This window comes from Tsukamurella sp. 8F, assembly GCF_029167375.1.
In the GTDB taxonomy this organism is placed as follows: Bacteria; Actinomycetota; Actinomycetes; order Mycobacteriales; family Mycobacteriaceae; genus Tsukamurella.
Window position 1 is genome coordinate 1 of sequence record NZ_JARFTP010000035.1, and the last position, 43,107, is coordinate 43,107.

Annotated in this window: 49 protein-coding genes; 37 read left to right on the plus strand and 12 right to left on the minus strand. The window is 70.4% G+C overall.

Features of this window, described 5'->3' with window-relative positions:
• Nucleotides 1–414: ATP-binding cassette domain-containing protein (locus P0W64_RS19330; RefSeq protein ID WP_275481802.1), on the minus strand; the 414-nt coding region annotated here is incomplete at its 3' end.
• Between the two features lie 34 nt (nt 415–448).
• Between P0W64_RS19330 and P0W64_RS19335 the strand changes: the two genes are divergently transcribed.
• The gene (locus P0W64_RS19335) at nt 449–1,240 is read left to right on the plus strand and encodes a methyltransferase domain-containing protein (RefSeq protein WP_275481803.1); all 792 of its coding nucleotides are present in this window, start codon (nt 449–451) and stop codon (nt 1,238–1,240) included.
• On the opposite strand, the gene P0W64_RS19340 is transcribed toward P0W64_RS19335, so the two are convergent.
• Entirely contained in the window at nt 1,234–2,151 is a 918-nt protein-coding gene (locus tag P0W64_RS19340) for a LysR family transcriptional regulator (RefSeq protein WP_275481804.1), read from the minus strand. The two genes, P0W64_RS19335 and P0W64_RS19340, sit on opposite strands and share 7 nt — an antisense overlap.
• A gap of 88 nt (nt 2,152–2,239) precedes the next feature.
• Here P0W64_RS19340 and P0W64_RS19345 point away from each other — a divergent pair, with 88 nt between their 5' ends.
• The 8 genes from P0W64_RS19345 to P0W64_RS19380 all read left to right on the plus strand — a co-directional run bounded on the left by P0W64_RS19345 (nt 2,240) and on the right by P0W64_RS19380 (nt 8,398).
• Nucleotides 2,240–3,451 (plus strand): MFS transporter, encoded by a 1,212-nt coding sequence (locus P0W64_RS19345; protein WP_275481805.1) that lies wholly within the window; start codon nt 2,240–2,242, stop codon nt 3,449–3,451.
• Nucleotides 3,448–4,236, plus strand: coding sequence for an LLM class F420-dependent oxidoreductase (locus P0W64_RS19350; protein WP_275481806.1), 789 nt, complete (start codon nt 3,448–3,450; stop codon nt 4,234–4,236). The genes P0W64_RS19345 and P0W64_RS19350 overlap by 4 nt, the downstream gene beginning before the upstream one ends.
• 14 nt (nt 4,237–4,250) lie before the next feature.
• Nucleotides 4,251–4,997 carry a phosphoglyceromutase gene (locus P0W64_RS19355; RefSeq protein ID WP_275481807.1) on the plus strand — a complete coding sequence of 249 codons (747 nt, stop codon included), beginning with the start codon at nt 4,251–4,253 and terminating at the stop codon, nt 4,995–4,997.
• A gap of 162 nt (nt 4,998–5,159) precedes the next feature.
• Complete coding sequence (locus P0W64_RS19360) at nt 5,160–5,444, plus strand: GNAT family N-acetyltransferase (protein WP_275481808.1); 285 nt, start codon at nt 5,160–5,162, stop codon at nt 5,442–5,444.
• A 142-nt stretch (nt 5,445–5,586) separates the two neighbouring features.
• Entirely contained in the window at nt 5,587–6,726 is a 1,140-nt protein-coding gene (locus P0W64_RS19365) for an ATP-binding protein (protein WP_275481854.1), read from the plus strand.
• Nucleotides 6,723–7,412, plus strand: a complete 690-nt coding sequence (locus tag P0W64_RS19370; protein WP_275481809.1) for a response regulator transcription factor — start codon at nt 6,723–6,725, stop codon at nt 7,410–7,412. Before P0W64_RS19365 ends, P0W64_RS19370 begins: the two co-directional genes overlap by 4 nt.
• Nucleotides 7,409–7,774: a rhodanese-like domain-containing protein gene (locus tag P0W64_RS19375; RefSeq protein WP_275481810.1), complete on the plus strand. Its 366-nt coding sequence runs from the start codon at nt 7,409–7,411 to the stop codon at nt 7,772–7,774. Before P0W64_RS19370 ends, P0W64_RS19375 begins: the two co-directional genes overlap by 4 nt.
• Before the next feature lie 123 nt (nt 7,775–7,897).
• On the plus strand, nt 7,898–8,398 hold the full coding sequence (locus P0W64_RS19380; RefSeq protein ID WP_275481811.1) for a cysteine dioxygenase: 501 nt from the start codon (nt 7,898–7,900) through the stop codon (nt 8,396–8,398).
• Here P0W64_RS19380 and P0W64_RS19385 read toward each other — a convergent pair.
• The gene (locus P0W64_RS19385) at nt 8,395–9,210 is read right to left on the minus strand and encodes a hypothetical protein (protein ID WP_275481855.1); all 816 of its coding nucleotides are present in this window, start codon (nt 9,208–9,210) and stop codon (nt 8,395–8,397) included. The two genes, P0W64_RS19380 and P0W64_RS19385, sit on opposite strands and share 4 nt — an antisense overlap.
• A 79-nt stretch (nt 9,211–9,289) precedes the next feature.
• On the opposite strand from P0W64_RS19385, the gene P0W64_RS19390 reads away from it, so the two are divergent.
• The 9 genes from P0W64_RS19390 (at nt 9,290) to P0W64_RS19430 (ending at nt 17,023) form a co-directional block, all read left to right on the plus strand.
• A complete protein-coding gene (locus P0W64_RS19390) occupies nt 9,290–10,225 on the plus strand; it encodes a Ppx/GppA phosphatase family protein (RefSeq protein WP_275481813.1) in 936 nt (311 codons plus the stop codon).
• A 111-nt stretch (nt 10,226–10,336) separates the two neighbouring features.
• Nucleotides 10,337–11,626, plus strand: a complete 1,290-nt coding sequence (locus P0W64_RS19395; protein WP_275481814.1) for a hypothetical protein — start codon at nt 10,337–10,339, stop codon at nt 11,624–11,626.
• Nucleotides 11,627–11,633: 7 nt separating this feature from the next.
• A complete protein-coding gene (locus P0W64_RS19400) occupies nt 11,634–12,482 on the plus strand; it encodes a sugar phosphate isomerase/epimerase (protein ID WP_275481815.1) in 849 nt (282 codons plus the stop codon).
• Between the two features lie 48 nt (nt 12,483–12,530).
• On the plus strand, nt 12,531–13,382 hold the full coding sequence (locus P0W64_RS19405) for a thioesterase family protein (RefSeq protein ID WP_275481817.1): 852 nt from the start codon (nt 12,531–12,533) through the stop codon (nt 13,380–13,382).
• Between the two features lie 15 nt (nt 13,383–13,397).
• The gene (gene proC / locus P0W64_RS19410; protein WP_275481818.1) at nt 13,398–14,192 is read left to right on the plus strand and encodes a pyrroline-5-carboxylate reductase; all 795 of its coding nucleotides are present in this window, start codon (nt 13,398–13,400) and stop codon (nt 14,190–14,192) included.
• Between the two features lie 130 nt (nt 14,193–14,322).
• Nucleotides 14,323–14,568, plus strand: a complete 246-nt coding sequence (locus P0W64_RS19415) for a helix-turn-helix domain-containing protein (RefSeq protein WP_275481819.1) — start codon at nt 14,323–14,325, stop codon at nt 14,566–14,568.
• Between the two features lie 131 nt (nt 14,569–14,699).
• A complete protein-coding gene (locus tag P0W64_RS19420) occupies nt 14,700–14,801 on the plus strand; it encodes an AURKAIP1/COX24 domain-containing protein (protein WP_003402602.1) in 102 nt (33 codons plus the stop codon).
• 102 nt (nt 14,802–14,903) lie between these two features.
• Nucleotides 14,904–15,968 carry an NAD-dependent epimerase/dehydratase family protein gene (locus tag P0W64_RS19425; RefSeq protein ID WP_275481820.1) on the plus strand — a complete coding sequence of 355 codons (1,065 nt, stop codon included), beginning with the start codon at nt 14,904–14,906 and terminating at the stop codon, nt 15,966–15,968.
• Nucleotides 15,965–17,023 carry a lysophospholipid acyltransferase family protein gene (locus P0W64_RS19430; RefSeq protein ID WP_275481821.1) on the plus strand — a complete coding sequence of 353 codons (1,059 nt, stop codon included), beginning with the start codon at nt 15,965–15,967 and terminating at the stop codon, nt 17,021–17,023. The genes P0W64_RS19425 and P0W64_RS19430 overlap by 4 nt, the downstream gene beginning before the upstream one ends.
• Before the next feature lie 26 nt (nt 17,024–17,049).
• On the opposite strand, the gene P0W64_RS19435 is transcribed toward P0W64_RS19430, so the two are convergent.
• Nucleotides 17,050–18,081, minus strand: coding sequence for an HAD-IB family hydrolase (locus tag P0W64_RS19435; RefSeq protein ID WP_275481823.1), 1,032 nt, complete (start codon nt 18,079–18,081; stop codon nt 17,050–17,052).
• Between the two features lie 88 nt (nt 18,082–18,169).
• Here P0W64_RS19435 and P0W64_RS19440 point away from each other — a divergent pair, with 88 nt between their 5' ends.
• From P0W64_RS19440 to P0W64_RS19470, 7 genes are all read left to right on the plus strand, one after another.
• Nucleotides 18,170–18,445, plus strand: coding sequence for a glutaredoxin family protein (locus P0W64_RS19440; protein WP_275481825.1), 276 nt, complete (start codon nt 18,170–18,172; stop codon nt 18,443–18,445).
• Between the two features lie 208 nt (nt 18,446–18,653).
• Nucleotides 18,654–19,988, plus strand: a complete 1,335-nt coding sequence (locus P0W64_RS19445; RefSeq protein ID WP_275481827.1) for a glutamyl-tRNA reductase — start codon at nt 18,654–18,656, stop codon at nt 19,986–19,988.
• Complete coding sequence (hemC, locus tag P0W64_RS19450) at nt 19,981–20,919, plus strand: hydroxymethylbilane synthase (protein ID WP_275481829.1); 939 nt, start codon at nt 19,981–19,983, stop codon at nt 20,917–20,919. The genes P0W64_RS19445 and hemC overlap by 8 nt, the downstream gene beginning before the upstream one ends.
• A 94-nt stretch (nt 20,920–21,013) precedes the next feature.
• The gene (locus P0W64_RS19455; RefSeq protein ID WP_275481831.1) at nt 21,014–22,705 is read left to right on the plus strand and encodes a bifunctional uroporphyrinogen-III C-methyltransferase/uroporphyrinogen-III synthase; all 1,692 of its coding nucleotides are present in this window, start codon (nt 21,014–21,016) and stop codon (nt 22,703–22,705) included.
• Between the two features lie 10 nt (nt 22,706–22,715).
• A complete protein-coding gene (hemB, locus tag P0W64_RS19460; RefSeq protein WP_275481833.1) occupies nt 22,716–23,729 on the plus strand; it encodes a porphobilinogen synthase in 1,014 nt (337 codons plus the stop codon).
• Nucleotides 23,726–24,271 (plus strand): hypothetical protein, encoded by a 546-nt coding sequence (locus tag P0W64_RS19465; RefSeq protein ID WP_275481834.1) that lies wholly within the window; start codon nt 23,726–23,728, stop codon nt 24,269–24,271. The genes hemB and P0W64_RS19465 overlap by 4 nt, the downstream gene beginning before the upstream one ends.
• Nucleotides 24,268–24,768 (plus strand): DUF3093 family protein, encoded by a 501-nt coding sequence (locus P0W64_RS19470; protein ID WP_275481835.1) that lies wholly within the window; start codon nt 24,268–24,270, stop codon nt 24,766–24,768. Before P0W64_RS19465 ends, P0W64_RS19470 begins: the two co-directional genes overlap by 4 nt.
• Before the next feature lie 32 nt (nt 24,769–24,800).
• Here the strand turns inward: P0W64_RS19470 and P0W64_RS19475 are convergent, their stop codons facing one another.
• The gene (locus P0W64_RS19475) at nt 24,801–25,268 is read right to left on the minus strand and encodes an NUDIX domain-containing protein (protein WP_275481836.1); all 468 of its coding nucleotides are present in this window, start codon (nt 25,266–25,268) and stop codon (nt 24,801–24,803) included.
• Between the two features lie 33 nt (nt 25,269–25,301).
• On the opposite strand from P0W64_RS19475, the gene P0W64_RS19480 reads away from it, so the two are divergent.
• Nucleotides 25,302–26,399 (plus strand): serine hydrolase domain-containing protein, encoded by a 1,098-nt coding sequence (locus P0W64_RS19480; RefSeq protein WP_275481837.1) that lies wholly within the window; start codon nt 25,302–25,304, stop codon nt 26,397–26,399.
• 82 nt (nt 26,400–26,481) lie between these two features.
• On the plus strand, nt 26,482–26,685 hold the full coding sequence (locus P0W64_RS19485; protein WP_275481838.1) for a heavy-metal-associated domain-containing protein: 204 nt from the start codon (nt 26,482–26,484) through the stop codon (nt 26,683–26,685).
• A 35-nt stretch (nt 26,686–26,720) separates the two neighbouring features.
• Here P0W64_RS19485 and P0W64_RS19490 read toward each other — a convergent pair whose 3' ends face one another.
• The 3 genes from P0W64_RS19490 to P0W64_RS19500 form a co-directional block, all read right to left on the minus strand.
• Nucleotides 26,721–27,386, minus strand: a complete 666-nt coding sequence (locus tag P0W64_RS19490) for a VOC family protein (protein ID WP_275481839.1) — start codon at nt 27,384–27,386, stop codon at nt 26,721–26,723.
• Between the two features lie 67 nt (nt 27,387–27,453).
• A complete protein-coding gene (locus tag P0W64_RS19495; RefSeq protein WP_275481840.1) occupies nt 27,454–28,407 on the minus strand; it encodes a fumarylacetoacetate hydrolase family protein in 954 nt (317 codons plus the stop codon).
• Complete coding sequence (locus P0W64_RS19500) at nt 28,404–28,775, minus strand: hypothetical protein (protein ID WP_275481841.1); 372 nt, start codon at nt 28,773–28,775, stop codon at nt 28,404–28,406. The genes P0W64_RS19495 and P0W64_RS19500 overlap by 4 nt, the downstream gene beginning before the upstream one ends.
• A gap of 91 nt (nt 28,776–28,866) precedes the next feature.
• On the opposite strand from P0W64_RS19500, the gene P0W64_RS19505 reads away from it, so the two are divergent.
• Genes P0W64_RS19505 through P0W64_RS19520 form a run of 4 tightly spaced genes read left to right on the plus strand, consistent with a single transcriptional unit; the run spans nt 28,867 to nt 31,362 of the window.
• Nucleotides 28,867–29,700, plus strand: a complete 834-nt coding sequence (locus P0W64_RS19505) for an SDR family NAD(P)-dependent oxidoreductase (RefSeq protein ID WP_275481842.1) — start codon at nt 28,867–28,869, stop codon at nt 29,698–29,700.
• On the plus strand, nt 29,697–30,167 hold the full coding sequence (locus P0W64_RS19510; RefSeq protein WP_275481843.1) for a hypothetical protein: 471 nt from the start codon (nt 29,697–29,699) through the stop codon (nt 30,165–30,167). Before P0W64_RS19505 ends, P0W64_RS19510 begins: the two co-directional genes overlap by 4 nt.
• Before the next feature lie 12 nt (nt 30,168–30,179).
• A complete protein-coding gene (locus P0W64_RS19515) occupies nt 30,180–30,827 on the plus strand; it encodes a TetR/AcrR family transcriptional regulator (protein WP_275481844.1) in 648 nt (215 codons plus the stop codon).
• 52 nt (nt 30,828–30,879) lie between these two features.
• Nucleotides 30,880–31,362: a hypothetical protein gene (locus P0W64_RS19520; protein ID WP_275481845.1), complete on the plus strand. Its 483-nt coding sequence runs from the start codon at nt 30,880–30,882 to the stop codon at nt 31,360–31,362.
• Nucleotides 31,363–31,375: 13 nt separating this feature from the next.
• Here the strand turns inward: P0W64_RS19520 and P0W64_RS19525 are convergent, their stop codons facing one another.
• Nucleotides 31,376–33,418 (minus strand): acyl-CoA dehydrogenase, encoded by a 2,043-nt coding sequence (locus P0W64_RS19525; RefSeq protein ID WP_275481846.1) that lies wholly within the window; start codon nt 33,416–33,418, stop codon nt 31,376–31,378.
• 99 nt (nt 33,419–33,517) lie between these two features.
• Between P0W64_RS19525 and P0W64_RS19530 the strand changes: the two genes are divergently transcribed.
• On the plus strand, nt 33,518–34,171 hold the full coding sequence (locus P0W64_RS19530) for a hypothetical protein (RefSeq protein WP_275481847.1): 654 nt from the start codon (nt 33,518–33,520) through the stop codon (nt 34,169–34,171).
• Nucleotides 34,172–34,387: 216 nt separating this feature from the next.
• A complete protein-coding gene (locus tag P0W64_RS19535; RefSeq protein ID WP_275481848.1) occupies nt 34,388–35,167 on the plus strand; it encodes a GAF and ANTAR domain-containing protein in 780 nt (259 codons plus the stop codon).
• A gap of 21 nt (nt 35,168–35,188) precedes the next feature.
• Here the strand turns inward: P0W64_RS19535 and P0W64_RS19540 are convergent, their stop codons facing one another.
• From P0W64_RS19540 to P0W64_RS19550, 3 genes are all read right to left on the minus strand, one after another.
• Nucleotides 35,189–36,205, minus strand: a complete 1,017-nt coding sequence (locus P0W64_RS19540) for a questin oxidase family protein (protein WP_275481849.1) — start codon at nt 36,203–36,205, stop codon at nt 35,189–35,191.
• Nucleotides 36,206–36,545: 340 nt separating this feature from the next.
• Entirely contained in the window at nt 36,546–38,126 is a 1,581-nt protein-coding gene (locus P0W64_RS19545; protein ID WP_275481850.1) for a carboxylesterase/lipase family protein, read from the minus strand.
• Complete coding sequence (locus tag P0W64_RS19550) at nt 38,116–39,606, minus strand: wax ester/triacylglycerol synthase family O-acyltransferase (RefSeq protein ID WP_275481851.1); 1,491 nt, start codon at nt 39,604–39,606, stop codon at nt 38,116–38,118. The genes P0W64_RS19545 and P0W64_RS19550 overlap by 11 nt, the downstream gene beginning before the upstream one ends.
• A gap of 149 nt (nt 39,607–39,755) precedes the next feature.
• On the opposite strand from P0W64_RS19550, the gene hemL reads away from it, so the two are divergent.
• The 4 genes from hemL to P0W64_RS19570 all read left to right on the plus strand — a co-directional run.
• Nucleotides 39,756–41,084: a glutamate-1-semialdehyde 2,1-aminomutase gene (hemL, locus tag P0W64_RS19555; RefSeq protein ID WP_275481856.1), complete on the plus strand. Its 1,329-nt coding sequence runs from the start codon at nt 39,756–39,758 to the stop codon at nt 41,082–41,084.
• A 23-nt stretch (nt 41,085–41,107) separates the two neighbouring features.
• The gene (locus P0W64_RS19560) at nt 41,108–41,713 is read left to right on the plus strand and encodes a histidine phosphatase family protein (RefSeq protein WP_275481857.1); all 606 of its coding nucleotides are present in this window, start codon (nt 41,108–41,110) and stop codon (nt 41,711–41,713) included.
• Nucleotides 41,714–42,349 carry a TlpA disulfide reductase family protein gene (locus tag P0W64_RS19565; RefSeq protein WP_275481852.1) on the plus strand — a complete coding sequence of 212 codons (636 nt, stop codon included), beginning with the start codon at nt 41,714–41,716 and terminating at the stop codon, nt 42,347–42,349.
• On the plus strand, nt 42,349–43,107 hold a 759-nt coding region (locus P0W64_RS19570), incomplete at its 3' end, for a cytochrome c biogenesis CcdA family protein (protein WP_275481853.1). The genes P0W64_RS19565 and P0W64_RS19570, both read left to right, overlap by 1 nt.

Below are 43,107 nucleotides of genomic sequence, written 5' to 3' on the forward strand. Positions count from 1 at the left end.
CTTGCCCCGCGCGCCGATGAGGTCGTCGGCGTGGGCTTGTTGCGCGGCGGTGGGTGCCCAGCGCGGCGGGAATTCGGGGGTGTTGGTGAGGCCGGTCAGGACGACGTCGCGGACGGTGAGCGGTACGTCGAGGCGGTGGCGGGGGTTGACGTGGCCGATGTGGGTGCGCAGTTCGCGCATGTCGACGCGGCCGAGGCGTTTGCCGAGGACGTCGACGGTGCCGCGGGTGGGGTGTCCCGCCGCGCCGCACAGCGTGAGCAAGGTGCTCTTCCCGGCGCCGTTGGCGCCCAGTAGGACCCAGTGTTCGCCGCGGCGGACCGTCAGGTCCACACCTGCGAGGAGTGCGCGGCCGGCGCGCACCAGGTCGACGCCCCGCAGTTCCAACACCGAATGTTCCGAACCCGAATCACACACGGCGCCGAGCGTATCCCCGTGCCAGACTGAGCCCATGACGAGGTGGGATCCCGCGCAGTACCTGGAGTTCGGCAACGAGCGGACCCGGCCGTTCATCGACCTGCTGGCGCGGGTCCCGGTGGACGCGCAGACCGTCGCGGATCTGGGGTGCGGCCCCGGCAACGACGTGCCTCCGCTGCGGCGGCGCTGGCCGGATGCGCGCATCGTCGGGGTCGACTCGAGCCCCGAGATGATCGAGCGCGCCCGCGCTGTGGAACCGGGGGTCGAGTTCGAGATCGGCGACGTCGCCACGTGGGATGGGAGCGCGGACGTGGTCGTCACCAACGCCACGCTGCAGTGGGTTCCGGGCCATCGCGCGCTTCTTCCGCGTCTTGCCGATTCGGCGTCGAAGGCCTTCGCGTTCCAGGTGCCGGGCAACCACATCTCGCCTTCACACGTCCTCATGCGCGAGATCGGTGCCGAGTTCGGGGTTCGCGACGTCCGCCCGCTCGAGGTCGCGACCGCTGGCGAATACCTGGCCGACCTCGCCCGCCCCGGCTGGGACGTCGACGCGTGGGAGACCACGTACTGCCACGTCCTGCGTGGTGAGGACCCTGTCTTCGAGTGGGTGTCGGGCACCGGCGCCCGCCCCTATCTGCAGGCGCTCTCGGACGCCGATCGGCCGGATTTCGTCGCGAGATACAAAGCCGCGCTTCGTGATGCCTACCCGAAGACGGAGATCGGCGGTGCGCCAGCGACGGTCCTGCCCTTCCGTCGCGTCTTCGCCGTGGCCACCCGGCACGGAGTGGCCCGTTTGTCGGCCGGAGCGGGTGGGCACCCTCAATAGGGCGTTGCCCTGCCGCTGCCACCGAGATCCGGACCGTGTTCCTCGAGGGCATAGTCGCGGAAGGCGCGCACCGCACGGGGGAGAGGAACCTCCGGTCGCCAGATGATCCCGACGTCTCGCGTCGGCGCGGGCCCAGACAGGGGCACCAGGCGCAGACCAGCGGGCAGCAGGGGGTCGTCCTCCATCGGCATGAGGGCCACGCCCAAGCCCGCCGCGACCAGCCCTGCGATCGTGAACAGCTCCGAGCTCTCGAACGTGATGCGCGGACGGAACCCCGCTGCGGCGCAACGCTCCTCCAGGATTCGTCGCATCCCGAACTCGGGGTGCATCGTCACGAACTCGCAGTCCGCAGCGTCGGCGAGGTGCACGGTCGAGCGACCGGCAAGGGCGTGGTCGGCGGGTACGGCGAGCGCGAGGCGCTGCTCCGAGAGCCGTCGCCACGCGACGGCCCCCGTCGCAGGCCGGGGGGACACGACGGCGAGGTCGGCCTCGTCCGCGAGCACCCGCTCCGTCACCGTCCCCGCCGCGAACTGTGAGAGCTGGAACCGCACCCGAGGCTCGACCTTCCGGAATCCCGAGACGAGCCTCGGCACCAGGGATACGCCGAACGAGTGCAGGAAGCTCAGTCGCACCGTCCCCTGCGACGGGCTCGCCAGATCCGCGATCTCGGCTCGTGCCTGGTCCAGCTCCGCCCGGGCCCGCCGCGCGTGGTCCAGGTACACCTCACCGTGCGCGTTGAGTACCAGCCGCCCGTGCTCGCGGTCGAACAGCGGGACTCCGAGCTCGGTCTCGAGCCGCGCCAGCATCCGCGACAGTGTCGGTTGCGCCACCCCTAGCTCCGCGGCTGCGTCGGTGACGTGCGCGTACTCGGCCAGTGTGATGAAGCGCACGAGCTCGTCGTGGGTGCTCACGCTCCACCTGCATTCATGCGCCGATGCTATCGAAAGGCCGAAAACAATGCATTTCCCGCATGGCTGGCGAGGGTGCACCGTCGTCCCTATGACCGCCGTCGAATCCACGAGCCATATCCGCGCGGGAACGCGCGAGTACCGGCGGATCACGCTCGCGCTGTTCGTCGCGGGCCTCACGACCTTCGGGTCCATGTACTCGACGCAGGCGGTCTTGCCGGCCCTCACGGACACGTTCGGCGTCGCTCCCGCGGTATCGGCCCTCGCGATCTCCGCCACCACCGGCGTGCTGGCGTTGGCGATCATCCCGGTGAGTGGGCTATCAGAGAGGTACGGACGTACCAGAGTGATGACCGCGTCCGCCGTGCTGGCCGTCGCGCTCGGCCTGCTGGTGCCACTCGCGCCGACGATGCCCGTCCTCCTCGCGCTGCGAGCGTTGCAGGGCATCGCGCTCGCCGGGGTGCCCGCCGTCGCGATGGCGTACCTGGCGGAGGAGGTCGACGGGCGCGATCTCGGCGCCGCGATGGGACGTTACGTCGCGGGCACGACGGTGGGCGGCCTGCTCGGCCGCGTCGTCACGGCGTGCGGACTCGACCTCGTGGACTGGCGTTGGGCGATGGAGGTGTTCGCGGGCCTGGCCGCACTGCTGACGCTCGTGCTGATTCGAAACCTTCCCACCTCCAAGCATTTCCATCCGCGCCCGACATCGCTGACGCGAACGCTCCGTGGCGTCGTCGGGCATCTGCGTACCCCTGCCCTCGCCACCTTGTTCGCCCTGGCGTTCCTGCTTATGGGCGGGTTCGTCTCGGTCTACAACTTCCTCGGATTCCGCTTGCTGGCCGCGCCCTTCTCGCTGCCCGAGGGCGTGGTCGGGCTGGTCTTCCTCATCTATCTGGCCGGGACGTGGTCATCGGCGGCGGCGGGACGTCTCGCCGACCGAGTCGGGCGCCGGACGGTGCTGCTGGCCGGCATCGCGACCATGGGCGCCGGCCTGCTGCTCACGGTCCCCGTGTGGCTCCCGACGGTGTTGCTCGGCGTCGCCGTGCTGACCGCCGGCTTCTTCGCTGCGCACAGCGTCGCCAGCGGATGGGTGTCCGCGATCGCCACCGAGCACCGCGCCGAGGCGTCCTCGGCCTACCTCTTCTGCTACTACGTCGGCTCGTCGGTGCTGGGCGCGGCCGCCGGACTCCCGTTCGGAGCGGCCGGGTGGGGCGGGATAGTGGGCTCGGTCGGGGTGGCGGTGCTCGCCGCCCTGCTGCTCGCCGGGCTGGTTCTGCGCCGCGGCCGTAGGGTGGATTCGTGACCGACAACATCCGCATCGGAGTCCAGTTCGTCCCCCAACACCACGCCAGCTACCAGGCGATCCGCGACAACGTCGTGCGCCTGGAGGACGCCGGCGTCGACATCGTCTACAACTGGGATCACTTCTATCCACTCAGCGGTGACCCGGACGGCACCCACTACGAGTGCTGGACCATGCTCGGCGCGTGGGCCGAGCAGACCTCGCGCGTCGAGATCGGCGCGCTGGTCACCTGCAACAGCTACCGCAACCCGGACCTGCTCGCCGACATGGCGCGCACCGTCGACCACATCTCGGACGGGCGCCTGATCCTGGGTATCGGGTCGGGCTGGTTCGAGCGCGATTACATCGAGTACGGCTACGAATTCGGCACCGCGGGCAGTCGTCTCGACGACCTGGGTGACGCCCTGCCGCGCATCACCTCGCGCTGGGGCAAGCTGAATCCCGCTCCACTGCGCGACATCCCGATCCTCATCGGAGGGGGAGGGGAGAAGAAGACGCTGCGTTACGTGGCGCAGTATGCGAGTGCCTGGCACTACTTCGTCGACGTCGCGAGCTACCGGCACAAGTCCGAGGTTCTGGCGCGGCACTGCGCGGACATCGGACGCGACCCGAAGGAGATCGAGCACTCCGCAGGCCTTCGCGGGGACGACGCCGACGAGGTGCTGGCCCTCGCGGATCAGCTGCTCGCCGAGGGTGTCCGGCAGTTCACCGTGAACCTCGCGGCCCCCGACTACGACTACACCGTCATCGACGCACTGGTGCGCTGGCGCGACGGGCAGGCGTGACTAAGCTGCTACGCATGAGCTACGGGACCCTGATCCTGCTCCGCCACGGCGAGAGCGAGTGGAACGCCTCCAACCAGTTCACCGGGTGGGTCGACGTGCCACTCACCGACAAGGGACGCGCGGAGGCGCAGCGCGGCGGTCAGCTGTTGAAGGATGCGGGCCTGCTGCCGGACGTCCTGTTCACGTCGCTGCTGCGTCGAGCCATCACCACCGCGAACATCGCACTGGACGAGGCCGACCGTCTGTGGATCCCGGTGATCCGGGACTGGCGGCTCAACGAGCGCCATTACGGCAAGCTGCAGGGCCTCGACAAGGCCGAGATCAAGGAGCAGTACGGCGACGAGCAGTTCATGCTCTGGCGCCGCAGCTACGACACCCCGCCCCCCGCGATCGACGCCGACAACCGGTACAGCCAGACGAACGACCCGCGGTATGCCAAGCTGCCGCAGGTGCCGGTCACGGAGTGCCTGCTCGACGTCGTCAAGCGATTCGTCCCGTACTACCAGGCGATCATCGAGCCGGTCGTGGCGCAGGGCAGTACGGTGCTCGTCGCCGCGCACGGGAACTCGCTGCGCGCGCTCGTGAAGCACCTGGACGACATCTCCGACGAGGACATCGCCGGCCTCAACATCCCCACCGGCATCCCGCTGGTGTACCGCTTCGATCAGGACGGCTCCGTCGCGAATCCGGGTGGGGAGTACCTCGATCCCGAGGCCGCGGCCGCCGGGGCGGCGGCCGTCGCGAACCAGGGAGCCAAGTAGCGCAGCTCCCCGACGCGGCCGCCCCTACCGATCCGGAAGCGGGGCGGCCGTTCTCGGTTATCAGCTTCGTCATAGGTTTCTGACGGCGGTCGCATGGTGTCCCCGACTAACGTTGTGGCAGGCGCCACAACGGCGGCGTATGACAAGCGGAGGTGGACGAAGATGGCGGACGTGCGGGTATCCCATTCTCCCTCGGAGGAGCGCTACGTGCTCACCGTCGACGGCGATCAGGCCGGTTACATCGACTACCTCGACGAGATCGACGTGCGGGTGCTCACAGCGACGGTGGTTCAGGCTCCGTACGCCGGCAACGGCTACGCGGCACAGCTCGCGAAATACGCGCTCGACGACATCCGCTCGGAGGGCAAGCACGCTCGTACCGTCTGTACCTACGTCGCGGACTACGTGGCCAAGCATCCCGAGTACGCCGATATGACGTCCGTGTAGTCGCGTCCCTACCCGGTCCCACGCGGCGGGACCCTCGGATAGCCATGTCTCCCGTCCCTAAGTAGACTCCCGGCACGTGACCATCGCCTTCTGCGTGGCCGCGGCAGCCATGGGCCTCGTGGTCGGGTGGCTGATCCGACTCATGGTCGAGCGCCGCCCGCGCCCGCCGGAGCTCGACGCCGACCGCATGACCGTCGCCGAGCTCCTCGAGGCGGTCGTGCAGTCCGCGCCCGGCGGCGTCATGGTGGTCGATCGCTTCCGCGACGTCCTGGTCTTCAATCGGCTCGCGGAGGAGTACTCGCTGGTGCGCGACCAGCTCGTCGACGAGCGCGTGTGGCAGGCGTCGAAGCGCACACTCGACACCGGCCGTCCCGCGACGGCGGACTTCGTGTCCCGGCGCGCGTCCGATCGCTCGGAGGTCGCGGTGCGCTGCAGCGTCCAGCTGATCTCGGGCCCCGCCCTGCCCGGGGGCCCGGTCGAGCGGTACGCCGTGGTCTATGCCGACGACGACACCGACACCCAACGCCTCGAGGCCACCCGCCGCGACTTCGTCGCCAACGTCTCGCATGAGCTCAAGACGCCCGTCGGCGCGATCGGCCTGCTGTCCGAGGCCCTGTTGGAATCGGTCGACGACCCGGAAGCGGTGGCGCACTTCGGCACGCGCGTCCTCACCGAATCCACGCGCATGGGGAACATGGTCAACGAGCTGATCGCGCTCTCGCGGCTGCAGGGCGCCGAGCGGCTTCCCGACCTGGGCGTGGTCGATATCGACGACGTCGTGGGGGAGGCCGTGGCGCGGGCCCAGACGACGGCCGAGGCGAACCGCATCACCCTGCTCGTCGACGAGCCGTCGGGTCTCGAAGTCCGCGGCGACGACACGCTGCTGCTCACGGCGCTGTCCAATCTCATCTCCAACGCGATCGCGTACTCGCCGCAGAACACCACCGTGTCGATCAGCCGCCGCGAGCGCACCGTCTCGGGCCGGTCGACCGTCGAGATCGCCGTCACCGACCGCGGCATCGGCATCGCGGCAGAGGACCAGGAGCGGGTGTTCGAGCGCTTCTTCCGCGTGGACAAGGCGCGCTCCCGGATGACCGGCGGAACGGGACTCGGGCTCGCGATCGTCAAGCATGTCGCGGCCAACCACGGGGGCAGCATTAAGCTCTGGAGCAAGCCGGGCACGGGCTCGACGTTCACCATCGTCCTGCCCGCGGCCGCCGGCCCGACCGACCCGAACCCGACCGAGACCCACCCCAGCCACAACGAGGAAGTGCTCCGGTGACACACGTTCTGATCGTCGAAGACGAGGAGTCCCTCGCCGACCCGCTCGCGTTCCTGCTCCGCAAGGAGGGCTTCGAGACCACCGTCGTGGGCGACGGTGCCGAAGCCCTGCGTCACTTCGACTCGGCCGGCGCCGACATCGTCCTTCTCGACCTCATGCTCCCCGGCATGAGCGGGACCGACGTGTGCAAGCAGCTCCGCACCCGCTCGTCCGTGCCGGTCATCATGGTCACCGCGCGCGACACCGAGATCGACAAGGTGGTCGGCCTCGAGCTGGGAGCCGACGACTACGTCACGAAGCCGTACTCGGCGCGTGAGCTCATAGCCCGTATCCGGGCCGTGTTGCGGCGCGGCGCCGACAGTCAATCCGCAGACGACTTCGACGACGGTGTGCTCGAGGGCGGGCCGGTGCGGATGGACGTCGAGCGCCACGTCGTCTCCGTCGGCGGCGAGCCGGTCACGCTGCCGCTCAAGGAGTTCGACCTGCTCGAGTACCTGCTGCGCAACAGCGGTCGCGTGCTCACCCGGGGGCAGCTCATCGACCGCGTGTGGGGAGCGGATTACGTGGGTGACACCAAGACCCTCGACGTACACGTCAAGCGCCTGCGCTCGAAGATCGAGTCCGACCCGGCGAATCCGAAGCACCTGGTCACCGTCCGGGGCCTGGGCTACAAGCTCGAGCCGTGAGTATCGACACCCGGCTCGCCGAGGCGCGCGCCGGTCTGCAGCGGATCGAGGCGGCCGACGTGCCGTCCGAGATCGCCGCCGGCGCGGTGCTCGTCGACATCCGGCCCGCTGCGCAGCGCGCCGCCGAGGGCGACGTGCCCGGCGCTCTGGTGATCGAGCGGAACGTGCTCGAATGGCGGCTCGATCCCGCGTCCGACGCCCGGATCCCCGAGGCGGGCTCCGCCGACACCCGCTGGTTGATCCTGTGCTCGGAGGGCTACGCGTCCTCGCTCGCCGCCGCGTCGCTGCAGGCCGTCGGGTTGGCACGGGCCACCGATGTGGTCGGCGGATTCCAGGCGATGCGCGCCGCGGGCGTGGCCTGACGCCGGTAAGGATGCCGGCTCCAGCAGGCGCCGGTACGGCGTGCCCGGGCCTCGCATAGCGGGATCTGGACCACGCTGACCGCAAACCTTCCCCGCGCCGCCGTCCCGGCGCACCCTGGCGCCATGACCGCGCCGACCACGTTGACCCTTACCGACCTGCTTGCGCGCACCGCGGGGTACGCCGACGACGTTCGCGCCGGCCGGTACGGACCCGGGGAGTGGCCGCGCACCGAGCGCTGGGCCGAGCGCCTGCACGCGGACGACGAGCACGATGTCTGGCTGATCTCGTGGGTGCCGGACCGCTCGACCGAACTCCACGACCACGCCGGTTCCCTCGGCGCGTTGACCGTGGTGGCCGGTGCGCTGTCCGAGGTCAGTTGGAACGGAAGCGGCCTGCGCCGGCGCCGACTCGGCGTCGGCGACGGGGCCGAGTTCCCCCTCGGCTGGGTGCACGACGTGACGCGCCACGCCTCGGCGGTCGACGGCGCCGTCGCACCCTCGTTGCCGCCGACGCTGTCCGTGCACGCGTACTCGCCCCCGCTGACGGCGATGTCCTACTACGACGTACGGGACGGCCGTCTGCGGCGCGTGCGCAGCGAGCTCACCGACCGGCCGGAGCCCTAGATCTCCACGTACTTGATGTCGTAGTCGAGACGCTCTGTGGCGGCGACTGTTGCGGGATGCACGGCGACGAGGTGGTCTCGGCGTGCGGCGCACTCGCGCGCCAGGAACTCGTACGCCTCCTCGCCGATCAACTCGGTCAGCTCGGGACCATAGGAGATGTAGACCTCCTGCGCGCCGATGTGGGCATCGGGGGAACCGCTGCAGTACCACTGCAGGTCTGCGCCGCCCGGGCCCCAACCGCGCCGGTCGTACTCGGTGATGACGGTCCGCAGGATCTCGACGCCGTCGGGTCGTGTCACCCAGTCCTGGGTACGACGCACGGGGAGCTGCCAGCACACGTCGGGCTTGACGGTCAGGGGCTCGAGGCCCTTGCGCAGCGCCATCGCATGCAGCGCGCAGCCGATGCCGCCCTCGAAGCCCGGGCGGTTGAGGAAGATGCAGGCACCGTCGACGCGCCGCGTGCGGATCGCGGGCTCGTCCTCGAGCTCGTCCTCCTCCAGGTACCCCTTCTTGCCAAGGCCTTTACGGCGCAGTTGCCAGTCCTCGTCGGTGAGCATCGCGACTGCCTTCTTCAGGCGTTTCCGATCGTCCTTGTCGGACAGGAACGCCCCGTGCGTGCAGCAGCCGTCCGGCTGCCTGCCGGGCTCGATGCCCTGGCAGGCGGGCGTGCCGAAGACGCACGTCCACCGCGACAGGAGCCATGTCAGGTCGGCGGCGATGAGATGCTCCGGGTCGGCGGGGTCGACGAATTCCAACCATTCCCTGGGGAAGTCGAGATCCACCTCGGGCGCGGGCTGGCGCACCGAAGGCATCGGCAGGTCGGTCACGGTAGTCCACGGTAATCCGGGGGCGCCGCCTCTGCTCGCGCCGGGCGGCAGTTAAATTGTGCGCGTGAGACTAGGCGTCCTCGACATCGGTTCGAACACGGTTCATCTGCTGGTCGTGGATGCACACTTCGGCGGACATCCGACGCCGATGAGCTCGACGAAGGCCACTCTGCGGCTGGCGGAGAAGATCGAGAAGCACGGCGCGCTGTCCGCTGCCGGGGCGCAGCAGCTCACCTCGACGGTGGCCGAATTCACCGAGATCGCAACCACCTCGGGCTGCGAGCAGGTCATGGCCTTCGCGACGTCCGCGGTCCGCGACGCCACCAACTGCGATCAGGTGCTAGCCGACGTCGAGACGGCCACCGGGGTCGAGGTGTCCGTGCTGTCCGGCACCGACGAGGCGCGCCTCACGGCGCTGGCCGTGCGCCGCTGGTACGGCTGGAGCGCGGGCCGGATCGTCGATCTCGATATCGGCGGCGGGTCCCTCGAGCTCTCCAACGGCGTCGACGAGGAGCCCGATGTCGCCCTGTCCCTGCCGCTCGGCGCGGGGCGACTCACCCGGGAATGGCTGCACGACGACCCGCCGGGCCGGCGCCGCGTGAACGTGCTCCGCGACTGGCTCGACGCCGAGCTCGCGCCCGCCGCGGCCCGTATCCGCGACGCCGGGGCCCCCGACCTCGCGGCAGGCACCTCGAAGACCTTCCGCTCGCTCGCACGCCTCACGGGTGCGGCGCCGTCGTCGGCCGGTCCGAGGGTCAAGCGGACGCTCACGGCGTCCGGATTGCGCCAGCTCATAGCTTTCATCTCGCGTATGACGGCGTCCGACCGGGCCGAGCTCGAGGGCGTCAGCTCGGACCGGGCGGGGCAGTTGGTCGCGGGCGCCCTCGTGGCCGAGGCGGCGATGCGCGCGCTGTCGCTGGACTCGCTCGAGATCTGCCCGTGGGCGCTGCGCGAGGGCGTGATCCTGCGCCGCCTCGATACCAGCGCCGGTCAGGATTAGACGCCGGTTCGGGTACGGACACGGTGTGTCCGCGGCGTGGGATGGATGCGCCGTCGATATACACTGCCGAAAGATCGGGCTTGACTGCACACAACAGGGACGGTGACACGCATGACTGACGATTCGCGGCCGATCTCGGTTGCGGAACTCCTGGCACGGAACGCCGCCGCAAGCGGCGGATCCGATCAGGCACCCGCTTCCGGCAGGCGCGGGCGGCGGCATCGCGGCGGGGAGCACTCCGTGACCGTCGCCGAACTGACCGGCGAGATCCCCGTCGTCAAGGACGGCGAGGAGGGCGAGCCCGCGTCCGACGGCGCCGAGGCCGCCGAGGCACAGCCCGCTACCGAGTCACCTGCCGCCGCCTCCGCCCAGCCCGTGGCCGGAGAGCCGATCGAGGCCGAGGTCACGGACGAGGCGCCGGCAGAGCACGTCACCGAAGTGCGCGATGCCGATGTCACGGACGTCGAGGTCACGGAGGTCGCGGCTGAGCCCGAGGCCCACGAGGTCGACGCGCATGAGGTCGACCCGCATGAGGCGGGTGGCCACCAGACGGACGACCACGAGACCGACGTCCAGGATCGAGTGGGCCCGGCGAGCGAGCACGGTGGGCAGGCCGAGCACACCGGACAGCAGCAACCGCCGCGGCGTGCGTCGCGTGTCGAGGGATTCGACACAGCAGCGTTCGAAGCGGCCGCCGCGGACCCGTCGGGCCCCGACACAGGGGTGTTCGCAACGCGCCGGCCGGAGACGCCCGACGCTCACGCCCCCGAGCCCCAGACGCCCGACGCGCCCGCGCAGGCGTGGTCGAACTGGGGCGGTGAGTCGGGCCCCGGCATGGCGACGGCCGACTTCAGCACCGCCTCGGTCGCGGAGCGTGCGGGGGCGGGTGAGCCGCCGTCGGCCGAGGCGACGGAGCAGACCGCGGGCCACGCGCCCGATACCGCGTCGTTCTCGCTGAGCCGTATCGCGCAGGGCGACGCGCCCACGGAGGACCTCCAGGGCTCCGATGTCGAGGCGGCCCGCGCGTACGCCGCCGAATACCCCGATGTTCAGCACCCCGCGGGCACCGGTGCGACGGACGCGGTCGCGGAGGCCCCCGCGAAGCCCGCGCGCGGACGCACCGCGCTCGGCTGGCTCGCGCTGCTCGGCGAGGTCGTGCTCGGCCTGGCCGCGGGCGCCGCGGTGTTCTTCGGATTCCTGCAGCTGTGGAGCTGGGGCGGCGGCGCGGCCACCATGATCTTCACGGTGATCCTCGCGTTCGTGGTGATCATCGCGCTGGTCACGTTCACGCACTTCCTGCGGAAGACGACGGATCTTCTGACCCTGGGACTCGCGCTGTTGGTGGGTCTCGTGATCACGTTCGGCCCGTTGCTCATGTATCTCTCCACCCGCTCGGCGTAGCGCGGCGATGTCGGGCGGACCGATCGCCGTCGGCCTGTCCACCGCATCGGTCTATCCGGAGAAGGTCGAGTCCGCGTTCCGCTACGCGGCCGAACTCGGTTACGACGGCGTGGAGCTCATGGTGTGGGCCGAGTCGGCCACGCAGGACGTCGCGGAGATCGCCGGCATGTCGATGCGATACGACGTCCCCGTCTTGTCCGTGCACGCGCCGTGCCTGCTGATCTCGCAGCGGGTGTGGGGCAACGACCCCGCCGCCAAGCTGGCCCGGGCCGTGAACGCAGCCGAGGATCTGGACGCGGACACCGTGGTCGTGCATCCGCCGTTCCGTTGGCAGCGCCGCTACGCCGACCAGTTCACCGACCTCGTGGCGAGTCTCGAGGACGACACCGAGGTCGCGGTGGCAGTCGAGAACATGTTCCCGATCCGGCTGGACGGCTTCTTCGGTCGCTTCGAGACCTCGGCCGAGCGGCTGCGACGGCGCGGCGGCGACCCCGGGCCCGCGCTGTCGGCGTTCTCCCCGTCCATCGACCCGACCGACGTCGGCTTCGCGCACTACACGCTCGACCTCTCGCACACGGCGACGGCGGGGATGGACGCCCTCGCCCTCATGGACCGGATGGGTGACGGCCTGTGCCACCTGCACCTCACGGACGGCCTCGGAGCCTCGGTCGACGAGCATCTGCTGCCCGGCCGCGGTGCGCAGCCGTGCGCGGAGGTGCTGCGTCGGCTCTCGCGGGGCTTCAGCGGGCACGTGATCCTCGAGATCGGGACGGGCTCGGCGAAGAACTCCGACGAGCGCCGTGCGATGCTCGGGGAGGCCCTGGCGTTCGCCCGGGGGCACCTGGCCGGCGGCTGATCCCGCGCCGCGGCAGGGTGGGACCTGAAGTTTAAGGAGAGCACCGACGTGGCGAGCTTCGCCGACCTCATCGCGGTCACCGAACGACCCGCGGGCCCGGACGGGACCGTCGACTACATCGCGAACATCGACCCCACGTGGACAGTCGGACCCAAGGTGCACGGCGGTGCGATGCTCGCACTGTGCGCCTCCGCGGCGGCCGCGGCGTACCGAGCGGGCGACGGAGCTTCTCCGACTGCGCTGCCGGCCGTCGTGGCGGCCGATTTCCTGTCAGCGCCGGATCCCGGTGAGGTCGTCCTGCGTACGCGGGTCGTGAAGCGCGGCAGGACCACCTCGGCGGTCGATGTGGAGCTGTTCCAGGGCGACGGCACGCGGGCCAGCGTGCGGGCATCGGTGACGCTCGCCGAGCCCGAGGACGGCGAGCCGCGCTACGACGACGGCTCGTCGAGTTTCCTGCCACCCGAGCCGGCGGAGGACGCGATCGCCGTCGAGGGCGACAACCCGATGGCGCAGATCTTCCACGTGTCCGGTGCCGCGGACGTACGGTACGACGCGTCGGCGACACAATTCCTGCGCGGCGAGAAGGGTGCCGCGGAGACCCGCGGCTGGGTCCGGCTGCGCGAGTCCGGCGGTTCCGGCGGGCTGTCGGACGCCCTCTTCGCGCTGCTGTGCGGTGACATCTCCGTGCCGGTGGTCGCGAACCTGTCGATGTACGGGTGGGCGCCGACGCTGCAGCTCACGGGTACCGTGCGGCGTGTACCGGCGCCCGGGTGGCTGCGCTTTCGCGCATCGTCGGCCGTGGTAGGGCAGCGCTGGTTCGAGGAGGACCACCTGATCGTCGACGCGGCGGGACACGTCGTGGCGAGCACCCGGCAGCTGGCGATGTTGCCGAAGGACTGAGGAGGAGCGAGAAGTATGGATCTCACGCTGATCGGTGGCGGCCGGATCGGGGAGGCCCTGCTCGGCGGGCTGATCGCCGCAGGCCACGAGCCCGGGACCCTCACCGTCGTCGAGCACTCCGCCGACCGTGGCGCGAAGCTGGCGGAGCGCCACGGTGTCAACGCTGTGACCGCCGCGGATGAGGGCCTGGCAGGTGCCGACGTCGTGGTCGTTGCGGTGAAGCCCGACGTCGTGGACTCCGTCCTGCCCGCGATCGCGGCGGCCGGGGTGCCGCTCGTGGTGTCCGTGGCCGCCGGTGTTCCGCTGCGGCGGTTCGAGGCGGCGCTACCCGACGGCACCGCCGTGGTGCGGGTGATGCCCAATACCCCGATGCTGGTCGGCAAAGCCATGAGCGGCGTCGCGGGGGGCGCGGCCGCCACAGAGGCACATGTCGCCACCGTCGTCGAGCTCATGTCGTCGGTGGGGGAGGTGCTCGTAGTGCCCGAGTCGAAGCTCGACGCGGTGACCGCACTCTCCGGTTCGGGGCCGGCCTACCTCTTCCTCGTGGCCGAGGCGATGATCGACGCGGGAGTGGACCTCGGCCTCACCCGAGACCAGGCGAGTCTGCTCGCGACGCGCACTATCGAGGGTGCAGGTGCACTAATGGTTGAGACTTCTCAGAGCCCGACCGAGCTGCGGGCCGGAGTCACCTCGCCTGGCGGCACGACTGCGGCCGCAGTCCGCGAGCTCGAGAAAAATGGGCTTCGACCTGCGTTTTATTCGGCGACGCGAGCCTGCGCGGAGCGGTCGGCGGAGCTTGGAGTGAGCTGATCGAGAAATCGATCAGCTCACTCCCGTCGCAATTTCACCACTGGTACCGCTAAGCTGCACGAAGCACGTGCGTGTCTGGTCCGCCGGAGGGGAAGCCGGCGGCGCGACGCGTGCCGGAGGTATGGAGTAGATGGCACCCAGGAATCTGGATACCGGAAGCAAGAAGCCTGCCGAGCTGTCGCCGGTGGAGTCGGGCGGTGGCTCGTCGTTCCTCACCGTGGCGGAGGTCGCGACGCTCATGCGAGTGTCGAAGATGACCGTGTATCGGCTGGTCCACAATGGCGAGCTGCCCGCGGTCCGCGTCGGCCGCTCGTTCCGAGTGCACGAGAAGGCGGTTCACGACTACCTGCAGACGTCGTACTTCGACGCAGGGTAGGCCGCCTGGATTTCGCCAGGGCCCGGCGGGCGGGTAGGGTAGAGAGCTGCTGCGCAGCCGCTACCCGGCACGTCCCGGGTCCGGCGACCGCGCCTGTTGCCCCAGTACGAGATGCAGAACGTGAGGAACCCATGGGTTCAGTGATCAAGAAGCGCCGCAAGCGCATGTCGAAGAAGAAGCACCGCAAGCTGCTCCGCCGCACCCGGGTGCAGCGTAGGAAGCTCGGCAAGTAGCGCATCGGCGCCGTCGGCCCCGGTCGATCACCGAACGTGTGAATTCCGCGAGAACCCGCCCGGCATCGGGCGGGTTCTCGCGTATCTCGGTAGGGTGAGCCGATGACCGACGCCCCAGTGCCCGCGCCACGCGTGGTGATGGTGACCGGCGCCTCCACCTTCATCGGCGGCTACCTGGTCCGCCGCCTGGCCCAGCAACCAGATATCGAGCGCGTCATCGGCGTCGACGCCGTGCCGCCCACCAAGGACATGCGGCGCCGCATGGAGCCCGCCGAGTTCATCCGTGCCGACTACCGCAGTCACATCTTCGGCAAGATCATGGCCACCAACGAGGTGGACACGGTCGTACACGCTGCCACGTCCATCACCGACGACCACTGGCCGTCCGCCGCGACCAAGGACGCCATCGTGTTCGGATCGATGCGCGTGTTCGCCGCCTGCCAGAAGTCCGAGACCGTGAAGCGCGTCGTGATGCGCTCGTCGACCCACGTGTACGGCTCACGGGCGAAGGCACCGTCGTTGCTGACCGAGGATGCGGTGACGGGGTACGCCCCGCCCGGGCACGCCCGCGACCTGCTGGACGCCGAAGCGTACGCCCGCAGCATGGCGCGTCGGCGGCCGGACATCGCGCTCACCATCCTGCGCACCGCGCCCATCATCGGCCCGGACGTCGAGACCATGTTCCGGTCGTTGTTCGAGCGGCCCCTGGTGCCGACGATCTTCGGGCGCGACGCGCGGTTGCAGCTCCTGCACCAGGAGGATGCGCTCAGCGCGCTCGAGCGCGCCGTGGTAGCGGGTAGGCCGGGGACGTTCAACGTCGCCGGCGACGGTGCGATCTCGATGTCCCAGGCCATCCGCATCGCGGGCCGCATCGAGTTGCCGGTGCTGCGGCCCGCCCTCGGACTGACGGTCAGCGCGATCCGCGGGCGCGCCTCGTTCTCCGGTCCGCGCGCGCACCTGGCGTACCTGACGTTCGGCAACGCATTCGACACCTCGCGCACCATGGCCGAGCTCGGCTTCGTGCCGCGTTATTCGACGCGCGCCGCAATGGAGGACGCCACGCGCAGGGCACCGATGGAACCTACAATCAGTGTGGATTCGATAACGGCTGTGGAACAGCGGGTGGTCTCGTTGGCGAGACGGTTGGCTACGGTAGGGACCAGATGACTAAGGCACAGACCGGACAGCACGCGAAGGTCCTGCAGCTGCCGGTGTCGATCGACACCGCGCGGCGCGCGACCGGTCGCGAGCGCGCGCAGCAGCGGCATCCATCCGCGCTGGCGGGCGAGCGGACGGCGCGGCGATCGGCGACGGTGCATCCGCTCAAGCCCGAGTCGGATGCGTTGGCCGGAGCAGAGGCCGAGCGCGCGTGGCGGACGCGCGCTGCCGACCAGGTCGCGGAGGGTGCCGCCTTCGTGCGCGAACGCCTCACGGGTGACTACGACATCGACCAGTTCGGCTTCGACCCGCACCTCACGGATGCGGTCTTTCTGCCGGCGCTGCGGCCGGTGTACGACAAGTGGTTCCGGGTCGACACGGCCGGCATCGAACATCTGCCCTCGGAGGGCGGCGCGCTGCTCGTGGCCAACCACTCCGGCGTGATCCCGCTCGACGGCTTGATGTCCGCCGTGGCGGTCCACGACAACCACCCGCAGCAACGTCACCTCCGCCTGCTCGCTGCAGACCTGGCGTTCGAGTATCCCGTCGTCGGCGAGGTCGCGCGCAAGCTCGGCGCCACCGTCGCCTGCAATGCGGACGCCGAGGCGCTGCTCTCACGCGGCGAGCTGGTCGCGGTGTGGCCCGAGGGGTTCAAGGGCATCGGCAAGCTGTATCGCGATCGATACAAGCTGCAGCGGTTCGGCCGCGGCGGCTTCGTGACGGCGGCGATCCGCGCGCAGGTGCCCATCATCCCGGTGTCCATAGTGGGCGCCGAGGAGACGTATCCGATGCTGTACGACGTCAAACCCGTCGCGCGGCTGCTGGGGCTTCCATACGCGCCGATCACGCCGTTCTTTCCATGGCTGGGACCGCTGGGAATGGTGCCGTTGCCGTCGAAGTGGCATATCGAGTTCGGCGAGCCGATCCCGACGGACACATACGGTGCCGCCGATGCCGACGACCCGATGGTCGTCTTCGAGCTCACCGACAACGTCCGCGAGACCATCCAGCAGTCCCTCTACCGCGTCCTCGCACGCCGGAAGAACATCTTCCAGGACTATTGACGCTCCACGCCTTCGGAATGGCGCGGCTACTTGCGGAGGTACTTGATCGCCGCTGCCGTGCCGCCGGCGGCGACGCCGACGCCGAGTGCCGTGGGGACACCGATGCGTGCGGCCTTCCGGCCGGTTCGGTAGTCGCGTATCTCCCAGCCGCGGACCCGCGCGACCTCGCGGAGGGCTGAGTCGGGGTTGATGGCGACGGCTGTGCCGCACAGCGAGAGCATCGGCACGTCGTTGTGCGAGTCGCTGTACGCCGTGCAGCGCTTGAGATTCAGGCCCTCGCGGATGGCCAGCGACCGGACGGCGTGCGCCTTGCCCAGCCCGTGCAGGATGTCGCCGACCAGTTGGCCCGTGAAGACGCCGTCGACCGACTCCGCAACAGTGCCCAGCGCCCCGGTGAGGCCGAGGCGCGTGGCGATGGTCTGCGCGAGTTCGACGGGGGTCGCGGTCACCAGCCACACCTGCTGGCCCGCATCGAGATGCATCTGTGCGAGCGCCCGGGTGCCGGGCCAGATCTTGTCCGCGATGACCTCGTCGTAGATCTCCTCGCCCAGCAGCCGCAACTCCTCGGTGGATCGCCCGGCGATGAAGGACAGTGCCTTGTCGCGGCCGGCGGAGACGTCCTCCGAATTCTCCTTGCCGGTGAGGCGGAACTTGGCCTGCGCCCACATCGCGCTCGCCATGTCGCCGTAGCTGAAGTACTGGCGGGCCGCGAGGCCGCGCGCGAAGTGCACGATCGAAGCGCCCTGCACCATGGTGTTGTCGACGTCGAAGAAGGCCGCGGCCGTGAGGTCCGGCGGGACCGGCTCGTCACGGTCCTTGGGGTCGACGTTCTCCATCAGGATCGAATGCGCGGCATCGGCGCTCGCCTCACCGGCCTGGCTCTGCCGACGGTGCTCCTCGCTCGACTCGCGGGACCCGTGCGACCACCACGTGGGCGCGCCGCCGGAGCGGGCCTGCCCGCCGCCGGTGTCGGCCTGTGAATCGCGGACGGACTCGTTGTCCGCGCCGGCCGCCTGGTCGTTCTCGCCTGATTCGGGGCCCGGACCGGGTTCTGACACGGCAACCTCCCGCGGAGTCGATATCCACCTGCACACTCGTCCCCAACCTTAGCCGCGCGACACGGACGCGGAGTGGGACACTCCACACATGGAGTCCGAAGCGACCGACGGCCCGGTGGTGACCCTACTGACGCGCGACGGGTGCGCGATGTGTGTCCGTGCGCGCGCCGAGCTGGAGCACCTCTGCGTAGAACTCGGCGCGGTACTGGAGGTCGTCGACGTGGACGTCGCGGAGGACCGTGAGCTGCGCGCGGAGTACGGCGACACCCTCCCCGTCGTGCTGCTGCAGGGCGCGGAGCACTCGTACGGGGAGGTCGACGGCGCGCGCCTGCGTGCGGACGTCGCGCGCCTGCGGGTCGGGTAGGGCGCCCCGAGCGCCGGGTGGGGCGGCCTGCGGGTCGGACGGTGAAGCGCCTGGCACGGTGAGCCTGCCCTCACGGTTTTCCGGTTCCACACCTCGAGGGGGTACCGTTTGTACTACACCGCGTAGGCGGCGGGTTCTTGTGCGGCCCGCACCCCGGGCGGCGGCTGCCAGCGAAGGTGACTTCATCGGTTGTAAGGGAGCGGCGAGCGTGTCGGTACTTCTGTTCGGAGCGTCACACAGGAGTGCCCCCGTGCCTGTGCTCGAGAAGCTCGCGATCACCGAGACCGACCGCCCAAAGGTGCTGCACCAGCTGCTCGAGTCCCCGCATATCGACGAGGCCATGGTGGTCACCACCTGCAACCGCGTCGAGATCTACGCAGTCGTGGAGGCCTTCCACCCCGCCCTCGAAGCCGTGGGTGAGATCCTCGCGCGGCGCTCCGGTCTCGCGCTCTCCGAACTGTCGCAGCACGCATTCGTCCGCTACTCCGAGGCCGCGGTGCACCACCTGTTCTCGGTGGCCAGCGGCCTCGATTCGATGGTGGTCGGCGAGCAGCAGATCCTCGGCCAGATCCGGTCCGCATACGCCGCCTCCGACGAGGAGCAGGTCGCGGGCAAGGTCATCCACGATCTCGCGCAGCGCGCACTGCACGTCGGTAAGCGCGTCCACACCGACACCGGGATCGACCGCGCGGGCGCGTCGGTCGTGTCCGTCGCGCTCGAGCGCGCCGAGAAGGTCCTCGGCGAAGGCGGTGTAGGCAAGGCCGTCGTCATCGGCGCCGGGGCGATGGGTTCGCTCGCCGTCGCGCACCTGGCTCGCGCGGGCGTGCGGGACATCACGGTCCTCAACCGCACCGTCGAGAAGGCCGAGCGACTGGCGACGGCGGCCGTCGAGGCCGGCATCGCGGCGGCGCGCAGCGGATCCATCGACGATCTCGTCGCCGCCACGACCGACGCCGACGTGCTGATCGCCTGTACGGGCGCCGTCGGCTCGGTGGTGACGCTGGCAGACGTGCATTCCGCCCTCGCTGCCCGCGCCGCCGGGTCCGGTGAGCTCGTGGTCTGCGACCTGGGCCTACCCCGCGACGTCGATGCCGCGGTCGCGGGGCTCCCGGGTGTCACCCTGGTCGACATCGAGGCGCTGGCCCGGGAGCCCGGCGCGCAGGCCGCTGAGGAGGACGCCGAGAAGGCGCGCCTGATAGTCAAGGACGAGCTCACCCAGTACCTCACGGCTCAGCGCAGCGCGGAGGTGACGCCGACGGTGACGGCTCTGCGTCGCCGCGCGGCCGAGGTGGTCGAGTCCGAGCTGCTGCGCCTGGACGCGCGCCTGCCGGGCATGCAGGGCGACCACCGCGACGAGGTGGCGCAGACGGTGCGCCGCGTAGTCGACAAGCTTCTGCACGCGCCGACCGTCCGCGTGAAGGCCCTCGCAGCGACTCCGCAGGGCGACTCGTATGCGGCGGCATTGCGCGAGCTGTTCGAGCTGGCACCGGGCGCCACGGGCGTCGTGTCGGCGGCCGAGACGACCGAGGAACCGCGTGCCTGAACCCATCCGTATCGGCACGCGTGGCTCTCTGCTGGCCCTGACTCAGGCCGGAACCGTGCGCGACGCACTGATCGCAGCCGGGCACCCTGCCGAACTGGTCATCGTGAAGACGCCCGGCGACTCGAGCTCCGATCCCGTCGAGAAGATCGGCATCGGGGTGTTCACGTCCGCGCTGCGCGACGCGCTCGCGGAGGGCACCGTCGATGTGGCCGTGCATTCGTTCAAGGACCTACCCACCGCGCCCGACGAGCGCCTGGCGTTGCCCGCCGTCCCGACGCGCGCGGACCCCCGGGACGCGCTGGTCGCGCGTGACGGCATGGTACTCGGTGAGCTTCCGGCGGGCTCGGTCGTCGGCACCTCCAGCCCGCGGCGGGCCACGCAGCTTACCGCACTGGGTCTGGGTTTGGAAATCCGGCCCCTAAGAGGCAATCTTGACTCTCGGTTGCGCAAAGTAGCGGACGGTGAGCTCGACGCAGTGGTCGTCGCTCTCGCCGGTCTGGTGCGAATCGGTCGTCGCGAAGCGGTTACCGAGGCACTGGATCCGGTACAGATGATGCCGGCGCCCGCCCAGGGTGCCCTTGCTGTCGAATGCCGACGCGACGATGCCGACCTGCATCGCGTCCTATCCGGACTCGACGATCCGGCGTCCCGGGCGGCTGTAACGGCCGAACGGGCTCTGCTCGGCGAACTGGAGGCGGGATGCACCGCGCCCGTCGGTGCGATCGCGGACGTCGTCGAATCACTCGACGACGACGGTCGGATCTACGAGGAGCTGTCGCTGCGGGGCATAGCGCTCGCGCACGACGGCTCCGACTCGGTCAAGGCCTCCGCGGTCGGTCCGCTGGGCGACGCCGACGCGCTGGGTATCGCGTTGGCGCGGGAACTGCTCGACCTGGGCGCGCGCGATCTGATCGCCGTCGCACCCGAGTAGAGCGGAGCCCGACCACCCGGCCGAAACGCCGGGAGACCCGAGAAAGCCCGGCGCGAGCCGGGGCCGCACACCGGGGACAACAGAGAGCTAGTACATGAGCACTGCACAGTCCGCACCGACCGAAGCCACCGGTCAGTCCACCCGCAAGTCAGCGTCGGCCCGGGGCCGCGCGGTGACGCCGGGACGCATCACCTTCATCGGCTCGGGGCCGGGTGATCCGGGACTGCTCACCCTCCGCGCTCAGCAGACTATCGTGGGCGCCCGCACCGTCTACACGGACCCGGACGTTCCGTCCGGAGTGCTCGATCTGGTAGGGACGGCGCTGGAACCCGAACCCGCCGCCGACCAGCCTGACGACGGCACGGCGCAGGGCGCCAAGAGCAAGTCCGCGCAGAAGGGCCCGGCCCTCGTCAACCCCGCGCGCGTCGTACCGGCGCTGGGCGAGCCCGGCGAGGTCGCCAAGGCACTCCTCGGCCAGGCGCGGCACGGCCACGACGTGGTGCGCCTCGTCGCCGGCGACCCGCTCGCGTCACCCGCGGTGCACGCGGAGATCGCAGCAGTCGCCCGCACACAGATCGTCTTCGAGATCGTTCCCGGCCTGTCCTCGTTGGCCGCCGTGCCGACCTACGCGGGCATGCCGCTCGGCGGCGCGCACACCGAGGCGGACGTCCGCGGCGAGGTCGACTGGGCGTCCCTCGCCTCGGCGCCCGCGCCGCTGGTGTTGTCGGCGACGGCCGAGCACCTCGCGGACACGTCCGCAGCGCTCATCGCGCAGGGGCTGTCCGCGAACACCCCGGCCGCTGTCACCGTCTCCGGGTCGACCTGTAAGCAGCGCACCCTGGAGTGCACGCTGGGGACCCTCGACGAGACGGGCGCCGCGTTGCCCGGCCCGCTCGTCGTCACCATCGGCAAGGTGGTGAACCAGCGCGGCAAGCTGTCCTGGTGGGAGTCGCGCGCGCTGTACGGCTGGACCGTGCTCGTGCCGCGGACCAAGGAGCAGGCCGCCGATATGTCGGAGCGCCTGCGCGGCCATGGCGCCATCCCGATGGAGGTCCCGACCATCGCGGTCGAGCCGCCGCGAAGCCCCGCGCAGATGGAGCGCGCGGTCAAGGGCCTCGTCGACGGCCGCTACCAGTGGGTGGTCTTCACCTCCACCAACGCCGTGCGCGCCGTGTGGGAGAAGTTCACCGAGTTCGGCCTCGACGCTCGTGCGTTCTCGGGCGTGAAGATCGCCTGCGTCGGCCAGTCGACGGCCGACAAGGTGCGCGGTTTCGGTATCGAGCCGGAGCTGGTGCCCAGCGGCGAGCAGTCGTCGCTCGGCCTGCTCGACGATTTCCCGCCGTTCGACGACGTCTTCGACCCGGTGAACCGCGTGCTACTGCCGCGGGCCGACATCGCGACGGAGACCCTTGCGGAGGGCCTGCGCGACCGCGGCTGGGAGATCGACGACGTGACCGCGTACCGCACCGTCCGCGCCGCGCCGCCGCCCGCCGCGACCCGCGAGATGATCAAGACGGGCGAGTTCGACGCGGTGTGCTTCACTTCGAGCTCCACGGTGCGCAACCTCGTGGGCATCGCGGGGAAGCCGCACGCGCGCACGATCGTCGCCTGCATCGGCCCCAAGACCGCCGAGACCGCCGACGAGTTCGGCCTGCGTGTGGACGTGCAGCCCGAGACCGCGTCGATCGAGGATCTCGTCGAGTCCCTCGCTGCGCACGCGTCCCGGCTCCGCGCCGAGGGCGCGCTGCCTCCGCCGCGGAAGAAGCCCCGTCGGTCGCGGTCGTAGGGCGGGGTCGATGACGTACCCCGCCATCCGGCCCCGTCGCTTGCGCACGACGCCGGCCGTGCGCCGCCTCGTCGCCGAGACCTCGCTCGAGCCACGGCAGTTGGTGTTGCCGATGTTCGTGCGGGACAAGGTGGAAGAACCGGTGCCGATCGGCTCGATGCCGGGGGTGGTGCAGCACAGCCTCGACTCCCTGAGGGCCGCCGCCGACGAGGCCGTGCGGGCCGGCGTGGGCGGCCTGATGCTGTTCGGCGTGCCAGACGAGGCCGACAAGGATCCCGAGGGCACGGCCGCATCCGAGCCCGGTGGGATCCTGAACCGGGGCCTTGCGGCCCTGCGCTCGGACCTCGGCGACCAGGTCGTGATCATGGCCGACACGTGCCTCGACGAGTTCACCTCGCACGGGCACTGCGGCGTGCTCACCGACTCCGGCATCGTCGATAACGACGCCACGCTGGAGCGATATGTCGCGATGTCACTCGCGCAGGCTGAGGCGGGGGCCCACATGCTGGGCCCCTCCGGGATGATGGACGGCCAGATCGGAGCCATCCGCTCGGCCCTCGACGTCGCCGGGCGTACCGACGTCTCGATCCTGGCGTACACCGCGAAGTACTCGTCGGCGTTCTACGGGCCCTTCCGGGAGGCCGTCGGCTCGTCGCTGAAGGGCGATCGCCGCACCTACCAGCAGGACCCCGCGAACCGTCGTGAGGCGCTGCGCGAGCTGGGTCTCGACCTGGCAGAGGGGGCCGACCTGGTGATGGTCAAGCCCGCGATGAGCTACCTCGACGTGTTGGCCGACGTGGCCGCCGCGTCCCCGGTACCGGTCGCGGCGTACCAGATCTCGGGCGAGTACGCGATGATCACCGCCGCCGCGCAGAACGGCTGGATCGACCGCGATGCCGCCATCATGGAGTCGTTGACCTCCATCCGCCGCGCCGGCGCCGACATCGTGCTCACCTATTGGGCCACCGAGGTGGCGCGTCGGCTCTCGCCGCCGGGACACGATTCGGCTGCGGGGACCCGATGACGCAGCTGCCCTTCGGGCCCAGGCCGCCCGGCCCGCCGGCACCGCCGGAGGGGCCGGAACGCCCTGAGCGCCCTGCGGATCTCGTGCTCTCCGTGCGTATCTGGATCTTCGTGATCGTCGCGATGGCGGCGTCGCTCGCGGCGCAGATCCTGCTGACCGCGGACGACAACCTGAGGTCGGCATATCACGAATTCGAGAGCTCGCAGCAGATGAAGGACGCCCGCGCGCAGGGTGTCGCGTTCGACTTCGAGCAGTTCCGCACCATGGCGTACGTCGTGTGGGCCGCGATGATCGGGTTCGGCGTGGTGGTCGGCGGGGCACTGGTGCTGCTGCTCGCGAAGGGCAAGGGGTGGGCGCGGCCGATCCTCGACTTCGCCGGCGCCCTGGTGCTCGCGGTCGCGCTGCTGACCCTGGTGTCGTCGCACGAGCCCTACGTCGCGGTGCCGGCGATTCTGGGCGGCGTGGCCGCACTCGGCGCGCTGATGATGATGCACACCGCCGACTCCACGGCGTTCCTGTTCCCGGGGCGGTCCCGACGGTGACCGAGTCCTCCGCGCCGTCCCCGGTGCTGTACGAAGAGCACGGCGTCTCGCGCCTCTGGCTCGTGATCGCTCCCGTCCTGGCGATCGTCATGCTGGTCACCGAGTACGTGAACGGCGTGACCGTGCACTGGCCGCTGTGGCTGGGCCTGGCGGTGCTCGCGGATCTGTTCATCGCCATGCAGGTCTACGCCGGGCGCACGCACATCAGCGTCCGGCTCGATCGCGACTCCCTGCGGTGCGGTAACGAGACCGTCGCCGTCGGGGCGATCGACGAGATCCTGCCCGGCTATGCGCCGGACGACGTCAAGCGCCGCAAGGGCGCCCCCGCCCCCGATGCGCCTGCCTGGACTCGCGCGCGCACTCTCGGCCAGCTGCCCCGGGTACCCCGTCGGCGTTATCCGATCGGCCTGCGCCTCCAGGGCGGAGAGACCGTGCAGGCCTGGGCGAAGAACGACTACGCCCTCCGCGAGGCCCTCGCACCCCTGGTGTCGGCGTAGCCGGAGGCCCGCCGTGCCGGGGAGCCGGTACTTCAGGGGAGCCAGACATCACGCCGCGGGCCGAGGGCGCGGGTGATCCGCTCCTGCTGGTGCGGGGGCATCGGCGGCAGGTCGCCGGCGTCGAACCACGCGACCTCGGTGGACTCGTCGTCTGCGACGCGCGCCTCGCCGGAGACGTAGCGGCACAGGAACAGGATCGAGAGATACTGGGACACATCGCCGTTGGGGTAGGTGACCACATCGTCCGTGCGCACCGAGACCAGGTCGACGATGCGTGCCGTCACGCCCGTCTCCTCGGTGATCTCGCGCAGGATCGCGTCCGCGGGCTGCTCGCCGGGTTCGAGCACCCCGGCGGGGCTGGCCCAGTGTCCGAAGTCCGAACGCTTCCCGAGGAGTACCCGGCCTTCGTCGTCCACGACGACTGCGGCGACTCCGGGAAGCCACAGCAGGTCGGTGCCGATCTTCCTGCGGATGGTGCGGATGTATTCGGGGATGGGCATGCTTGCACCGTACGCACGGCGACGGGAGCGGGCATGGCGGGACTGACCGAGCTGGTGGAGCGGGCGGCCGCGCCCGGCGTGGTGGCGGCGATCGACGATCCCGGCGGAGGTGAGCTCGCCGTCGTCGGCCGGGCCACCCTCGACGGCGCCCCGATGACCCGCGACACCGTCTTCCGGATCGCATCTGTCACCAAGCCCGTCCTCGCCGCGGCGGCCCTCGTGCTGGTGCAGCGGGGCACCGTCGGGCTCGACGACGATGTGGCGCGGTGGTTGCCCCCGCTGGGGTCCGTTCGCGTGTTGCGGGACCCGGCCGGGCCGCTGGACGACACCGTGCCGCTCGCGCGGCCGATCACGGTGCGGCACCTGCTGGAGTCGTCGTCCGGCATGGGCTTCGTCTCCGACTTCGGAGCGCCCGTCATGGAACTGCTCAGGGAACGGCTGCACCAGGGCCCGCCCGACCCCGACTCGATGCCCCCGACCGACGAGTGGGTGGCGCTCCTGGACCAGGTGCCTCTCGTGCACCAGCCGGGTGCGGGGTGGAGCTACAACACCGGCTACGAGTTGCTGGGAATCGTGCTGGCGAGGGCGGCGGGCACCACGCTGGGTGAGGTGCTGGCCGAGACGCTGTTCGAGCCGCTGGGGATGGCCGATTCCGGCTTCTGGACCGCATCGGGACGCCTCGGTGACGAGGTGGCGGCCGGCCCCGACGGCCTGTGCGTCCTCGATCCGCCCGCGGGCGCCTACACGCGCCCACCCGCGTTCGAGTCGGGTGCCGGGGGACTGGTGTCGACCGTGGACGACCTGCTGCGATTCGGGCGGATGCTGCGCAGCCGCGGCGCAGATGTGTTGACGGAGGAGTCGGTGCGGGCGATGACGACGGCGCACGTGCCGCCGCAACCGGGCAACGTCTTCATGGACGGGGCCGGGTGGGGATACGGCGGCGGCGTCGACGTGGCGGCCGGCCGGCCGTGGCAGGTGCCGGGGCGGTACGGCTGGATCGGCGGCTCGGGGACGGCCTTCTACCTCTACCCGAATGGCCGGATCGCGGTGTGGCTCAGCCAGTTGCAGCTGCGCGGCCCCGACGACTACTCGGCGATCGGCGAGTTCCTCACCTACGCGGCCTCCGCGTGAGCGTCGATTACCCCACGGGGGTATGCTGGGCGGCGTTGCGGGCAGGATGGAACCCGATCGTCTTCTAGGCAGGAGTGTGGAGATGGCAGTCGAGACCTACACGGTGACGGGCATGACGTGCGCTCACTGCGCTGCGTCGGTGCGCGAGGAGATCTCCGAGATCGCCGGGGTGACCGAGGTGGACGTGAACGTCGATACGGGCGCGGTCACCGTGACCAGCGATGCCGCGCTGCAGCGCGATGCCGTCGCCGCCGCCGTCGACGAGGCCGGTTACGCCCTGGCTTGAGCCCGGATCGGTGGTCCGGCGTCGTCGGCTGATCCTCACAGCGTCTTCCAGGTGATCGTTCGGAGACCTGCTCTCGGGCGTGCACCTGCGGGCACGGCCGAGCCGCGCTTGACCAGTTCGCGCCGGGGGACCCCCTGGGCGATCCGGGCCTCGAGCACGTCGGGATCGAAGTCCACACCGATCGGGTCGGCCTCGAATTCGCCGCTGTCCAACCAGGCCAGCAGCTCCTCGTTGGTGGCGAAGTTGTCGACCTGGAGCTCGAGCCGGTGGCCGTCGGGGTCCTCGTAGTACATCGAGGTCGTCGGTCCGTGGTTGATCGTCCACACGGGTTCGATCCCCAGGTCGGCCAGCCTTCGGTAGTTGGTGACCAGCTTGTCGAGGCTCTCGTAGGTGAATGCGATGTGGTCGACACCCCAGAACTTCCGGTGCCTGCTCCAGACGATCCCCGGAATCCGCAGTAGCCACGGCGTCCCGATGAGCGCGATCCGGTGATGCTCGTGGTCGTAGGTGATGAACGTGATCATCCTGTCCTCGAAGGTGACCGTGCCGTCCAGCACGGTGGTGTACCACTCGGCCATCTCTCGCCTGCGCGGCGTCTTCATGACGACGTGTGCCAGCTTCGACGGTGCGTGCGGGTGAGGCTCCCGTGCGAGGTCCTCGGAGCTGACTCTGATCATGGGTGCGGCTGTGTTCCGTTTCATGCGCAGTCCTTGCGTCGTGGGTTCCGAGATGGTGGTGCGCCGGACGAGGCATGCCGACGCGGTCCGGTCAGCAGACGACCCGGTTTCGTTGGGTGCCGAAGGGCCCGAGGGTGAGTTCGACCAGATCGCCCCTCCGGAGGAATCTGAGCTGCTCGAGGCCGGAACCGCCGGTACAGCATCCGGTGCCGAGTACCTCTCCGACCGCGAGGGACTCGCCGCGGGAGGCCTCTGCCACCATGGCCGGGACGCCGTGCCGCATGTCCGACGTGGTGCACGTCGCGCGCAGCCGGGAGTTGACGCGGACCTCGCCGGTCAGCGCACGCGGATCGGGGACCTCGTCGCGAGTCGCGAGCCACGGCCCCAGGACGTTGCCGGTGTCGAAGTCCTTGCCCTTCGCCGGGCCCATGCCGGAGAACAGCTCGCCGACCAGGACGTCGCGTGCGGACAGGTCGTCGAGGAGCGTGTAACCGAATACGTGCCCCGGCGCGTCCGACTCCTCGATGTCACGTCCCGCGGCGCCGATGACGACTGCGAGTTCCAACTCGTAGTCCAGTTGCCGCGTGTAGGCCGGCGCCGAGACGTCGTCGTAGGGGCCGATGACGGAGAGGTGGTTCCCCTTGTAGTAGGCGGGACGGCGGTACCAGTGCCGGGGCGGCCGGAGTATGCCGGTCCGGCGTAGTGCCCCCGCGACGATCTTGCCGGCGCGTACCTCGACACCGGCCTCGAAGGCGCCACGGACATGCCCCTCGTAGACGCTGAAGTTCCGCATCCGTGGCGGAGCCAGGGGCGCGATCAACCGCACGTCTGCCAGCGGGCGGACGAGCTTCTCGGGCGCACAGGCGGCGAGCGCCGACGCCCGAGGGCTCGCGATCGCCCACTGCTTGATCAGGGTGGTCATAGGGTCGGGTTCGGCGGCCGGTAGCGGCGGGTCGAGCACTCCGTCGAGTTCGAGTACATGGGCCGCATCGAGTCTGGCGCCGACGTGGACCACGCCGTCGGCGATGTACCGGCCCAGGATCACGGCGTGCCGCCGATCGCCACCAGCGCGCCTATGCCGAGCACCGCGTCCTCGATGATCGTTCCCAGATTTCGAGCTCCTGCGCGGTCGCCCGCGCCCATCGCAGCTGCTCTGGTCCCCGCGAGCAGAATGGCGGCGACGGCCCACGATTCCACGAATGCGCGCTCTCTTCGACCGAGGGCATAGCGGGCCACACCGAAGGCCAGACCCGCGTTGAACGCCCCGATCTCCCGCTGGTACCAACGTGACTCGGGCCAGCCGTACCAGTCGGCGACGCGACGGGGCGCAAGCCAGTGCCCAGCGAACGCTCCCAGTCCCATCGCCAGTGCCCCCGCTCCGAGTCCGATCGTGACGGTGTTCTCGCGTGTCATAGCACCTCCTCAACACTTGACTGATTATCAATCAGTTGGAAGACTACGTCTCGTACCCGACGGCGTCAACGCGTCCGGAAGAGAGGAACGTGTGAGTAGGAATCAGATCGCAGGCCAGCGCATCCTGGTGACCGGAGCGTCGAGCGGCATCGGCCGGGCGTTGGCGATCCGGCTGGCCGGAGCAGGCGCGCGCGTCGCCCTGGTGGCGCGCAGAACGAGTCTGCTGCACGAGGCCGCGGCCGAGATCGTCGCGGCGGGCGGTGCCGAGCCCGTTGTTCTCACTGCGGACCTGTCCCAGCGGGGCGCCGCCACGCAGCTCGCCCATCAGGTGTTCGATCGTCTCGACGGGGTCGATGTGCTCGTCAACAACGCCGGCGCGAATCTGACCGGAGCCTTGAGTCGTTACGCCGACGACGACGCCGCCCGCGCCGTGTTCGAGACCAACCTCTGGTCACCGCTCGCGCTCACCGCGGCCGTGGTCCCCGGGATGCGTCGTCGCGGCACGGGCACGATCGTCAACGTCACGTCGACGGTGCAGGCAGTGCCGTTGCCGCTCCTGGGCTACTACGCAGCGTCGAAAGCCGCTCTGGCGCAGGCGACCACCTCACTGCGAGAGGAGCTCGCCGCCACCACGATCCGGGTGTTGGAGGTGACCCCGGGAGGCACCGACACCGCGCTCCGGGACGTCGACGGGCTGCCGTGGCGCGGGGCCGCGCCGCGGACGATTCCCCCGGTCTCCGCCGAGGCGATGGCGTCCGCGATCCTGCGCGCCCTGCAGAGCGACACCCGCCGCCTGGTGTACCCGCGTTACTCGCGTGTGCCGCTCGAACTCCCCGCGGTCGGGCGGCTCGTAGCCCACATAGCCGGTCGGCGGGTCGACACCCTAGGCGCACTATCCGACGAATCCCCAGGAGACCGACCATGAACCGACTTCCCATCGTCATCGCCCGCCGGCACGAGCGCGCCGGCGCGCTCGCCGCGCTCGCACACGTCGGAACCGCGCTCGTCGCGCATTTCGCCGTTCCGCCGGGGTTGGACACCAGGCTCGGACTGGTCGCCGATCCGTGGTTCCGCCGCGAGACCGGTACCGCCAACGCCGGCTATGCCTACGGGGCGATCCGCGTCTATCGCGGAGACCGCGACGCGACGTTCCTGCGGGCGACGGCCATCGCCGGCCTGGCGATGGCAGGCGTACGCAGCGTCGCCACGTTGCGCGGCGAGCGCCGCGGCGTCCTCAGTGGTGCCGTCATCGCCAGCGACCTCGCGCTCGGGCTCGGCGCCCTCGGGCTGGCCCACCTCATCGATCGCGAGCACGACGGGGCCCGATCCCGGCTGCAGCGATTCGTCACCACTCCCGCCCTGCTGAGGCTGCACGAGGAGTCGCTGAACTAGCGTTGCCCCATCATGTCCGCAAAGTCGAACGCCGCCCCCGACCGCCGTCGGCTCCTGATCGCCGCCGCGCGCGACCTGTTCGGCACCCGTTCCTACGACAAGGTGACCACCACCGAGATCGCCAACACCGCCGGGGTCGCCTACGGCCTGATCGCCCACCATTTCGGCAACAAGCGCGGCCTCTATCTGGCTGCCATGGACGACATCCGGTCGGAGATCGACGCCAGTCAGGACGAGCCCGTTCCGGGCGATACGCTCGAGGAACAACTGCACAACGCCCTGCGGCGCCATGTCGCATACATCGACGAACACCGGACCGGCTACATCGCCCTCATGCGCGGAGCCTTGGGCGCGGACCCCGACATGCGGTCGAGGCTCGATGAGCTCCGCTGGGGAGGCGCGACGCGCATACTGCAACGGATCGGCGTCACGGGCGAGCCCTCTCCAGTCCTCCGCGCCGCGATGCGGGGTTGGGTCGCGATGCTCGACGAGTTGATGCTCGACCGGCTGGACAACGCCGATACCAGCATCGAATCCGTCGTTCAGCTGGCCGCGGACGCCTTGATCAGCACGCTGAGGACCGCGCATGCGATGGGCCCGGTCGTGGTGTCGGATCCCGACGCTCTCGATATGATCGTCGACCCGGGCGGCCCACCCTGACCTACCCGCCGCACGCCGATCGGTCAGACCCCGCGCCGATAGGGTGTTGCGCATGACCAACCCCGAATCCGCCGCGCCGCCCGTCCAGCACGAGTGGGTCGCCGGTCCCGGCGACGCCGCACGGATCGCGCTCACCGCGACCATGGCGACGGTCCGGCGCCCGGCGTTGGTAGTCGTCGCCGTCGTGTGGTTGCTGTACATCGTGATCCGTGCGGTGGCCGTTGGCCCGGACGTCTGGCTGATCGGGATCCTGCTGCCGCTGATCCCGGTGGCGATCACGTACTTCCTCGTATATCGCAACCTCCGCGCCTCCATGGGACCGGGAGCGCAGTGGGTATCGGGGTTCGGCGAGGAGTCCATGCTGATCGGAGGGCCGTTGGGCAGGTCGGTGCTGCCGTACCGATCCCTGAGCGGCATCCGGGTCGGTGGCCGCCTCGTCTTCCTCACGGTGAGGCCCCGCGGTCGCCTCGGCTTCCCCGCGGCGCTGTTCCCGCCGGACGCCGTCGCTCACGTCCGCGCGCGTATCGACGACTGACCGGACGGGGCCGCTACTGCGGTGCGGCCACGCTGTTCTCGGGACGGAGCATCGGCAGGTCGAGTGCGGTGTCGGGGATCCCGAACGCGTCGACCAGGGTTTCGGCCAACGGACGGGCGGCGCCGCACAGCTCGTTGACGCCACGCCGCACCGCCTTGGCGCGCTCCACCGAGATGTGCCGGTGCATGAGGTACCAGCCCAGGTCCCGTTCGAGCAGCGAGTAGACGTACAGGTTGCGCATCATCTTGAGCGTCTCGCGGGTGGGCCGGTCGGTGACGTCCGTGATCGCATCGACGATCGCCTCCAGCACGATCCGCTCGATATGCGACTCGCCCACCTTGATCAGGTGATCCTGCGTCTCGGTGAAGACCTCCAGCGCGTCCGCGTCCTCCTCCTTGGCACGCCGCATGCGGGCGGCCGCCGTTCGGAGCAGGTGGTTCTCGCGGTTCCGCAGCAGGCGCAGCTGGGTACCGGGGTGCGTGAGGTCGCTCTGCTCGGTGTCCTCGTCGGAATCGTCGAGGAGCGTCTGCACCACCTGCCGGGCCGCGGTCTTCTCCAGCGCGACGTCGCGGGCCATCGACGCCACGAACCGGACCCAGCCGACCGCGGTCAGGCCCTGCACGTCCTCGGCGTACGCCGTGAGCTGCTCCTTGGCGACGAGCTGCGTGAGCACCAGGTTGTCGCCCTCGAACGTGGTGAACACGTCGATGTCGCCGCGCAACAGCGGGAGTCGGTTCTCGGACAGGTACCCCGCGCCGCCGCACGCCTCGCGAGCCTCGGAGATCGCGTCCGAAGCCAGCCGGGTGTGGCCCGCCTTGATGGCGGCGGCCTTGCCCTCGATCTCGCGCGCGTAGTCGGGGTCCGTGTCGCCGTCGCCGGACTGCAGCTCGTGCAGCTCGGCGGTGAGCTCGTTCTGCGCGATCGCGAACGCGTAGGCGCGGGCGACCAGGGGTAGCAGCCGGCGCTGGTGGGTGCGGTAGTCCAGCAGCAGCTGTTCGCCGGGCTCGTCGGGCGCGGAGAACTGGCGCCGGAGCAGCGCGTACTTCACCGCGATGGTCAGGCCCAGGCGGCCCGCAGCCCCGGCCGAGGCGCCGACGGTGACGCGCCCGCGCACCAGGGTGCCCAGCATCGTGAAGAAGCGCCGATTGTCGGACTCGATGGAGCTCGTGTACGTGCCGTCCTCGGCGACGTCGCCGTAACGGTTCAGCAGCTCGGCGCGCGGGATGCGTACGTGGTCGAAGACGATGCGGCCGTTGTCGACGCCCGGCAGGCCGCCCTTGTAGCCGCAGTCCGATGTGGTGACGCCCGGCAGATCCTCACCGTTCTCGTCACGGATCGGCACGACGAAGCAGTGCACGCCGCGTGATTCCGGCTCCTCGCCGGGACCGGCGGTGATCAGCTGCGCGAACACCGCGGCCCAGCGCGCGTGCTGACCGGCACCACCGATGTAGTCCTTGCGCGCCGACGGCGTGGGCGAGTGGATCTCGAACGCGCCCGACTCCGGAATGTAGGTCGCGGTCGTCTCCAGGTTCTGCACGTTGGAGCCGTGGCCGCTCTCGGTCATGGCGAAGCAGCCGACGACATCGAGGTCGATCAGGCCGCGGACGTACTGGTCGTGATGGTGCGCGGTGCCGAGATTCTCGACCGCGCCGCCGAACAGGCCCCACTGGACGCCGGCCTTGACCATCAGCGACAGGTCGCCGTAGCCGAGCGTCTCGATGGCGGTGATCGCCCCGCCGACGTCGCCGGTGCCGCCATGCTCTGTACGGAAACCATCCGCCGGGAAGCCAAGGGGCACCATGGCTTTCATCTGATCGAGCATGAGTGCCCGATACTCGTCGAGGGAGAGGCCCGCCTTGGGGACGAGAGCCTGCTCCTGGATCTGATTGCGGACGGTGTCCCGCTTCGCTGCCCAGCGCCCGTCCAGGACCCCGCGAAGCGATGCCGCGAGCTCCGGCCCGGGTTCGGGGCGCGGGTGTCGGCGCCCGGACTCCTCGCCGGTGGGCTCCGTCTCGGTGGAGGTCTCGGCGGTCGACGACGCTGTCTCTTCGCTCATGCGCCTACCGTACCGGCGCATGCGCCGGATCCGGGCTCGGCTCCACTGCACGGGGTGCGGAGGACGCTACGCTGGTCGGACGCACAGTTGGGAGCGACGATGTCCGACGAGTATGCAGATCTCGGTGACTTCGAGTACGAACGGAAGTTCGTGCTGGAAGATGTCCCGGCGGCCGCGGCGCAGGACCCGACACCTGCGTTGCTCGTACAGGCCTACCTGTTCGCGTCCGACGGTTACGCGGTCCGCGTCCGCATCCAGGCGCCCGCAGCCGCGCTCGCGGTCGGCGCGATCACGCCTGCCGAGCTGGACCCCGCCGCCCTGATCGACGCGATCGGGGATTCCGCGGACCTCGCGACGATGGGCGCGAAGGGCCCGGCGGCGGGCGGAACGCGCTACGAGGCGGAGCGCGAGATCGATCCGCTGGTCGCGGGCCAGATCATCCGGCGCAGTGAGCACGTGGTCGCCAAGCGACGGTTCGCGATGTGGCTCGGCGACGACGGGTGGGTCGTCGACGAATTCCTCGGCGCGGACGCGCCGCTCGTGGTCGCCGAGGTCGAGCGGGGCGGCCCGGTCACCGATCTCGCCATCCCGGACTTCTGCGTCACGGAGGTCTCCGAGGACGACCGCTTCCGGAACGAGTCCCTCGCCTATGCGCCGTATTCGGGATGGCGGGAGCGTTTCGAACGCGAACTCGCCGTAACCGGTCCGCAGTTCGTACACACGTTGGGGCAGAACCGGATCGGCCCGGCGTAGTGACCTGTGCGCCGCTCGTCGAGCGCTCGGGGCACATCTCGGGAATGATCGGAAGCGGCCTCCGGCCACCGTCGCTCTGCGGCGGTCAGGGGCGGGGCCGGTTCGCCGACGACGTCGTGCCGGTCGCCGTCCGGTGGGTACCTGTCCTCGTCGCCCCGAACGTCGCTCTATTCTGAGAGGGCGCCGACTCCGGCGCAGGACGAAAGGTGCGGCGCTGTGGGCGAGGTCGGTATTGCGGACGGTGCGAGCGCGGACGGTACGGATGCCGCGGGCGTGAAGATCGAGGGCTCGGACGCGCAGGGGGTCGACATCGACACGCTGCTCAGCTCGATGACCGATATCGCCCGCGACATCTCGCGCGCCCCCGGAGTCGAGGAGACCCTCGCGAGCGTGACCCAGGCGTGCATCGACCTCATCCCCGTGGTCACGGCCGCGTCGATCCTCAGCGTCGAGGGGCCCGAGACCTACGTGTCCCTCGCTCCGACCTCTGATCTCCCGCGTCGCCTGGACGAGCTGCAGAATCGCTTCCGGGAGGGGGCGTGCTGGGACGCGGCCACGGCCGATTCGGTGACCCGCTCGCCGCGCCTGCGCGACGAGTCCCGGTGGCCGCACTTCGCGCCTGCCGCGGTGCTGGAGGGCGTGGAGAGCATGCTGTCCTTCCGGCTGTTCACATTCGACAAGCGCGTCGCCGCGCTGAATCTGTTCGCCGACGTCCCGGACGCGTTCGGGAACGAGGAGGAGACCGTGGGCGGCATGCTTGCGACACACGCGGCGACTGCGATGATCGCCAACGATCGCCAGCTGCAGTTCCGCTCCGCGCTAGCGAGCCGCGACATCATCGGGCAGGCCAAGGGCATGCTGATGGAGCGCTTCGACGTGGACGCCGTGCGTGCGTTCGAGCTGCTCACGCAGCTGTCGAGCGAGCGCAACACCCGGCTGGTGGAGATCGCCGAGCTCGTGGTCGAGAAGGGCTCGGCCCAGCGTCGGCGGTCCTGACACGCGGCCGGGCGCCCGACGTCAGCCGGGCGGGATCCGCTCCGCCGCGACGGCGATCGCGGCCAGGGTCGCCCTGTCGCCGGTCCATGCGTACGCGTCGAGGGCGGTGTCGGCCAGTTTGATCACGTGCTCGTCGCCGTGTGCCGCAGCGCGCGCGAAGGCGTCATCGGCGGTCGCCTCCGCGGGGCGGTGCGGCCGCGCGTCGGGCGGGCCGTACGCGGCGTAGATCGCCGCGCTGGCGGACCAGCCGGCCGCGAAAGCATCGCCCCACATGCCCTCGGGGAGCGCGGGGAGGACCCGAAGGATCGCGCTGGGTGCGGTCGACGCGTGTACCAGCATCACCGGATTGCCGTGCGCGCGTTCGGAATAGCGAGTCACCGAGGCTATGACGACGGCGCGCAGCCCGGCCATCGGATCGGGTGCCGGGGCGAGGGCTCGCTGCGCCTCGGGCCAACCTGCCAGGTGTGCCAGCTGTCCCAACCGGTCGCCGGCGCCGCCCCGCTGGTCCGGGATCGGCGGTACAGCGCCGAGCGCCTGTGCCGGAGTGAGGCTCCCGGCGGGGGCTGCGAGAGCGGGAACCTCGTGCCACCGCGCCGCCCAGTAACCGAGCGCGTCGGCGAGTTCCGTGATGCGCGGTGCCGACTCGCCATCGGCGAGGAGCGTGCGGACGGCGTGTCCCACGCGGATGACCCCGTGCGTCGCACCCGCTGCGACCCCGGGGAGCAGTCGGGGCCACCACCGTCCGAGCACATCCCGCCACGGGTTCTCCCGGAGCTCGGCGTCGAACAGTGCGAGCCATTCGGGGAACGCTGCCCGGTCGCCGAGCAGGTCCCGCCAGTCGGCCGGCACGCGACCCGCGGCAGGGGCGGGCATCAGGCGTCGGCGGTACGTGTCCAGCCACCTCTCGACGTCGTCGCCGTGACCCCGGCGGGCCAGGGATTCGGCCACCATCGGACCGTGGTTGCTGAGATATCCCTCGAATTCGGGTCCGGTGCGGTGGAGCCGGCGGTAGGCGTCGTCGAGTTCGTCGTCGGTCATGTGGCCAGCCAACAACCTCGAGAATGGTTCAGGTCAAGGGTAGGCGGCTCTCACCTGCACGTGGTATCTTCTCTAGCGCGCACTGAGACCACGGTGCGGGCGGTGCGAGTGCCTCGTGACCAGCCTGCCGTGGTGTGCGATTCCTTCATTCACCACCACGATCGGTGGTCGCTCGGTCTCGCGACGTCCACGCCGAGCGTTTCCCGGCCAGCGCAGACCTCGCCCGCGGCATATCGTCCCCTCTCTGACGGCCGCGGGCGATCCAAGGGCCCGGCCCGCGGCTTCCGTACGGACCGCGGGCCGGGATCCGCTGGGCCACCGGAGATTCCGGGGCCGAACGTCACCCCTGGATCGCGGGTGCGTCGGCGCTGCGGTGCTCGGACGCGTCCGCGCCCTGCCAGGCCCGACGGTGTGCGGCATCGGGGTCGTACTCGACGCGCGTGCGCCGGTCGATGATCAGGGTCGCGCGGCGCTCCGCGTCGTATCGCGGCCACTGCGATGCGGGGGAGCCGGTGCGCGCGAAGGAGATCCAGTCCGACTGCATACGGTCGGTGATGTCGATGGCGGCCCGCTGGTCGCCCAGTGCCGCCACCGTCCTGCCGAACAGGCCGCGGTACACGCCGAACACGGCCAGCAGCTCGGTCGCGTGCGTTGCGCCGAAACCGCTCAGCAGCAGTGGCTTCGGCGCGAAATCGAAGCGGTAGAAGTACACCGGCGCGTGCAGCGCGTGCGCCTCCGCGATGCGCAGGGACGGCGCCCAGAAGAGCAGGTCCCCGAGGATCCGGATCCGGCCGCGGTCGCCGGGCATGTCCTTGTAGCCGCCCACGATCCGCTCGGTCGCGACATCGTCGAAATCCGACAGCATCCGGGCGACGCCCCGGTCCGACGGCGGTTTGCCCGCCGGGGGCTTGGTGAACATCGTGCCTTCGTCCCGATTCGTGCCGATGATGAGCGGCACCTTGTGTCCCCGGCCCGCGGCGATGGTCTCGGCCGGGTCCCGGGGGAGGTAGTCACCGTCGACGGTGGGCCCGAAGGGAACCGCACTCGCGTCCTCCCGTTCCGCGCTCGACATGAGCCGCTGGCCGGCCCTGCCGAGCTGCGCGGGCGCCGCGGCGTCGAGCAACTCCGGCACCGGGCCGGACGCGACCGAGCCCGGTGCGGTGGAACCCGACTCGCGCATGCTCTCGCGCAGGATCTCGACGAACTTCTCGGCCCACGAGCGCGAACGCTCCTGGGGCACGGTCATCGTCGGTGCCGAGCTCTCGGCGACGGCGCGGTGGAACAGCCCGGCCGCGGCCGGCGTCGCGAGCAGGGTGGTGACGGCGTTGCCGCCCGCGCTCTCGCCGAAGACGGTGACGTTGTCCGGGTCGCCGCCGAAGGCGGCGATGTTGCGCTGGACCCACTCGAGCGCGGCGACCTGGTCGCGCAGACCGAGATTCGAGTCGAACCGGCGATCCGCCGTGGAGAATCCCGACAGGTCGAGGTAGCCCAGCGCGCCGAGCCGGTAGTTGATCGACACGAACACGACGTCGCCGCGCTCGACGAGGGAGAAGCCGTGATAGATCGCCTGTGCCGAGCTGCCCAGGATGTACGCGCCGCCGTGGATGAAGACCATGACGGGACGCGGGCCACCGGGGCGGCGCGGCGCGACGACGTTGAGGGTCAGGCAGTCCTCGTCGATCTCCTGGTACGAGCGGATCCCGGTGCGCAGTGCGCTCTTGGCCTGCGGTGCAGCAGGGCCGAACTCCTCGGCCGGGCGCACCTGCGTCCACGGCTCCACGGGCTGTGGCGCCCGCCAGCGCAGCGGGCCCACGGGTGGCGCCGCGAACGGGATGCCGCGCCAGCTGTGGGTCGAGCCGGTGACGATGCCCTGGACTGGGCCCTCAGCGGTCTCGACTATCGGTCCGGGTTCACTCACCATCTTCTGGCTCCTTCGCTACACGTCCATCGTCCGTGCGACTCTCGAGAGTTTCCTGGTCGATCCCTGTCAGCAGCGTGGCGATCTCCTCCTGGAATCCCTGCACGATAGGCCACGGATCGGGTACCTGCTTCTTGTCCGCGATCACCCCGATGCCGAGGTTCCCGTCGGACGAGAACACCGTCACGTTGAGCCCGGCGCCGTGGAAGACGGGACCGAGCGGGTACATCGACTCGATCCTCGCGCCCAGGAAGTAGAGCGGGAAGTCGGGGCCGGGCACGTTGGAGACCACGAGGTTGTAGATCGCGGGGTGCAGGGAGGCGAGGTTGCGGTCGCCGTACACCTTCGCGGCGGTCGACAGGATCGCCGCGGGGGCGAACTGGGCCCACGACCGCAGGATGTTGGAGTCGATCTCGCTATGGTGGTCCTTCGCCGTCGCGGCGCGCTCACGGATCGCCTCGAGCCGCGCGGCCGGGTCGCCGATCTCCGTCGCCAGGCGCAGGAACATACCGGTTACCTTGTTGGTGCCGGACACCATGACGTCCATCTCCTCGGCCGCGTGCACCGACACCGGGATCATGCTCACCAGAGACTGCTCGGGCAGCTCGTCCCGCGCCCCCAGGTACTCGCGCAGCGCGCCCGAGACGGCGGCCAGCACCACGTCGTTGAGTTTGACCCCGAAGTGGTCCTTGACGCGCTTGACATCCGCGAGGGGCACCTGCGCGAACGCGATGGACCGGTGCGGGCCGATGGTCGCGTTGAACACCGTCCGCGGCGCGCTGAACGGTGCGGGCATGGCCTCGCCCCGGCGGGCGCGCTGCACCCAGCGCAGCGGGACGGCAGCCGTGCGGGGGAGTAGTGACACCAGCGACAGGGGCCGCCTCACCACGTTGAGCGCACCCTCTGCGGCGAGCTCCAGTACGGGTGCGCGGCCCGCGCTCTTCCGCATCAGGGCCGGGTCGAGCTCCGGTGGCTCGGGTGTGAGCGAGCAGAGCTGCGCCATCAGTCCCGCGCCCGTCACACCGTCGACGCCCGCGTGGTGCATCCGGACCAGCACGCCGATCCGGTCGTTCCCCACGCCGTCACCGCCCCCGTTCTGTGGTGCCAGCCCTTCCATCACCCACATCTCCCATAGGGGACGCCCGCGGTCGAGCGGCAGGCCGGAGATGTGCGCGCACAGTTCCGCCAGCTCCCGCTCGCCGCCCGGCGCGGGCACGGCGACGCGGTGCACGTGCGCCTCGATGTCGAACTCGGTGTCCTCGACCCACACGGGGTGGTCGAGGTTCACGACCGACGAGTGCAGTCGCCGCCGGAACTGCGGCATGGCCTGGATCCGGCGTGCGAGCTCGGCGCGTAGGTCCTCGAAGCGGTAGCCGCCGGCCACAGTGGCCGGATCCAGTTCGATGATCCCGGACACGTTCATCAGCTGCGAACGGGACTCGAGGTAGAGGAAGCTGGCGTCGAGTCCGCTCAATCGGTCCATTGCTCAGTTATACGTCGCGCGGGCCGCCTGATAGTGGACCTGCGCGTCCCCACGGAGCCGCGCCTGTGAGATCCCTGCCGGAGGAACCGGTCACTCCACTACACCCTGTCGTTGACGGGCGCGATGGTTTTGGGACACTGGAGACCGTGATCGATCCCCACCCCGCCGGCCAGGCCGCACAAGTCCGCGCGTCGGCCGAGCTGTTCGCTCGCGCGAGCCGGTCGACGCCGGGGGGTGTGAACTCTCCGGTGCGCGCGTTCTCGGCGGTCGGGGGGACGCCCCGGTTCATCGCGTCCGCCAGCGGTTGCACGCTCACCGACGCCGACGGCAACAGCTACGTCGACCTCGTCAGCTCGTGGGGACCGATGATCCTCGGGCACGCGCATCCCGCCGTCGTCGAGGCCGTGCAGGCCGCCGCGGCGACGGGCCTCAGCTTCGGCGCACCCACCGAGGCCGAGATCGCTCTGGCCGAGGCCATCATCGAGCGGGTCGCACCCGTCGAGCAGGTCCGCCTGGTCAACTCCGGTACCGAGGCGACCATGAGCGCGGTCCGTCTCGCGCGCGGGTTCACCGGCCGGTCGAAGGTCGTGAAGTTCGCGGGCTGCTACCACGGCCACGTCGACGCCCTGCTGGCCGATGCGGGCTCGGGCGTCGCCACTCTGGGCCTTCCCACCAGCCCCGGAGTGACGGGCGCACAGGCCTCGGACACCCTGGTGCTTCCATACAACGACGTCGACGCGGTGCGGGAGACGTTCGCGGCACACCCCGGCGAGATAGCCGCGGTGATCACCGAGGCCGCCGCCGGGAACATGGGCGCGGTGGCCCCGCAGCCCGGCTTCAATGCCGCGCTGCGCGAGATCACCGCCTCAGGCGGCGCGCTTCTCATCATGGACGAGGTGATGACGGGATTCCGCGTGAGTCGTGCCGGCTGGTACGGGCTCGACCCCGTCGCGGGCGACCTCTACACCTTCGGCAAGGTCATGTCGGGCGGGCTACCGGCCGCGGCCTTCGGCGGGCGTGCGGACGTCATGGCGCGCCTGGCGCCGTCGGGGCCGGTCTACCAGGCGGGAACGCTGTCCGGGAACCCGGTCGCCGTCGCCGCCGGCCTCACGACCCTGCGGCACGCCAGCGACGACGTGTACGCCACCCTCGATGCCAATGCACGTCGTCTGGGCGACCTCATCGACGGCGCGCTCACCGATGCAGGAGTCCCGCACCACGTGCAATATGCGGGCAACCTGGTGACGCCCGTGTTCAGCGAGCAACCGGTCACGAACTACGCCGAGGCCAGGGCCGCCGAGACCTTCCGCTTCGCGCCGTTCTTCCACGCCCTGCTCGAACGCGGCGTCTATCCGCCGCCCAGCGCGTTCGAGGCGTGGTTCGTGTCGGCCGCCCTCGACGACGACGCCTTCTCGCGCATCGCCGACGCCCTACCGGCAGCCGCCCGCGCCGCCGCCGAAGCACAGGAGGCCGCGTGAGCGACCAGACGATCGTCCACGTCATGCGGCACGGCGAGGTGCACAATCCAGACGGGATCCTCTACGGGCGCCTGCCGGGTTTCCACCTGTCCGAGCGCGGCCGCGGGCAGGCGCAGCTCGTCGCCGATGCGCTCGCCGACCACGACGTGGTCGCCGTGTTCGCGTCGCCGCTGCAGCGCGCACAGGAGACCGCGACGCCGATCGCCGCGGCGCACCGTGTGCCGATCATCACCGACGAGGAGCTGATCGAGGCCGGGAACCGGTTCGAGGGGCTACGTGTGTCGGTGGGGGACGGTGCGCTGCGCGACCCGAAGCACTGGCCCAAGATGCGCGACCCGTTCACGCCGTCCTGGGGCGAGCCCTACCTGCAGATCGCACACCGCATGCTCGGCGTCGTCGACATCGCCCGGGAGAAGGCCCGCGGCCATGAGGCCGTGCTCGTCAGCCATCAACTGCCGGTCGTCACGCTGCGCCGGTTCCTGGAGGGAAAGCGGCTGTGGCACGACCCCCGTCGGCGGCAGTGCTCGCTGGCCTCGCTGACCAGCCTGGTCTACGAGGGCGACGCGCTCGTGGACCTGATCTACTCCGAGCCCGCCGGGGCCTCCGATCCCACGGTGACCGGGGCCTAGATGCGAACGCCTCGACTCGCGCGCACCGCCCGCGCGCTGACCGCCGCCGCAGCCGTGGGAGCGTTGCTCGGCACCGGCGCGTGCGCGACCGGTAAGGACGCGGTCGCCGAGCAGGGCGGCACCTTCCAGTTCGTATCGCCGGGCGGTAAGACGAAGCTCAGCTACGACCCGCCCGGTAAGCGAGGGACGATCGGTGCCGTGTCGGGCCGCAGTCTGATGGAGCCGGACAAGACGGTGTCGGTCGCCGACTATTCGGGCAAGGTCGTCGTCATCAACGTCTGGGGCCAGTGGTGCGGGCCGTGCCGCGGCGAGGCCGACGATCTCGAAGCCGCGTACCAGGCCACGCGGGCCAAGGGGGTGGCGTTCCTCGGCATCGACTTCCGCGAGACCGGTGGCGACCAACCCGCACAGGACTTCGTCCGTGACCACAAGATCACCTACCCGTCGATCTACGATCCGCCGGGCCGTACCCTGCTCGCGATCAGCAAGGACTATCCGACGACGGTCGTGCCGTCGACGATCGTGCTCGACCGCAAGCACCGCGTCGCCGCCGTCTACCTGACGACGGTGTCCAAGGCGGACCTGGAGCAGAAGGTCACCGCTCTGGCCGCGGAGCCGGACGGGGGGACCGCATAGTGGGCGAGGCCTTCCAGAACGCGGCCGCATCCGGCCCGCTGCTCCTCGCGCTAGCCGCGTGTGCGCTCGCGGGTCTGGTGTCGTTCGCGTCGCCGTGCATCGTCCCCCTGGTGCCCGGCTACCTGTCGTATCTGTCCGGCCTGGTCGGCGCGGAGGCGCCGCCGGCAACGGCGGCGCAGGCGGGCGCCATCCGCCGCTCCGGCCGCTGGCGCGTCGTCGGCGCGGCCGCGCTGTTCGTTGCCGGCTTCACGGTCGTGTTCCTGCTCATGACGATGACGGTGTTCGGCGTCGCGTCCTCCATCCGGCTGAACGCGCAGATGCTGGAGCGCATCGGCGGTGTGATCACCATCGTCATGGGCCTGGCGTTCGTCGGACTCGTGCCGTGGCTGCAGCGAGACGCCCGGTTCCGGCCCCGGCAGTGGACCACCATCGCGGGTGCGCCGCTGCTCGGCGGCGTCTTCGCGCTGGGCTGGACCCCGTGCACGGGCCCGACGCTGGCGGGGATCCTCTCGGTGGCTGCGGGCTCGGGTGCCGATGTCCCGCGCGGCACCGCGTTGATCGCCGCCTACTGCGCGGGCCTCGGGATCCCGTTCGTGGTGCTCGCGCTCGGCTCGACCATGGCGTTGCGCGCCGTCGGGTGGCTGCGCCGCAACTCGCGCCGCATCCAGGTCGTCGGCGGGATCCTGCTGATCGGAGTCGGTATCGCACTCGTCACCGGCTACTGGGACGTCTTCGTCGGGCACATCCGCAACGAATTC

Excerpts from the sequence above, each read along its gene's own strand:
- P0W64_RS19335 (WP_275481803.1), top strand. The coding sequence starts at position 449 with ATGACGAGGTGGGATCCCGCGCAGTACCTGGAGTTCGGCAACGAGCGG.
- P0W64_RS19345 (WP_275481805.1), top strand. The coding sequence starts at position 2,240 with ATGACCGCCGTCGAATCCACGAGCCATATCCGCGCGGGAACGCGCGAG.
- P0W64_RS19355 (WP_275481807.1), top strand. The coding sequence starts at position 4,251 with ATGAGCTACGGGACCCTGATCCTGCTCCGCCACGGCGAGAGCGAGTGG.
- P0W64_RS19360 (WP_275481808.1), top strand. The coding sequence starts at position 5,160 with ATGGCGGACGTGCGGGTATCCCATTCTCCCTCGGAGGAGCGCTACGTG.
- P0W64_RS19365 (WP_275481854.1), top strand. The coding sequence starts at position 5,587 with ATGGTCGAGCGCCGCCCGCGCCCGCCGGAGCTCGACGCCGACCGCATG.
- P0W64_RS19380 (WP_275481811.1), top strand. The coding sequence starts at position 7,898 with ATGACCGCGCCGACCACGTTGACCCTTACCGACCTGCTTGCGCGCACC.
- P0W64_RS19385 (WP_275481855.1), bottom strand. The coding sequence starts at position 9,210 with ATGCCTTCGGTGCGCCAGCCCGCGCCCGAGGTGGATCTCGACTTCCCC.
- P0W64_RS19395 (WP_275481814.1), top strand. The coding sequence starts at position 10,337 with ATGACTGACGATTCGCGGCCGATCTCGGTTGCGGAACTCCTGGCACGG.
- P0W64_RS19400 (WP_275481815.1), top strand. The coding sequence starts at position 11,634 with ATGTCGGGCGGACCGATCGCCGTCGGCCTGTCCACCGCATCGGTCTAT.
- proC (WP_275481818.1), top strand. The coding sequence starts at position 13,398 with ATGGATCTCACGCTGATCGGTGGCGGCCGGATCGGGGAGGCCCTGCTC.
- P0W64_RS19415 (WP_275481819.1), top strand. The coding sequence starts at position 14,323 with ATGGCACCCAGGAATCTGGATACCGGAAGCAAGAAGCCTGCCGAGCTG.
- P0W64_RS19420 (WP_003402602.1), top strand. The coding sequence starts at position 14,700 with ATGGGTTCAGTGATCAAGAAGCGCCGCAAGCGCATGTCGAAGAAGAAG.
- P0W64_RS19425 (WP_275481820.1), top strand. The coding sequence starts at position 14,904 with ATGACCGACGCCCCAGTGCCCGCGCCACGCGTGGTGATGGTGACCGGC.
- P0W64_RS19430 (WP_275481821.1), top strand. The coding sequence starts at position 15,965 with ATGACTAAGGCACAGACCGGACAGCACGCGAAGGTCCTGCAGCTGCCG.
- P0W64_RS19440 (WP_275481825.1), top strand. The coding sequence starts at position 18,170 with ATGGAGTCCGAAGCGACCGACGGCCCGGTGGTGACCCTACTGACGCGC.
- P0W64_RS19455 (WP_275481831.1), top strand. The coding sequence starts at position 21,014 with ATGAGCACTGCACAGTCCGCACCGACCGAAGCCACCGGTCAGTCCACC.
- hemB (WP_275481833.1), top strand. The coding sequence starts at position 22,716 with ATGACGTACCCCGCCATCCGGCCCCGTCGCTTGCGCACGACGCCGGCC.
- P0W64_RS19465 (WP_275481834.1), top strand. The coding sequence starts at position 23,726 with ATGACGCAGCTGCCCTTCGGGCCCAGGCCGCCCGGCCCGCCGGCACCG.
- P0W64_RS19475 (WP_275481836.1), bottom strand. The coding sequence starts at position 25,268 with ATGCCCATCCCCGAATACATCCGCACCATCCGCAGGAAGATCGGCACC.
- P0W64_RS19480 (WP_275481837.1), top strand. The coding sequence starts at position 25,302 with ATGGCGGGACTGACCGAGCTGGTGGAGCGGGCGGCCGCGCCCGGCGTG.
- P0W64_RS19485 (WP_275481838.1), top strand. The coding sequence starts at position 26,482 with ATGGCAGTCGAGACCTACACGGTGACGGGCATGACGTGCGCTCACTGC.
- P0W64_RS19490 (WP_275481839.1), bottom strand. The coding sequence starts at position 27,386 with ATGAAACGGAACACAGCCGCACCCATGATCAGAGTCAGCTCCGAGGAC.
- P0W64_RS19500 (WP_275481841.1), bottom strand. The coding sequence starts at position 28,775 with ATGACACGCGAGAACACCGTCACGATCGGACTCGGAGCGGGGGCACTG.
- P0W64_RS19510 (WP_275481843.1), top strand. The coding sequence starts at position 29,697 with ATGAACCGACTTCCCATCGTCATCGCCCGCCGGCACGAGCGCGCCGGC.
- P0W64_RS19515 (WP_275481844.1), top strand. The coding sequence starts at position 30,180 with ATGTCCGCAAAGTCGAACGCCGCCCCCGACCGCCGTCGGCTCCTGATC.
- P0W64_RS19520 (WP_275481845.1), top strand. The coding sequence starts at position 30,880 with ATGACCAACCCCGAATCCGCCGCGCCGCCCGTCCAGCACGAGTGGGTC.
- P0W64_RS19525 (WP_275481846.1), bottom strand. The coding sequence starts at position 33,418 with ATGAGCGAAGAGACAGCGTCGTCGACCGCCGAGACCTCCACCGAGACG.
- P0W64_RS19530 (WP_275481847.1), top strand. The coding sequence starts at position 33,518 with ATGTCCGACGAGTATGCAGATCTCGGTGACTTCGAGTACGAACGGAAG.
- P0W64_RS19540 (WP_275481849.1), bottom strand. The coding sequence starts at position 36,205 with ATGACCGACGACGAACTCGACGACGCCTACCGCCGGCTCCACCGCACC.
- P0W64_RS19545 (WP_275481850.1), bottom strand. The coding sequence starts at position 38,126 with ATGGTGAGTGAACCCGGACCGATAGTCGAGACCGCTGAGGGCCCAGTC.
- P0W64_RS19550 (WP_275481851.1), bottom strand. The coding sequence starts at position 39,606 with ATGGACCGATTGAGCGGACTCGACGCCAGCTTCCTCTACCTCGAGTCC.
- P0W64_RS19560 (WP_275481857.1), top strand. The coding sequence starts at position 41,108 with ATGCGGCACGGCGAGGTGCACAATCCAGACGGGATCCTCTACGGGCGC.
- P0W64_RS19565 (WP_275481852.1), top strand. The coding sequence starts at position 41,714 with ATGCGAACGCCTCGACTCGCGCGCACCGCCCGCGCGCTGACCGCCGCC.